The organism is Nocardia sichangensis (genome assembly GCF_047200615.1).
GTDB classification, from domain to species: Bacteria; Actinomycetota; Actinomycetes; order Mycobacteriales; family Mycobacteriaceae; genus Nocardia; species Nocardia sichangensis.
Genome location: NZ_JBJZOK010000033.1, coordinates 1 through 57,671, shown reverse-complemented (window position 1 = coordinate 57,671; position 57,671 = coordinate 1). Strand labels below are relative to the sequence as shown.

Here is a 57,671-nt window from a genome sequence, read left to right as displayed (position 1 = left end):
CACAAGTACGCGAACCTGCTGCGCGAGCTGGGTGTGCGCCGCGCCGATGCGGTCGCGCTGATCGCACCCAACTGCGCGGAGCTGATCCCTGCCACCCTCGCCGCGCAGCTGGCGGGCATCGCCGCACCGATCAATGGCGGCCTGTCGCACGAGCACGTCGCGGAGCTGCTGCGCCGCTCGGGCGCTCGGGTCTTGATCGCCGCCGGTCCGGAACTCGAGCCTGACACCTGGACCACCGCACGCGAACTCGCGGCGCGCGGTCTGTTGGATGCCCTGCTGGTGTTGCGTCCGACGGCAGCTCCGGAGCCGCCGCCGACCCTGCCAGGCATCGGCGGCATCCGGATCGGCTACCTCGATACCTTTGCCGCCGAGGAGGATTCGAGCCGCTTTCACGGAGAGGCACCGGCGGCATCGGATCTGGCGGCGCTGTTCCACACCGGCGGCACGACGGGCGTGCCGAAACTGGCGGCGCACCGACATTCCGGTGAGGTCTCCAATGCGTGGATGATCGCCGCCAACTCGCTGCTCGATGAGGAATCGGTGGTCTTCGCCGCGCTTCCGCTGTTCCACGTCAACGCGCTGGTCGTCACCCTGCTCGCGCCGCTGTTCCGCGGTCAGCCGGTGGTATGGGCCGGTCCGCTGGGATACCGGGACTTCACGCTCTACGCGGAGTTCTGGAATATCGTGGCGCACTTCCGGATTGCCGCGATGAGCGCCGTGCCGACGGTGTATGCGGTACTGGCCCAATGCCCGATCGACACCGACGTCACCAGCTTGCGCTACGCGATGGTCGGCGCGTCCCCGCTGCCGCTCGCGGTCCGCGAAAACTTCCAGCTGCACACCGGGGTCACGCTGGTGGAGGGATACGGCCTCACCGAGGCGACGTGCGCCACCGCACGCAGCTTCCCGGAGGTTCCCCGGCCCGGCGCGGTCGGGCAGCGCATGCCCTATCAGCAGGTCGCGGTCGTCCGCACGGCTGAAGACGGGGTGGGGGAGACACTCCCCGACGGGGAGACCGGTGTCCTGGTCATCAGCGGCCCCACGGTCTTCGCCGGATACGTGACCGGCCGGGACGAACACGGTCACCGCCTCGATGGACTGGGCACCGTGGTCGACGGCTGGCTGAGCACCGGTGACATGGCCCATATCGACGAGGAGGGATTCATCTATCTACACGGTCGCGCAAAGGATCTCATCATTCGCGGCGGCCACAACATCGATCCTGCGAGCATCGAGGACGCCCTGCTGAGCCACCCGCAGGTGAGCGCGGCCGGAGCGGTGGGCCGCCCGGACGTACACGCCGGCGAGGTCCCGGTCGCCTACGTCGCTCTCACCGCGGGCGCCGAGGCCACCGAGGGCGAACTGGTGGCGTGGGCGGCCGAGCGGGTGCACGAGCGCGCCGCCGCCCCCAAGACGGTCACCATCCTCGACTCGCTGCCCGTCACCGATGTCGGAAAGCCGTACAAGCTGAGCCTGCGCGCCGATGCCACTCGCCGCGAACTGCTCGACGCGCTCGCCGAGACCACCGGTGTGGCGGGTATCTCCGCCGCGGTCGAGGACGGCGCGATCGTCGCCACCGTCGTCCTGGACCCCGATGTCGATCCAGCCGCGGCCGAGGCGATCCTGGGCCGCTATGCGATCGACGCGAGAATCGAGGTGCGGCGATGAAAACCGTGGCGAAGGTGCTCGGGGGCGTGCTGGCAGCCGAATTCCTATACCTCGGGACGGCCAAGGTCGCGTCAATGCGCGAGCGTGCGGCGCATCTCGGGTACTCCACCACCGCTTATCGCGGCATCGGCGCGGTCGAACTCCTCGCGGCCGGTGGGGTGCTGCTGGGACCGGTCCGCCCCGCGATCGGCCGGGCTGCCGGGGCCGGGCTGGTGCTGTTGATGACCGGTGCGGTCGCCAGCCATCTCAGAAACGGCGACGGCGCAACCGAAATCGCGCCCGCGACGGGTACGGCTGTGGTCGCCACGGCCTACGTGGCCACGTTGATCGGTGGATCCCGATGACTTCGCCGACAGTTCCGGTGGTGATCGTCGGAGCGGGCCCGTCCGGGCTCACCGCGGCCACGCTGCTCGCCCAATACGGCATCGAATCGCTGGTCCTCGAGCGGTGGGAGGGCGTCTACCCGCAGCCGCGCGCGGTCCATCTCGACGGTGAGATCCGGCGGATCGTGGAACGTCTCGGCATCGGGCCGGGGTTCGACGCGATCACCCGGCCCGCCCCGGGGTTGCGCCTGGTGGATTCGCGGCATCGGGTGCTGGCGCAATTCGACCGCGATCCGGCCGGGGGCCGCAACGGATTCCCCGAAGCCAACCTGTTCGACCAGCCGGAGCTGGAGGCGCTGTTGCGGGCCAATCTGGCGCTGCATCCGACCGTTTCGCTGCGCGGCGGGGTGGAAGTCACCGGGCTGACGGTCGAGAAGGACTGTATCCGGGTTGATTTCGAAGACCGCGCGACCGGCGCGTCCGAGTCGGTCCGCGCCCGCTACGTGCTGGGTTGCGACGGCGCGAACAGCCTGGTGCGCACCGCGATCGGCGCGCGCATGCGGGATTTGCGATTCGAGCAGCGCTGGCTGGTCGTCGACCTCGCGACCACGGCCGATCCTGGGCACTGGGGAGGCGTGCATCAGGTATGCGACCCGCATCGAGCCGCGACATACATGCGCATCGGAACGACCCGCCACCGGTGGGAATTCCGTTTGCGGCCCGGCGAATCCGCCGACGACTACCGTGATCTGGCTCGACTGTGGCCCCTGCTGGCCCCATGGCTGGCCGACGCCGACCGCGAGGGCTTGGAGCTGGTCCGGGTGGCGGAGTACACCTTCCGCGCGCAGCTGGCCGACCGATGGCGTGCCGGACGCGTATTCCTGCTCGGCGATGCCGCCCACCTCACCCCGCCGTTCATCGGGCAGGGCATGGGCGCGGGCGTGCGCGATGCCGCCAATCTCAGCTGGAAGCTGGCCGGGGTGCTGCGCGGCGAGCTTCCTGAGCCGGTGCTCGCCACCTATGAGACCGAGCGGAAACCGCACGCGCACATGATGATCCGGCTGGCCAAACTCATGGGTTCGACCATGACCGAGGGCGGCGAACTGGGCAATCGACTGCGCGGCCTGCTCGCTCCGCGACTGCACCGGCTGCCCGGGCTGACCCGGACGATCATCAGCGGAGAGTCACCGCAGCTGCACCGCTCCGCGCTGGTGACCGCACCGCCGCTGCGTCGAGGTCTGGCCGGACGGCTGGTCCCGAACGAACGGATGGCCGACGGGCACCGGGTCGACGACCTCATCGCCGGGCGTTACGCCATCATCACGACATCGGCCCCATCACCGGTGCAGGCGGCGACCGTCGAACAGCGCGGCGGTGTGGTGTTGCGGGCCGTGCCGGGCACCGCGCTGCACCGCTGGCTGCGCGGCGGGCGCGCCGACGCCGTGCTCGTCCGCCCCGACGGCACCGTGCAGACCTGCGGGAGAACGGTGTCGGATCTGTACTCGTCACTGCCGAGTTTCGCGCCGAGTGCACGTCCGGCGCAGACCGGCTCGCCAACCCCGAAAGCCGCTGAACGCGTCGAACCCATCAGTCGCCCGCCCAGTTCCGGCGGCATTGTGCAGGCAGACGCGCTGACAGTGAGCGACTCCTAGCTAGGCGAGGGACCAGCCGAACGGGTCATCCCGACTGGTCGACCTCGACCGCTGAACTCGCCTGCCGGCGAGGACGTCGGCGATCTCGCCTGCGCCGGCAGATCGGCTGGGTCGGCGAGGAGTTATGAACATCACGCACTTCGGGCACGCCTGACCGCGGCACCGTCGCCGAGTGTCCTCGGCGATTCATTCCAGCTGCTCACGCGTGCGCGCATCCGCCGGTAGGGCGACCAGGCCGTCGGAGATCTGTCCGAACCCGAGGCGTTTGAGCTTGCGCCACAACGCGATCCGCGGCGTGGACGGCTCACGATGCATGCGATACGACAGCATCACCCATTGCCCAGGCGTCGCCGCTGGCGAGTCGGGCGCGAAATCCTCCGATCCGGTGACGGCATTTCACCGCACCTAGCCCCTAGCGTAGTTTTGAAACCACGGTTACACCGAGTGGGAGATGGGTGATGCCCCCGACGCGCACCCTCGCGGCGCTGCTGGGCGCCGCAGCCGTTGCCGTCAGCGGATGCTCGACCTCCCCGTCGGCGGGGCCCCCGCATCCCGGTGAGCTGCCGCTGCGGCAGGTCGCGCAGGTGGCGCTGACCGGCGGGCCGGTGCGCTTCGACTACACCAGTCTCGACGCCGGGCGCGGGCGGCTGTTCCTCGCCCATATGGGTGCCGATGAGGTCATCGAGGTCGATGTGCAGGCCCACCAAGTGGTGCGCACCCTGCCCGATGTGCCGTACGTGCACGGGGTGATCGTGGTCCCTGACACCCACCGGCTGTATGCCACCGCGACCGGCCGCAACCAGCTGGTCGCCTTCGACGCCGACACCGGCGCGGTGGTGTTCACCGCCCCGACCGGTGACTACCCCGACGGACTCGCTTATGACCCGGTCCGTCATGCGGTGTGGACGACCAACGAGCACGCCGGCACCGAGACCGTCGTCGACGCGGACACCGGGGCGGTGCGCGCCACCGTCGGGTTGGGTGGTGAGGTCGGCAACGTCGTCTACGACCCGGTCACCGACCGCATGGTCGTGGCGGTCCAGGGGCGCGACGATTTGGCGGTGATCGATCCCGCGACTTTCGTGGTGACCGACCGGATCCCGACGCCGGGCTGCGACCATCCGCACGGCCAAGCCCTCGACGCCGCCGATCGAGTGATGTTCGTCGGCTGCGAGGCCAACTCCAGCATGGTCACCGTGGACCTGGCCGCCCGCACCGTCACCGGACAAGACCGTGTCGGTGAGACTCCCGACGTGCTGGTCTACGACCCGGGCGCGCACCGGGTCTACCTCGCGGCCGAAAGCGGCTGGGTCAGCGTGTTCGACCGCCGCGACGGCCGCACCCTCGCCGTCGGCTCCGCGCATCTGGCCGACGGGGCGCACTCGCTGGCGCTGGACCCCGCCACCCACCACACCTACTTCCCGATCCCCCGGGGCGCCGACGGTTCGCCGGTGCTGTGGGAGTTCGAACCCACCCACTGAACCGTCGGGCACAACATCTTTCGACGACATGGACATGCCATGGCGGTTTCGACACGTCGACCCCCATTACGCGCGGCCACAATGGCCGCGTTGCTGGCGCTCACCGCGGCGGCAGGATGCTCGAGCGCCGACACCTCGCCCACACCCGCGACCACTTCCGCCGCGTCCGGGCGCCAACCGGTGGCGACCACCGACGCGGACTGGAAACCGGTCACCGACACTTTCGGGCGCACCGGCAAGTTCGGTGACAACAACACCGCCTACCGCATCCCGCTGGTGCGCACCGATCTGCAGGTCACCACCGCGGGCGTGTTGTCGTTTTTCAGCGTCCGCACGGGTGCGACCTCCACATCCCTGGGGAGAGCTGGTGGGTGGCGGCACAATACGTCGCGTGAACGCAACGCACCCTGGTCCTCACCAGAGCCGATCACCCGCCCAGTCGCCCGAACCTCGGGGGGTCGGTGTCCCGGAGCAGGCGGGAGAGAACCGCTTGGCCCTGGCTGCGGTGACCGACGCCTTCGTCGCGCTGGTCGTGGGTTTCGAGGTTCATGGCCCCAGCAGGCCGCGTAGCACGGGCCGCTGGACCATGACCTGGGCGCCGTGGGTGATCCGCTCGATCAGCGGCACGGTCCGGTCACCGGGCACCAGGCGCGGCAAGGGGGTCTTCACCACCAGCGCGGCGGATGCGGCGAATCCACGCACCCGGCTCGCTCGGAGTTGCAGCCCTCAGCCGGCTGCGGCTGCCGGCCCATCCGTCGGTCCATCGAGGCATGTCGGCATGGCATGCGACAGTGAGATCGACGTGGTCGATGGCGACGTAGTGCCGAAGACTGATACGGGGAGATGGTGTGGGATACGGGATCATGCCGTACGCGGTGGATGTCGAGGTGCTATCGGCGCCCTCCGCGCATACCGGCGACCCGCAGGGCTTTTTCGACTGGATGGTGGATGTCCATCGGGCCACGACTTGCTCTGAGGCCGTCCGGACGGCATTGCGGGAGCTGTTCTTTTCCGAGGAGCACAGCGGCAGCGACGGCGCGCCCTATGGGATGGCGTTGCAGATTCTGTGCGCGCGGTTCGGCGGCGCTTTGAGCAACCGGGCCTGGTATCCGATCAGTACCTCGTGGTTCGACAAGGTCGGCGACGTCCTCGACGGGCTGGGTATCGACCTCGATCCCCATCATCTGGCCTTCTCCGGATCCCCGATCTCCCTGCCGGAGATCGAGGACTTCCCGGCTATCGGGCACTTCACCCGCGCCGAGCTGGAGCCGGTCGCCCGCGCGTTCGCGGCCGCCGACCTGTCGGGGATCGGAGATGAGGAGCTCTTTGAATCAGTGACCGAGCTACGCGACTGGGTCCACTGGTGCGTCGACAACGACCTCGACCTGGTGAGCTTCCACTACTGATCGGGCCCGCACCGTGGTTCACATCCGCCAGGAGTCCAGGGCGCTGGTGTCGAAATCGCTGAGCGTCAGGCCTGCGGTGAGTTGATCGAAGCGGTCCAGCAGGTCGTCGAGCTCGTCGAGGATCGGCTGGGTGCGCCAGCGAGCTGCAACGCCACGCATGTAGTAGTCGGCGGTCCGGCCACTCGTTCTCCGGCAGTGTCAGGTGGGTGTTGTAGGTGCGCAGGGTGCCCTCGGACAGGCGGGCGCGGACCTGGGGGACGTACTCGGCGAAGGTCGGCGCGTCGGGTGGGGAGGGGAGCAGGTCGCCCGGTGCGATGCTCATCTGCCGTAGCAGCATCCGTTGGTCGGGGCCGGTAGCGGGCCGGTTCTCCGATGACGACGGCGTCGAATTCTCGGTCGGACTGCTCGAGCAATTCGAGGAGCTCAGACTTTGGGGCCGGCGTTTTCCACGCAATTGAGCGCGAAGGAACCGACTCCTTGCCGGTTCCAGGGGACGTCCAAACCGGGTGGCGTGGGCAGGTCAATGTGGTGGGGATTGTATTGCGCCGGGTTTGGTGAAGGTGAACTGCATGACGTTGAGGTGGCCGTGGCGGAAGTGGTCGGCGCACTCGGTCAGATAGCTGATGTAGGCGTTGTAGGTGTGTTGCCCGGCCAGTTCGATCGCCCGGTCGCGGTGCTCATGCAAAGAGGTGGCCCAACTGTCCAGGGTGGTGGTGTAGTGGGATCCCAGTTCCTGAATGCGGGTGAGGGTGAATCCGGCGTCCTGCGCGTACTCGTTGATCCCCCTGGGGCTGTGGCCGGTCGATCGTGGGAGCTGGCTACTCGGGAAGACGGTGCCGCGCAGGAACGCGAATTCGGCTTCGGTCGTCAGGGCCGGTGCCTGGTGCGCGTCCGCGTGATTCAAGTCTTGGGCGACGACGGTTTGTACCAGCAGCACTCCGTCGTCGGGCATCATCCGGTAGGCGAAGTCGAAGAAGGCGGGGTATCGCTGGCGGGGGATGTGTTCGAGCGCGCCGATGCAGACGATGCGGTCTACAGGGCGGTCGAATTGTTGCCAGCTTTGCCGTCGCACACCGCCGTAGGGGCAACCGCGGACGAGCCGATCGACGAGGCGGTCGCGTACGTACCGGTGCTGGTTGCGGTGGGGCGTGAGCCCGATCGCATTGACGCCGTAGCTGTCCATGGCGCGCAGCATGGTCGAACCCCAGCCGCAGCCGACGTCGAGCAGGGTCATCCCCGGTCGCAGATCGCATTTGGCCAGCGCAAGGTCGATCTTGGCGGACTGGGCTTGTTCCAGGGTGTCGTCCGGGTGAGTCCAGTACGCGCAACTGTAGGTGCGAGTCGGGTCGAGGAACTGCGCGAAGAACTCATCGGGTAGCTGGTCACGGGACGGGATCTGACGGTCAAAGAGGGCGTAACCGGTCATGGTGCGGATCTTCCTTGCATGCAGGGCCGAATCGTGTCGGTGTCGGTGCCCTCCCGCCACACAGGCTGAGGTCGGACCGCCCTTCGGGGCGCGAATGTCTGCGAGTCGCCGATCGGGCGGCTGTGGGTGCCCTAGATCGGGTGGCATCCGGATCCGAGACTACAGATCTCACAGCTATGCCAAACAGTGCGTGAGCAACATTTAACTAGGCAGTAACTGTAATGCTCGTCAAAGAGACGCCGGTGCGCGGCGAGCACGAAGCGCGGTCTTGTCCGGGTTATTGGCCCGAGCTCGTTGCAGGCTGCCCGCGGCGGATCGGGCTCAGGTTCACGCCGTGGCGGTCGGGGCGGCGGCGCGACCCCGTTGTGGACATCGGGGTAGCCGCCGACATCGAACTGATCGGGTTCAGCAACAGCAACCGTGACCCGTTTCTCCAGACCTGGACGCTGCGGCAAACAGTGGCGGAATGGATACGCTGCGTGCGGCGCGATCTCGAGACCGCGGCGGCGCTCGAAGCGCTCACTCGAGTTGTCGCGACGTCCAAATTCGGCGCCGCACGCTTCGCTCACCTGGCGTTGCGAGCGCCGGACCGGATTCTCACCAGGTACAGGTCCAGCAGAAGTGGCCTATACCCACGGACGACCGAATACGTGACTTGCTCGTACACCCCCACGCTGAACAGGATAGGCCTACCCTGGCCTCCCTGACGGTCGGGTTGATGCTGCCGTGGCAGCAGTCTGTGTGCATCAATCGATCAATTCTCGACAGGTGGCCAGCCGTCGGGCACATCATTAGCCACGACGACGCCCTGCAAATCGGATGCACCTCAACGGCAAGGGCGGGCGCCCGCGCGTGGTCGACGCCGACAAGCGCCGCGCGATCCTGGCCCGCCACCCGACAGTCGCTGCGCGAGATCGCACGCGGCGTCGGCATCAGCCTCGCCGTCGTGCACGGCGAAGTGAAAGCCGCTCAACTGGGAACTGCGCCCACCACGGAGTGACCACTCGAAAATGTTTGATGTCGATGCCCCGGTGTATGATTCGTGACAACTGCGAAGGCCGCGGGTTCGAGTCCCGTCACCTCCACTCATGGGGGTGTAGCTCAGTCGGTAGAGCAACGCATTGACCACAGGGCACCCGATGCCCAAGCAGAAAGGCCCCGCCAGCTGGCGGGGCCTTTCGCATCGATACGGTCTTTGAACTGGAAGCATCGTTGACCAAGAAAAGAGCGGCTGACGATGACTGACTCCGTGGCACCGCATCCCGGTCTCACACGACGCCCCTCGCCAGGTGGGCCCATGACGCGCAGGCCCAGGTCTCCTTCTTGCCGACATCACTGGCATCAATCCTGGACACAGGATTCGGTCGGGTCGTCGGACCCCTCCTTTGGACGCAACCGGCACTGGCTTCTGGCTCGCCGCGCGCTGACCCCGAACAAGAATGGCGAGCTCGACATCGCCTACTACCTCTGCTACGGACCGGCCACCTCGCGGCTGGTGGACCTGGTCTGGACCGCCGGGTCCGGCTGGCACGTGGAAGAGGCGTTCCAGCAGGCCAAGAACGAGGCGGGGCTCGACCACTACCAGGTCCGCGACTATCGGGCCTGGTACGCGCCCACATCACCTTGTCCATGCTCGCGCTGGCCTACCTCGCCGCCTCGAACGCTATTGCCGCAAAGAGGGACTCGGTTACCAGCCCGCAGACATGATCGCCCTGACGTTACCCGAGATCCGCTGCCTGCTCGTCGCGCTCGTCCTCACCCCCCATCCACGGCGTCGATCACATCTGGGCCTGGTCCCACTGGCGACGCCGCCGCCAACACCAGGCCCGCTTATCGCACTACCGCCGCGGCCACCCACTCGACTGATCCGAGAGTGCCGTTGCAGTACTGCGCGAAACCGACTGCAGAGAGTGCCCGATCAGTCCCGCGCGGCGACTGAGCGCCGCCCTGTTGACCCTGCTTATCCGCGCCCGCCACGCGGCCGTGTTTGTACATGTCTGCGGGTCAATCGCACGCCCACTAGAACATTGCCCGATTGTGATCGAAGACGCGCTATCCCGCCCGATCCTGAGAACTATCCGTAGCGGCCCAAAGGTTCGGGCTGTGCAGCCCCGCTAGCCGGCGAACCCGGGGCACAGGTTGGTGGTGGCGGCGCTGACGAAAAGCACGCCCTGGTGGAACTGGTAGATGGTCTCGACCGCGGAGATCTCGTCGAGTACCGAGGTGCCGCCGCGCAGGTGATCGCAGGTCGCGTACCCGGCGGCGACCATCTCGTCGGCCTTCTTACCGGGCAGGGTGGCGTGGTTGATGCTGATCTCCTCGAGGAACGAACCCTCGGCACTCGGGTCGGCGGTGGCGATGGTACCGCCCAGCACGGTTGCGCCGAGCGCGGCGGCGGTGACGGCGGTCGCGACGGCGAAGGTGCGGAAGCGGTTGCGGGTGATCCCCATGATGTGGTTCCTGTTCGAGAGGTGTTGTGCCTGTGAGATCTAATGATTCCGTCCCGGCGCTCCCGGAAGTAGCCACCCCAGGGATGAGTCGGCCACCCCCTGTGGCGCGCTGGACGCACGGGGAAGGGCCCCGGTGCGCGGACGGGGCCGCGCTCGATAGCGCGAGGTTTGTTTTTCCGGTTCTGGTCGGTCTGCTGTCGGTCGCGGGCGGAGCGTCCTGGACTGATGGTGCTCGGGAACTATCGCAACGCCGCTTCGATCTGGCGTAGCTGACGTTGCCAACAAAGCGGGGGCGATTCATGACCGGCGAGTTCGTTGCCGACGGCCCGGCACTGACCGGTTTCCGGGAGCGCGCGAGCGCTCCTGAGGTAAGCCCGGCGCCGACTGCGCGGGACTGGATGTCGGCCACCAGGAGTGGTTGGGCGAACCGGTGTCTGCCGATGCTCATGGCGAATCAGAGCGGGTGGGTGCTGCGCAATACGTGTGCTGTGAGTGCGGTGTGGACGGGGGAGGAGGGCCCGAGCGGTGTCAGCGTAATCGCGGACCCGCCCGACGCCGAGGAGCTGGTACCGACCAGCCATTTCGGGTCTGGAATTCTGACCGGCACATCCCGATCGTGTTCCGTACCCCGCCGGGCTACGACCGGGCCGGCCAATTGGCCCAAGGACGGGCCTGTCCGCGCTCGAAGGACTGATCGAAACCGATTGAGGCGAGCGCGAGTTTCACCATGAACTGGAAGTTCACCCGGCCGATGACGCCGGTGTGCTTCGCTCTCGGCGAGCCGATTTGTCGTCGCACTCAACAGCAGCGGCACCGAGCGATGGGTGGACGTCGTCGACATGTCCACGATGGCAGGATGCGCTGCACTGCAGCGAACCGCAGCAGCGATCCTCGAGTTCTGCGGCGAGTAGATTCGTTTTCCGATACCGCAGCATGGGTCGCTGCTGCTAGTTCAAGTTGTGGTTGGATCGCGCAGTGATCAACCGCAGGCCCTTCCCTGGCGCCAACTTGGCGCTGATTGTCGAGTTGACCTGCCGCAATGCGTGGGTGATGCACCTCTTGTGCCGACAAGAGAATTATGTCAAGTAGATGCTTCAACCTCGTCGCCCAGCTTCGTAATCGGCGACCCACGGCCATCCGTTGAACTGTACCCCTCCACGAGAAGGGGTGTGACGGTTAGATGTGCGAACCATTAGTGACATCCGACGGCGAAGCGGGAATAATTGAGACCTGGCTTTGGGCAAGCTTGCTAGGAGCTGCGAACCTGATGGGGGTTGTGGTCCAAATACGCTGTCCTGCCGCACGCCCGTGCTGACTCGTGCAGGTCTGAATATGTGAGGATCCGAGGCAGGATGCGTGGAAGCCCGCCAGATACGACGCGGTGGGCGGCGTTTGGGAATCTGACGCTAACGGTCCGAGTTCTGCGGCGGACCATTACGGAAAGGTGCAATCAGATGAGCTACGACTACGTCACTGAAGAAGTCAAGGATGCGTCGGTGAAAGACGCAATTGCAGAGAAAAAGCGCACAGCGTCCCTTAGTGCCGCCAAGAGTTGGCATAAGAGCAGTTTCTATTCCGACATCAGCTATCTGGTCGATCTTGCGAATGCTGACCCTCCTTCGAAACCGGGAGAATTCCTCGCCGTTGCCGGGCAAAACGGATTCTGGGGATTGTATTACTACTGATGCTGGTCGGAGTGACTACTTACACTCGCCCTGGCGACGAAACAATACCGACCGAGAGGAGTAGCCGGCACATTGACTTGCCCACCGTTTGGGTTCCAGCCGAAAGGCCTGATGCTCAACGGGCGACGCGGCGGTGTAGGTGCCGATCTGCGCGGTCAGCGCGGCGTCCTCCGCGGCCGACGTCGTCGAGATCACCCGCCGCTGAACTTGGCCCAGCGGCTTGATAACAGCCGTGTACGCCTTCGCGGCGGATGCGGTCGCGGGCAACCCGACTCGTTCGGCTGCGCTGCGGTCGGTGAGCACCGGGGTGAGTTCGGCTACCACCGGGAGCGGCGGGGTCGCAGCGAGCATCCCGCGCAGGCATCCGCACGACCCACCTGATCCATCGCCGGATCGGAGCGGCTGCCTGCACGATGTTTGCGGGTGTGCTCGCGCGCGGGTGGTTGGAGCCCATTGTTGAGTTCGCCGACGATGAGGTCTGCGCAGTCGGTGGCGGCCCGTGGGCCGGTGCCGGCGTGAGCAATTGCCCGAAGAGCATGGGTGTAGGAGGAGAGGATGGTGTCGAGGGCAGCGCCGGGATGGCCGCGGGGTGGCCGACGGGATGGAGGTGGAAAAGTCCGAGCACGCCGATGGGCAGCCCCATATCCCTGGCAGCCAGCCTTCGCCGCCCCTCGGAGGTGCTGCTAGTCCGCCTTGTACGGCGTATCCGTCAGCATTCGAACGAGCGCGTGGCTTGTGTCGGGATCGTTGCATTTGATCGCTTGCCCAACGCTCGTGCCATCTTCCGTATTATCTTCGATCAGAACCGCCCAGGTCAGCGTGCCGGCTCCGCCAGGTTCTACGTGATCAGGGTCGACTCTTTCAACCGTGTACTTACCCTCTGTTCCGGTATCGCTGTCCTGGTTGATCATAAGAGTGCCTGTACCCCAGTTCTGAAAGCGGATGCTGACACTGCAGGGGATCGGCGGTACACCCAGCGTGACGGCTCGATCTTCCCGTTGCGACAGTACGATCCACGGCCGCGTCGCTTCATCATCGGTGCCTGCAGCCACAGCATTCATACTGACAGGGGCGTCGGCGGTGTTATCGGCTGTGAAAATCCATTGTTGGCCGGAGCAGTTGAGTTCTATGAAAATACGGTGGACGCCATGGCCCTCGTCTTCAACGAACGCGGTCCCGGCTGGATCCTTTGTGTCTGTGCCGTCGAACACCTCGACGGGAGCGCCGGACAACTCGACCGATCGACCGCCCCCGGCTCGAACCGACATCGTCAGCGCTGACAAGCTCACCGGCCGCGCCGCCACCCGCACATGGAATGTGTCTCGTCCCACTGTGGTGAAGGCGAACTCGGCGGAGTCTCTTGCCGGTATGCTTCGAGGGGCGTTCCAGCCGTATGGAAATAGTTCGACAGCCATCAGAAATCTCCTACGTTGTCGCGCCGCCGGTCGGATGGCGGCATTCTCTGTCGAACCTGGGCCATAGCCGCCCACGCGTCCGGCAATGTTTTTCATCTAGTTCTTTCGGACAGTGCTTTCATGCTCACCAACGTCTGTTCTCATCGCGACTTTGGGGGCTTCGGGATCGCGGTGCAGCGCCGACTACCGCAGGCGGAGCCGGCGAACCACGGTCAAGAATGAGCGATCAATTTGTGGCGGCAATACTCCCTCTCGCAAAGGCTATTCAAGCTGATGGGATCGCCGAGGAACGTGTTGCACTTCGGTTGCCCTGGGGGGCGTGAAATGCACGTATTGCACGGTCCCCACGGCTGCGGAGGTGCTTTCGGTTCCTCTCGCTCGATTTGGATTCGTCTGTGACCGTCGTCTTTGTCATTGCATTCGATTTTGTGGTCGAGCAATCCCACTTTGCCTTCCAGCGCTCGGTAGACGAGCTTCCCTTCCTCTCCGGGCTCGACAACGTCGGGCTCGACGGATTCGAGTGTGAATATGTCGCCCGGTAGTGGCTGACCTGGACTCTGGGTAATTTTGAGCGTGGCGGTTCCGCAGTTTCGGAACCGAATCTCCGCGCTCTCTGGCGCAGGCTGAAATCCGTGCGATTTCAGGGTTATCTTTCCTTTGGGCAGATCGATCCATGGCCGTAGGGTGTCACTGTCGGGATCGTCGGTACCGGCGGCCGCGACACTGACGCTCGCGCTGGTGTGGGCGGAGTTTTCTACGAATAGCGTCCACTGTTGGTCCTGGACGTTGAAGGTGATCTCGATGTGGTAGACCCCGTTCCCCTCATCGATCAGGGAGGCGGTGCCTGCCGGCTGATCCGGGTCTTCGTTCTCGTCGAGCACGTCGACGGCGGCTCCGGCGCTCAACTCGAATAGTGCGCCCGCGCCGGCTTGTAGGGAAAGTGTCATCAGCTCGGGATCGACGTCACGCACCGCGGTCCGGATGTGGATTACTCCAATCGGTGATCTTGCGGGGAAGACGACCGAAATAGTGTCTCCAGCAGGTACCTTCTCGGGACTGCCCTGCCAGTCGTCGGGGAACAATATGAACAAGATATCCATCGCTGGTCTCCCTCGGTCTCGGGGGATCGTTGGGTCTTCGCGGCTACGATTCGATGCGGCTCTACAGCGGATCCGAGCAATCCGTGTGTTTCGCCGGCGGTTCCATGGGGTGTACGGCGCCTCCTTCTATTTACCGAAATGAGTGTGTGGGTCATGCCCACAGTTCCGGCACCTTGCGGGGTCCCCCCAGATACCACCTGGTTCATAGTCGCGGCAGGTACACCCTGGAGCGCTGCATGTGTTGTGGTCCGTCGGGCCTGTGTCTACCAACACGACCGTGATCAGTGTGTGCTCAGGATTGGGGTCGTTGCACTGCAGCTGGTGGGTTATCACCGGTGGTCCGTGGGGGTATGCGATTGTTGGGAAGCCGATAACGCATTCCACCTCGAGGCTGCCCACAGCGCCCGGTTCCAACTGGGAGGGCAGGTCGCGTAGCACATACGGAGAGTCCGGGCCGCCGAGGTGTACTCCGATGGGCTCATCGATCCAGAGGGTGGTGGTACCCCGATTGACGACCGTAGCGGGTGGCAAGTTGGGGTTGATGAATCCGCGTTCGACTGCGACGTGGAGCCAAGGCACCAACGTCGCGTGATCGGAATCGCCTGCGACCGCGTTGATCAACACTGAGAGTTGGTCGGTGTTTTCGATCGTCAGGGTCCAGTCGAGTCCGGTGCTGTTGGGTTGGATCTCGATGAGGTGCAGTCCGTTGTCCTCGGCGGTGATCGAAGCCTCCCCCGCTGGTTTCGGGTATCCTTTCTCGAACACGTCGACCCACTGCCCTTCCCCTAGTTCCACCGGTTCCCCCGCTCCGGCCTGTAGGCGGAATGTGAGGACGTCGCCCCGGTCAGGGCGCATCGCGACGCGGGCGAAGTGGGATCCGTCTTCGGCTGAGACGGTGAAGGTGAACCGAGCCGAATGTTGGCTTGCCAACTGGTGTGTTGTGGTCCACCCGGTCGGGTAGAACTCAGTCGACATGGCTGATGTTTCTTGTGTCGAGTTGGCCGCTGGGGCCGATGGCGATGATGTCGGCGTAGATCAGCCGCGCCGGCCCGTCTACGGGCGATCCGGAATCTGGTGTGGGCGGGTAGCTTTCGGCTTCGGTGAGCACGATTCGACGGGGCCGTCCGCCGGCTTCGGGGACGTGGATGCTGAAGGTGTTGTTCAATTTGTCGCTCGCGGTGACCACGGTGATCCACCCTGGGCTGCCGATCACCTCCGAGGCGGGTTGCCCGGACGGCGGTTGGCCGGAATCGTCGTCGTAGACCTGCACTTCGGCGGTGACGACGCTGCGGTCGCGCGGCGCCACCGAGCCCACCCCGGTAAGCCGAAGATTCAACTGCTGATTTGCTGTATCCGGCGTGATCTCCAGCTGCCGATCGGGCAGCAATTGAATCGGCTCGGTGCGCGTCACCTCCGAAAGCGCCAGTTTCCTCGTGTCCGTGGTGCGGGCCTGGTAGCGGGCCAAAGCCAACTGGACGAACGGGCAGTACGCTCGACCCGGGTAGGGTGATAGGTCCACGTCGGCGTACCAGCGCCGGGCCGTGCTGTCGGGCTCCACCGGGTAGGCGACACCGGGGTGGCTGGGGCTCTGCGCAGTGTCGGCGGTGAAGGTCACAGGTGCGGCGAGGTGTTGCGCCATCAGTAACGTCGGGATGGCGCTACCCAGCCACACCGGGTCACGGCCGACGAAGCTACGGTCAGGGGGGACTTCGACGCCCGTCGTGGATGTCGGACTGATCAGGACGGCCAGCATCTCTTCGGCGCCGCTCACGTACCACGGTGGTTGCAGATACACCCGTATACGCCCACCGCGGCGCAGCCGACGCACCTTGCCGTCGGCCGTGACGTCGGTCGACCAGTGGAAGGAAGGCACGCAGTGCGAGACGTCGGGCGCCGGAGGGCGCGTGGTGCTCGGCACATCCACCTTGAATGGGGCGACCACCCGGCACGCCGCGGCCGATGCGCCGGGGTAGCAGTCTTCGAAACGCGACACCGCGGTCACCGTGTAGGTGATTTTGCGGCGGCGGGTGTCGGCGAACTCGTGCCTGATGACCGGTAAAGCCTTGCCGCGCAGCGTTTGCTCGACGGTGAAGCTACCCAGCGCGACGGTGCGAGTCGTGCCGCCGGGGCCTAGGCCAGGGGTCTGGTCGGGGTCCGTCCAGGCGGCGCTGATTTCCAGACGACCAGTACTCGGGATGTGCACCTTGAGTCCCGAGGTAACCAGCACGGCGTCGGTGCCCGCCGTGGTGCGGCGCGCGTCCAAGTTTCCGGTCGGTGCGGCGAGCGGCTTCTGTACCGCGTGCACCAAAGTGAGTTCGCGAGACGGGGTCACCAACGCGTTCCCGCTTTCGGCGATGCCGCGCGCCACGTCGTCCTCGGCAAGCCCGCCACTGATCCAGCTCGCCACGCCGAACTTGCCGACGTCCGCCGGCTTCATCGTCGAGAGGATGTTCAATGTGAGCTGCTCTGCGCGGCCCAGCTCCACTCTGACAACCCTGTGGTCCGCTGACGTTGTTGCCTTGCAACCGGACTCGACGGCCACGAGATCCAACCGGATGGCGGCCCGGTCGGGCCACGGCGCCCAGGCGGGCCGGGTGGGGATGCCGTGAATGGCAGGCAGCGGATCGCCGTCGGGATCCGGCGGACGACGTTTCACCGCGATGACCACGCGCTGGGCGCCCGGATCGGGCAGCCATGGAGCGTTCATCGTGTCGCTGGGGACCACGACGTAGCGAGCTTCTCCGCTTCCCTCTAGGCGTGCGCCTGGGATATCTGTCGCCGTCTTATCCGCGCGCGTGGCGATCGCGAAGAATTCGTCGATTTGCTGGTCGGTGACGTGCGGGCCCAGCGCCGCATCGAAGACGGAATGCTGCAGCGCCAATTCCAGCGAGGCGGACGGACAGACCAGGTGACGGCGTGCGGTGGCGCGAGTGTCGTCGACGACCATCCTGTCCAGCGCCTCGCCGGCGGCCAGATTGGCGCCCGGGAGGACTTCCGGCGGTGGGATGGGTTCGAATCGCTGGTGTGTGAATTCCAGTGACTGTGCGTTGTCCGCAGGCAGCAGTTCGCTCGGTCCGAGACCGCCGCCGGCGAGGTCGGCGATGCGCACGCGCATGCGGTACGTGCGGCCGAACCGCAGTCGTGGCAGGCTGCCCGGCTCGACTTTGTCGCTGGCTCGGAAGGGCGGATCAGCCGGCGTGGGCGGCATCGAGTCGCCGGTAGGCACCGTGCGGCCGGGCCGCTGCACGGCCAGGCTGTATCCGTCCCATCGCGCGACCAGTTCATGGACGTACAACCCGTCGTGCGGACCGCCACCGGTGGTCAGCGCGTCAGGGCGAATATAGCCTTCCTCCAATACCTCTGAGCCCAGGGGTTGCCCGCCGACGGTGTAGCTCACACGACGCTGACATGTGGACAACCACGTGCCGACGTCCTGGATGTCGATGCGGTAGCCGCCCACCAGGTCTCCGGCCAGCAGGGGCTGCGCAAGCAGATCCGACGAGGTTGCCGCGCTGCGACTCATCCGTTCGCGCATGGCGCTCGCACGGCCCCGGTCGACCAGCGCCACACCTGCCGACCGCAGGGCCGGCAGATTTCCTGCCACAGCTCGGGCGTCGCGGCGATCGGCGCGACCCCCACCCACCATGCGCAGCGCGGCACCGTCGATGTCGAACGCCAATGATTCGAAGCGGGATCCGGCCTCCTCACCGAGTCCGGCGCTTCCGATCGCCAACACTCCGTCGGCGATCGGGCTGCCGGTGGAGTCGGGGACGAAGCGCGTACCGGTCACGACGTATGCGGTAGACGGTGAGAGGTCCGGCCGAGTGGGATCGTCCGCAAGGCCGGTATTCGTCCACCCCGGCGGTTCGGCGGTCGACCACATCGGGCGGACGCTGAGAAGCTTCTGCCCGTTGAGCACGCTCGCGTCGATACCGAAGTCCAGTAGCAGACCCAGCGCCCGCAGCAGAACTGGATGGTCAGCTAATTGCGCCACACTAGTGTGGAATTCGCGCTGCTCCTCGGCCGCGGCCAGGCGCGGCTCCAACGGCGTCACGTCGCGATCACGCCGGTAGAAGGCGAAAGCTTGATCGAGCGCCGAGGACAGCACTCTCCTGTGGTCCTCGGTATCGTCGGTGGCCAGGCTGCCCTGCCATTCGGCCGTCGCATCGGCCAAGGCACGGTGCAGTTGCTCGTCGCTGCCGGGCGCCGAATACCGGGCATAGGCTCTGCCCGTAGCGCTATAGGCGTTCCGAACTTCCGTCACCGCCGCCGCCGCCGGGAAGACATGGATGGGCCTGCCGGCATAGGACACGGCCCGATACGGCCTCACGGTCATATTCGCGCCGAACACCGCGGCCCACGCCGATAGCTGTTGCTGGAGGCTGAAGCCGGGCGGAATGCGGTGCACCTCAACGGGATCCACCGCAGCGCTGCCGCAGGTGAACGTGAAGCCGGTGCTGTCCAGCCACTTCGGCCATGTGTCCAGCCCGAAGCTTTTCAATGTCAGCGGTGCGCCACTCGGCCCGAACAGGCGCGGGGTGAGCAGCACTGACACCACACCCACCTGTCGGCCCAGGTGTGGGATGATGCGGCCCGCCGGGATTGCGGTCCAGACGAACTGTCGACTCAGTACGGCGGCAGGCTCCATGTCATTCTCCCGCGAACGCCCGGCAGTATGTCCGCCAGGGATAGGAAGTTCCCACTGGACCCAGCGTGGCCGCCACGGACGACGCCGGTGGCGCAGCGATGGCGGCTCGCTCCGGCGCCAGCATGTCGGGGCCGGCGAAGCTCTTGCGGCAGGTGAGTTCAAAGCTTGCCGACCACAATGTCAGGTCGATGACGACAACGAGTTTGGCGGATCCTTCCAGCCTGTTCGGGGTGTAGGTGAGGCTGAGAGTGAGTTCCACGGCCACCCTGGCCAGCCCGAGCAGGTCGATGCTGCCACCGATGCGCAGGTATCCGGTGATACTGACGCGACGGTCGTAGACGAACACGATCCCACCGAAGACATGGACTTCGGCTGCCACTATGGCGAAGTCCACCGCGACACTGGCGCCGAACTCGATGCCTCCTACCAACTTGGTCAATCCATCTGGTTGACCACCGGCAGCCACTGCCAGCTCGAGGTAACCGCCGCCACCAAGGCCCGACACCGTGACCAGGAACGGCCGCTGCCGGGTAGCGAATTTGAAATCGATGGTGAGTGGCTTGTTGACGAAAGACAGCGTGACACCGGCCTCGATCGCCAGGTTCGTCAAGCTGAAAACTCCGACCGAGACGGCAGGCACGGCCGCCACATAGCGCACGGCGACCGCTGTCGGCAGAACCGAAACTTGTGGTTCAGCACCGGATTTCAACATGAAAGATTGCAGCGTCCGAACGAAGCGCAAGGCGCCGTCGAGGCTGACTCTACGCACGTCGACCGTGACGGTGGGTTGTGCAGTCGGCCCAGCCGACCGGCTTGTGAAGGCTACTTCGTACAGCTCGATGACCACGACCTGTCGTGCGCGATCGGGAATGTTCAGCGAGAAGTCCGTCACACGGCCCTTGGTCTCATCCGGGCCCGCGTCAAGGCTCAGCGTCGAGGTGGGGCCCGGTACGAACGGGTCGACCGGTTTGGCCGCCGCGCCGGACAGCTGTTGTGTCCACTGCAGCCGGGGCGCCCCATTGCGCCAGCTGATGGCTGGTTGATCGGTGACCGCCTGGATCAGATTGTTCAATTTGATGACACCGAACAGGGTCGCGTCGTCGCTGAACAACGCGGCAGGGCTCGGATAAGGCTTACCAGACGGAGGCTTGACGATCGGTCCGCGGTCGCGGGCGACACCGTTCACGGCGGGCATGCTGGGCGTGGCTACCGCACCGGTGGCAGCGCCAGCCTCGGCGAAGTCGATCTTCGGGGTGTCCACAAGGTCGAGCAAGACGGTCGCATTGGGATTGCTCAATACCTGTGCGCTCAACGTTGCGCGGATTTCTCCCGGCGCCTTGGCGCCGATCAGCTTCTGCAGAGCAGGAAGTGCCACCTTCAGCTGGGAAAGTTTCGGGTGGGTGCCGTTGGGTGCCTGGCCGATGCCGAACTCGGCGGTGAGCACATGCTGAATGGAGTCGCTCACCGGCTCATAGCCGTTGGCGCCGGGAGTCACCAGCAGCGGGATAGCGCGGTCGATGCGCGCCGCCGGTCGTCCCGGCACGTTCGGGGGTCCTTGCTTGTACTCGTCGTCCAATTTCTGGGATCCTGCCGGAGTCCCGTCGGTCACAAACAGCAGGGGCAACGTGGCCGCGACGGTCTCCCGCCCTGACTGCAGGATCAGTGCGAAGTCGATCGGGTCGCCGTGTTGTTGCGGCCAGAACATCTGTTTGCCCTCAGGCGGGCCGTCGACTTCCCATGTCAGCTGGCCGGCGAAGCTCACCTGCTGGAATGGGAACGCCCGCTCGTGGTTACCGCCCGCACCGCCGCCGAAGTCGCGCACCGGCTCGGTGATGACCAACGTATGCTTCTCCTGCAGCGCGGCGGGGTGACTGGTCTGTTCGCCGAGCATGTCGGGTCTGAAGACCCGCTCGAACGTCTCGATATGCACCACACGGTGCCCGAATGGGAACAGTCGCCCGCTTTTGACGACGCGCACGTAGTAGTCGCGACCCATCGCAGCGCGGTGGCTCCATTTGAGTTCCGGAGTGCCGCCGAACTCGGCGGTCAGTGAGAACCAGGCACCCAGACTACTGAGGATCAGCCGGTTCGCGGTGACCGGCAGTTGGGCTGCTCTCTCGACTATCAAGTCGACCGTCTCGTTGTCCGCATCCAACGGCGTTTTCTGGAATGTGTTCTGGCGGTGTAGGGCGCGGAACGGGCGCAGGGATACCACCGGGCCTCCGGCTCGGTTGAGGATCTGGCAGTGCCACAAGCCAGTAACGCCGCCTGTGCTTTTCACCGGCAGCGGTGCCGGGGCGCACCGACCTCCCGAGGGCAGCGCCATCAGCAGCCGCCACGGCAGTTCCAGCACCGAACCAGAATCCGGTTGGCCCTCTGGGGGCCGGAGTTCACGAGCGGTCATCGCGTCGAGCACACCTTGCACAGACAGGGGTATGACTGTGCCTGGAGCAATTTCGAACCGCAGCCGCGACGGGCCGGCGGAGCGTGCTTGACTGCTCTCGCTGGCTTCTTCGGCCATGTGCTGCGGAGGGAAATTGACATCCAGACGGGCGTCTTTTCCCGCGATGAGTTCCGGCGCGCCGTGCCCGTTCACGCCGCGTCGGAAACCGCTGTCTCGTATGTGGACATGCAGCAGGTCGTCGGGCCGCAGCAGCGTGTACCCGGCGAGGGGGCCTGCCCAGGCATCCACCAGCTGCCACGGCGACCAGGCGCGTGGGTCATGCAGGTCCCCGAGCGCGGAATCGTAGCGGCGATGCATCAGACCGGCAGGCGCCCAGAGGGCGAAAATTTCTGTGCGTGTACTACTGGTGGCCGCGGCGGCGAGTATGTCCTGCCGATCACCGTCGGAGGTGATGATGCCGCCCATGTCCCGCCACAGTGCGGTCGCAACTGTTCGGATCCACAGGCGCTGCTCTCGGCCCGGGGCCAGAATCAGTTGATTCGCCGACGCCGCGAACGTGTCCGAGAATGGACGATCACCCAGGGGAAGACCATCCAGATCGGAAGGGGCTCCCCAGGAGCCGGTGTATCGCCAACGGCGATACCGGCTTCCGGGTGGATTGGCTGGATTCGTAGCGTACAGTTCGAATCCGCCCGAAATGGGCATCGTGCGCAGCCGTCGCGAAGGTCCGCCTTGCATCTGTATACGCGCATTGTCTTTGATTCGCCAATGCACGACCCCAGCGCCGACGGTATAGACGATATGGAGGTCGTCGGGGTTCGTCGCTGCCGTAGCAAACCCGGATGTCACGCTGTTGTCGGGGAGAGTGCGAGATGCCCAACCCGAGGTCCAGGCACCGCCAGCGAATCGCTGGTGGTAAACGTTCGCTCCGGAACGGGTGAACAACTCGATGCGATCCGTGCCCGAGGAAGTGACGCTGAGCCAGTCGGCCGAGGGCGCCGCCGCGCCCGGTATCGGCGGCCGACCGAGCCGTACCCAGCTACTCCAGATGAGTTGAGAGGTTGCGTTATCAGCACGGCCGGGGCGATGCCAAACTACGCCCTGCTCATCACCCACAAACAAGTCGACCGTCCCCGGCTTGCGACAGCAAGCAGCCAGTCCGTTGATCGTATGCTTGATCATGAGCCCACCGCTCTCATAATCGCCCCTGTGGCTATCTTACAGCAACAGTGTGGATCGGTGTATGCCCGCAGCATTGAGTATTCGACTACTCGAATTCGCGATCACGCCCCACGCGGCGATCCAGGCCATCGCGCCCTCCCCGCTGCTGCGCCGCGCTGGCGGCAGGCGGAAAGCCATCGCCATCGACTTCTTCCTGGCCGTCGACGTTCAGGCCGATTCGGCCCACGTTCAGCTCAAGAAGCCATGCCTCGAGCGACGAAAGAATCCTACCGCGTCGGCATGTCGAGAGATGTACGTCGAACTCAATTGTGGGTGAGCGCCGCCACCTGAGTACCCGTCTACTCAAGTCCGGAATGGCAAAAGAGTGGCAAATCGAGTAACAGTGTCGCCACCACTGTCGGCACCAGGTGGACGTGCCTTCGCGCGGGGTGGCGGGTCAGTTCTGGTATGCCTTGACTGCGGCGACGGCGAGGTTGCGGGTTTCGGCGCAGCCGGGCCCACTGACCTTTACCGCCTGGATGCGGTCTTCGGGTGTACCGTCCCAGCCTCTGGTCGGGAACGGCTGAGCGACACCGACGTAGGCGCGTCCGGCTGGTCGGAAGCCTCCAACGCATCATGCGCATCCTGCCCGACAACGCACCCGCCACCTACGACCCGACCCGCCTTACCGGCCACGCCGAGCAAACGCTCCTCACCATGCTCACCACCACACCGGCCGCCCACAGTGACCTGCAGACATGGGCGAGCCACGCATACACGCTCGCCGAGCCCCTGGAACGCTTCTTCGACGGGGTGCTGTGCTCGTCATGGCTGATGATCCCGCCGACCGCGCGGCCCGCCTCGGACTGCTCGCCACGGTGTTGCACCGAGCGCCCGCCGGGCTTGACTGGCGAGCGGTCCACCGCCTGTGCGGGTAGGGCGACCTGCCCGGGCGTACGACGCTACCCGCCCGCAGCATACCCAGACGACGCGAGTTTGCTCGGCCTTTGCGGGAATGCTTGTCCCCGCATTTCGTGCCCTACGACATGGTGACGAGCTCTAGGCCTGGAGTGTCATGACGCTTTCCGAAGAACCACTGCGGCTCCAGGACATTCCACAGGCGAGCAGCCGGGTCGGAGCGAATCGGTGACTCGATGGGTGACACCGGTCCGAGATAGACCCTCCTCGGTCGACGTCTGGCCGCAACCGGGAGTGTCAATCGGCTGGAACGGGGAGGTCAGGGCAGAGGGTGATATAGTCGATGTCCGGCGATACCCATCGGTTCCAATCCCGGTGACTCATGTTCGTGGAGAGCTTATTGCAGAGTTCGTCGGGCCAGGTCGAGGGAGCTGGCCAGATCCAGTAACCGTCGACTCCGCTGGTGACGATCACCCGGTTGTCGGCGCTGACCTCGACGGAGTAGATCTGGAGCAGCGGGCCGTGAAGCGATCCGCCGATTGCTCGTCCGGACTCGGTGTCCCACAGCCGGATCGTCTGATAACTGCTGGAGACGATGTAGCGGCTGTCGCGCGTGAAGGCAACTTGGTAGGAGCCGATCTCCGGAACCTTCATCAGCTCGCCGATCGGCGCGCCGGTCTCGGCGTCTCGCCGTAGTAGACCAGCTACACCGCCGGTGACGATATACCGTCCGTCCGGACTGACTGCCGCGGAGGTGAAGCCGTTTTGAATTCCGCTGTCCTGCACGGCAATCGGCAGCCGCGTGTGTATATCCCAGGTGCGCAGTGAATCCGAGCTGGCTGAGATAACTCGGCGGCTGTCCGGGCTGAACAGCACAGTGCTCGCTGAGTACTGGTGACCGCGCAGTGGTGCTCCGATCATGGAGCCGGTATCGATGTCCCACAGCAGGATCGAGTGGTCGTCGCATGCGCCCGCGACCACGCGGCTGTCGGGGCTGATGTCGAAGGTCACCATCTTGCCGGGACAGCCGCCGAGTTGTTGCCGCAGTGGTTGCCCGGTTCCGGAGTCCCACACGCGTAGGGCCGTCGCGGACATGGACACCGCACGGCGGCCATCGGGGCTGAATAGCACCCGCAGGATGCTGTCATCATGCTTGACATCGCTGTTGCCGATCGATCGGCGGGTGGCGGTATCCCACAGCAGGACCCGACCACGGTCGTTCCCGGACGCGACCCGGTGGCCGTCGGGGCTCAGCGCGACGCTCCCGATGGGGTCTCCGCGGGGATCCTGCTGCGCCCCGGGGGCGATCATCTCCTGGTAGGCGCCGGTCGTGGGATCCAGGAGAAAAACGCTCCCTTCATAGGCGCCCAGCACGGCATGTCGGCTGTCACTGCCGTAGGCGAAGGATTGTGGGCGAACTTGTCGACCGTCAGGGGCGTATCGGCCGGGTGGGTCCAACAGGCTGTGCCCGGGTGAGGCACTGGACGCGAAGTTCCACAGGCGCAATGTTCCGTCGATGCCGGCGGAAAGGATTCGAGCGGTGCCGGGGACGAAGGACGCACTCACGACCGCGCCTCCGTGGCCGACCATCGGTTCGCCGATGGGGTCTTGATTCGACGAATCCCACACTCGCACAGTCCGATCTGTGCCAGCGGACACGATCACTGTGCCGTGTGGACTGTAGGCGACGCTTTCCACTCCACCGGTGTGTCCCGACATCGGTTTGCCGATAGCGGCCCGGGTATGGGCGTCCCATTGCTGCATGGCCGGGATGCCCTCGGGCAGATACGGCGCGTACAGCGGAGATTTGCCCAACCCTCCGGTGCCGGTGACAAAGCGTGTGCCGTCGGGGCTGAACGCGACGCTTTCCACGGGCTGCTGGGTGGGGACCGGATCGCCGATGAGCTGACCGGTGGTGGCGTTCCACATCCGCAGTCGACCGTTGTGTTCTTCGATTTTGGCCGTCATGGAACCCGTAATGATCTCCTGTCCGTCCGGACTGATCGTGACATTGCGAACGATTTCATGGCCGATCGAGGTCATCTCGCTGACCGGACGCCGCGACGACAGGTCCCAGAGCTGGAACACGCCTTCCACTGAATCCAGTGCATCTACACCGACGAATCCGGCCACCGCAACGCGACGACCGTCAGCGCTCACGGCGATGCGATACGCGGACCGAAATACGCTCAGCGGATCCCCTGCCAATCGCCCGGTGTCAGCATCCCAGGATTCGACAAGTCCGCCCGCGTCGTTGGCGCCCGCGGTGACGAGGCGGCGGCCGTCTGGGCTGAAGACGATATCGGCCAGTTCGTCCTGCCCGGTGTCGATCGAATACAGCCGACGCGACGAGTCGAGGTCCCACAGCTGGATGAAGATCTTCTGGCGCCCGGGCGCAGGTTCTTGCTGCAGGACCGCGACGCGGTGCCCGTCGGGACTGAGGGCGCTGCGGATGATGGTATGTCCGGTGTCGAAGATCCGGTAAGTGGTCGACAGACTGTCGAGCGTTGTCAGTTGCACACCCGGATCGGCGGTCATCGACAATCGTTGGGCCGCCAGCGTCTGCATGATCGCCCGCAGGTCCTCGCGATTGCTGCCCGCTGCGAGCAGCGACTGAACCTCGGCCCCGAGCCTGGCCGAGGTCGCCTCACGAAATCGGGCGGCGACCTCGTGTTGACCGATAACGCTGCGGACCAGGGCGAAGGCGGCGACCATCGCCACGATGACGGTCACAGCGAGCACGGCGCGCAGAGTACGAGCGCGTTTGCGCAGGACCTCGGCGTGTGCTCGCGCCGTCTGCAACTCAGCCTGTCTGCGTTCGTCCTCGGCGCGGGCCTGGGCCTGTTCGCGGCGATGCGAGGCACGCAGAAAAGCGGCGGCAGGGCGCAGGCGGTGCCCGAACTCGGGGGTGTCGGCGAGGTGTTGCGCCGAGGCCAGCCGTAATCCCTCGAACAGCCAGCCCTCGTCGCGGTCGTGCTGTTCCCAGGCCGTCGCCGCCCGTTCGACGCTGTCGGCCTCCTTGAGATCCTCGGCTTGCTCGCGCAACCAACCGGCCAGTGAACCCCATTGGCGGAAAAGGCTCTCTGTCGCCACCTCGACAACCGTTTCGCCGCCGAGTTCGTCCTTGACCAGTAGTCGTCGAGCGACGAACGCGTCGAGCAACGGACGGGCATCGGCGGGTAACTCCGCCCAGCGAGCCATCCGCCGCAGCGGCTGGTCGGTGTGCGGGTCGATGGTTGCGAGCCAGGGAATGAACGCGCTTCGCAACGTGGACAGTTCGATCCGGCGGGCCGCCTCGTCGCCCGACAGCAATGTGTCGATCTCGCTTTGAACGACCCGGTGCATGCCTCCCATCGCGTGGTAGTCGGCCAGGGAGAGTTCGCCGGTGTCGCCGTAGTCGCGGTAGAGCCGCGACAGGGTCAAGGCGAGCAGTGGGAGCGTGTCGGCGCCATCGCTTGCATCGGCCAACAGCGCCTCGACGAAATCGGGTGAAAGTCGGACCGGCTGTCCCGCCGCCGTGGCGCGCGCCGCCGGACCTGTGATGACTTCCTTGAACTGTGTCGCGGGCATCGGCTTGAGGTCGCTGAACTCACGAGCTCGGAGTCCGATGAGCTGCGGTGCGGTCTGCATCGGCTCGTAGCGATCGGAGCGAATGGTCACCATCACGACCATCGACAGGCCCGCAGTGCCGATCAGCTCCGCCAGCAGTACCAACAAGCCGCTCGCCTCGGTTCCGGCATCGGGTGCGAAGAGTTCTTCGGACTGATCGATGGGCACAACGAGCATCGGGGCATCAAGGGAATCAGCTGCCGCGGCACGTGTTTGAGCCTCTCGCAGCCACCCTGCGACGGTGCTCGGCACGGGCTGCACGCAGGATGCTTTGATCTCGCCGAGCGTCGGCGAGCGCATCCCGAGCCCACTGCGCACTTGATGGATCGACACGGCCAGACCGTGGTCGCCGGTCAGAGCGGCGCGTTCGGGTCGCACGACACCACACACCAGGAAACTCGCGGTGTCTCGTCGCAACCTGGGCAGGAGCCCGGCGCGCATGAACGAGGACTTGCCCGTTCCGGAAGGACCGAGCACCACGAACAGATTTTCGGTGCCGGAGTGCCGGATGCCGCGCAGAACATCCATCGCACGCAGGATAGCGGTGTCCCGGCCGAAGAAGACCGCGGCATCCGCCTCCTGCATCGGCTCCCAGCCCCGGTACGGCGCGCGGCGAGGCTCATCGGTCGGCGGCCACGGAAAGTGCTCCGCGCTGATCCCCGCGTCGCGCAATCCTCGAGCCAAGAGATCGAGCCCAACCTCGTCGAGCCCACCATCATCGGTGTACAGGTTGCAGAACTGCCACTCACGCGCGATCGTGCCGCCGGCGCGCGGGTCCAACCGTGCGCAGAAGATGCGCTTATCCAAGGCCTCGGCGAGTCGGAATTCCGTGGCGCACTCGTGCGAGGCCTCCCAAGCCGGAGAGATGAGGCAGATGACCGCCTCACAACGATCGACCGCACGCGCCAGCTGCTCCTTCCACCGGACTCCAGGTGGGATCCCGCTGTGTGGATCGACGTCGAGGAAGATCTCGCCGTCGAGCCCTGGGTCGTGTTCGATCAGCCACTCACGCACCGCGATCGCCTGTTCCCGGTCTCGACTGGAGTAGCTCATGAATACCCGGTACATCCCCACCACCACGAGTCGGCCGAAAACTCAGCGTCTCCATTGTGGCGTCAGTGGCCGAAAGGGCAACTCGGCTTCCGGAGACCCTCACGAAGAGAAGGCCCGAAAATACCTGGGATCTGTACTACCGACAGCGGCCCGAGGGATGTTCGCGCCCTCAACGGGACATGCCAGCGAGGTACGCGGTACCACGCAGAGCCCTGGTAGCCGCTACTCTCCCACCTCCGGACGCTGCCCGCGGGCTCGAACACGGGCACCGCGCTGACCGGCCGGCCACGACGTGACCTTACTCGGCCTGCCGCACGGCCAGCCCGCGGCCATCACCGCCGACTTGCCCGAATCCACGGTGCCCACCGACTGCGGCGACTTCCGGCTCACCGAACCGAACGCCCGGGAGCTTCATCGCTGAGCCATCCACCAGCCGCCCCCCTTGCTAGCCGCGTATCCCTTCGCGGACAGCTGCATGGAAGAAACTCTGCCGCTGATTCGTGAACCCAGCGACGAAGGCTTCCGGTTGAGAGGGTGTTCTGAGCACCGACAGAACCCCATTCCCGACCGATCGAACCGCCCACCCGTGTCAGCGCCTCCGCTTTTGACCGACTAACTACGCAAATTTTGCGGATCTGCGGTGTCCGGACCATCTCAGGGGCCCTAAAAGAACGCATCCTCCGCAAATTTGCAGAGGATGCGTGACAAAACGTGTCCGGAGGGGGAGTGGACCACTGCGCACACGTGCTTCGTCGACGACAGATCCTGCCCCTGGCGTGAGGGCCAGACGGCGGTGTCTTTCCGTCGGAATGGTGGGCCGCCGACAACCGCCCGGCACAGAAGGTGGTCGGAACCGAAAACCGGATTTGCTGCTATTCGAAGACTTCCGCGTGCCACCAGCGATCGGAATCGCTGAACCAGGGGCCGACCCGGTCCGCGTCGAGGACCCGTAATTCCTTCAGATCGATGTTGTACCTGCGGTAGAGCGCTACGAGCTCGCGCAACCCGTCTTCATCGACCGCATCGAGATCTACGGTGAGGTACAAGGTGCGCACCCGTCCTTGGTAGGACTCGATGCAGGAGATCTTGTCGAGCCACCCGAAAAACGCCGCCTCGTCTTGCGGGGAGTAGTAGGTGACGCCGGTGGCCTCGATGACCACGGTGCCGGTGCTGTTCATCGAGACTTCCCGCCTGGGTACACGTTCGTATAACCACCTTTCTTCTCTTGCACGTCCCAGTGCGGGCCACCGTGCGCTGTCGAGCCTCGACCGGTTGGCACCCACACACGGCCATCCGAGTCGAGCCAGCCGGACCCCTTACCCGCCGCTGGCGGCCAGGTAAGAGTCCTCATGTTGGTCGGGATTTCCATGTTCTCTGGTTCAGCGGTGTGTGGTGAGCGTTCGGGGCGGTACTGCTGTGGAATGGGTGCGGTAGAACTCGAGGTGGGCTCGGGCTGTTCGGTCCCAGCTGAACGAGGCGGCGAGGGCTTTGCCGTGCTCGGTGCGGCACGGGTCGGGAACCAACGCTCGCGCGAGTTCTGCGGCCAGCTCGGCGGGAGTGGCCGCGTAGCTGATGGCCTCGCCGAATACCTCGCGCAGCACCGGGAGATCGCGTGCGACGACTGGGACTCCGGCGGCTAGGGCTTCCATGGCAGCGAGCCCGAATCCCTCTTTGGTGGAGAAGAACGGGAGGAGGGTCGATGCCGCCACGAGTGCGGGGAGTTCGGTGTGTGGGACGGTGCCGAGGATGGTGGGGCGGATGTCGAGTTCGGTTGCGCGAGTATTGAACTGGGTCCGGTAGTCGCGGTAGTCAAAGAGTGTTTCGCCGCCTGCGAAGACGAGGTGCAGGTCTGGATGATCGTGCCGTAGCAGGGCGAACGCCTCGAGCAGGTCGATGCTGCCTTTGCGGGGTTCGATGCCGCCGACGGCCACGATGTACCGGCCGAGTCGGCGTCGCCAGGCGGCGCGGGCATCCGTGGCGTCGGGAGAGTCATCTGCGGCGGCCGCGAAGCGGTCGTATTCGACGCCATTGGGAATCACGGCGGGGCGCAGAGCCCACCCGGCCTGAACCTCGGCCGCGACGGCGGCCGACACGCAGATGTGTGCGTAAGGCTCGACGATGGCGCGTTCATGGCAGCGGGCGAGTTCGGGGGTGGTGAAGTTGTCGAGGTGGTGGATGGTGCGGATGCGGCAGTCGACGGCGTTGGCGCTGATGCAGTCCTGTGCGTGCACGATGTCGTAGTCATCGGGAGTGAACGCCTGCCGCAGTACGTCTATGGAGCGCATGATTCGCGTCCCGACCTGTTCGCCGTCGGCACTGGTGAATGGAACGACGCGAATTGTCACGGAGGAATCCACGGGGCGGAAGAAGGCCGCGTCCCCGCCACGTCCGAGCGTCCATACGGTGACATCCGCGCCGAGCCGGGCGAGCGACTCGGCGAGATTGAGCGTATGCACGACCCCTCCACGGGGTTTGGTGGAGTACGTGAGAAGTGCGATCCGCATCAGTAGCCGCTCTTTTCGGTCATCAAGTTGTGGTAGGCGTCGACACGGCGTTCGTCCAGGTGCCGCAGGACGCGCCGGGCTCGCTCGACCTCGGCATCGATGTCGAGGTCTGCCACCGCGAGGCCGCCCTTGGACCAGGTTTTGGCGAGGACGTCACCGCCGGGGCCGACCACCTTGGCTTGGCCGAGGAAACGCAGGTTGCCGGTGATTCCGGTTTGATTGGACGATGCGAGAACAACCTGGTTCTCGGCGGCGCGGGCCTGGTCGTACAGGTCGAAGAGGCGGGATTGCCGATCGTTGGGCATCCGGGAGGCGCGATCGGTGACGCTGGCGGGCCAGGCCGACAGCGCCGCGATGGTGCGGGCACCGTCGAGAGCGAGAGCTCGCGCGGACTCCGGGAACGTCTTGTCGTAGTCGATGAGCATCCCGATCCGGCCGACCGGGGTATCAAAAGCCGCGAAGCGATCTCCGGCCGCATACGCGAGGTGTTCGCCGGCCGGCTGGTGTACTTTGCGGTGGCGGCCGAGCACCCCGTCGCCGGTGAGGCATACTGCGGCGTTGTAGCGGACACCGTCTGCACGTTCGGCATAGCCGACGCAGATCGTCATATCCCCGGCCAACCGGCACAACAGCCGGAACTCGGGTCCATCCGGGTCGATGGCCTCAGGCCCGGCGGCCGGATCCGGGTTGCGGAGGTCTCCGATGTAGCCGCCGAGGCTCGCATCGGGTAGCACGAGCAGATCGACGCCGTCCTGGGCGAGCCGGTCGATGATACCGGCGATCTTGTCCAGAGCGCGGGCGATATCTGCGCCGAAATGCGCTGCGACAGCCGCTATTCGGGTGACGGTCATTGGTCCGCCTCAGGCCGCCGCAGTGGTGCGGGCGGTGGCGGTGATCTGCCCGGCGAGGTGCTCGGCGTCGCGGGCGATGGCGGCGAAGCGGCCCGAGCCCCAGGTGTGCAGCCAGGGCAGCCCGAGAAAGTACAGCCCGGGCGTGGTCGTGACGCCGCGGTTGTGGCACGGGTGACCCTCACCGTCGAAGACGCCGACGCGCAGCCACCGGTAGTCGGTGCGGAACCCGACCGACCACACTACCGACGTGATATTGCTCGCCGACAGATCGAGTTCGGTGATCTCGCGCTGCGGACGCCACACCGGGCGGTACCGCGGTTCGGTGGGCGCGTCGATACCAGCACGGGCGATATAGGTGTCGATGGAGTCCTTGATGCTCTCGGCGACGGCGTCGGCGGCATCGAGGTCCCGCTCCAGCGACGGCTCGAAGTACGCTGTGCCGCCGGCGACATCGACCATCCTGCCGTAGAGCGCCATCCCCTCGACCGCGAATTGGCGCAGGTCGATATCGCGGCCGCCGTCTCGACCGGTGACGTAGTGGTTGGTGTTCTCCCGCTTGCCCAGCCCACCCGGCTGATCTTCGATCGGAATGTCGTAGTGGCCCATGTCCTCCAGCCATGCGACGCAATCACGGCCCCTGTAGAAGCGGGCGACACGGGGCGCGGTCCCGACCGCGAGATGTACCCGCCGACCCTCCAGATGGAGGTCCTCGGCGATCTGTGCTCCTGATTGGCCGGTACCGACGATGAGGACGGCGCCGTCGGGCAGGTCCGCAGGGCTGCGGTATTCGGCGGAGTGGAGTTGCTGGATCGAACTCGGCATCCGCTCGGCGAAGCGGGGCACGATCGGCGTGTGGTAACCGCCTACTGCGACCACCACCTGATCGGAATGCAGTGGGCCCGAGGTTGTCTGGATGTCGAAGCCGCCGTCGACCGATACCGTGACCGCGGTGACGGCGACGTGTTCGCGAACCGGCGGATCGAAGGTGTCGGCATAGGCGCGGACCCATGTGTAGACCTCATCGCGTTTCATGAAGCCGTGCGGGTCGGGTCCGTTGTAACGGTAACCAGGCAGCACACACTGCCAGTTGGGAGTGACGAGAGTGAAGTTGTCCCAGCGGGTGTCGCGCCACTCGTGGGCGATGGTGTCGCGCTCGAGGACGACATGGTCGATGCCGCGAGTGGTCAGATGCCAGCTGATCGAGAGCCCGGCCTGTCCCGCGCCTATCACGACGACGTCACGGTGTTCCACGGTGGTACCGGAGTCTGTCTGGGGGGTCACGGTTTTCCTCCGGTGTTTGGCGCCTCGACCGACGGCGGAGTCATCGACAGCACGCGTACCGTGCCCGGTGATGTCCGGGCCTGTGCTGCGCTTGCTTCGATGGCGTGCAGGGTCTGCATGGCGGAGGTGCAATAGAAGCCGAACTTCTCGCGCACCCGCTCGGACGCGCTGTTCAAAGCGCTCGAGGCACGGGTCAGGAAGTCGTCGATCGGATAGTCGACGCCGGTGGCCAGATGATCATGGATCACCAGCGAGGGCGAATAGCAGGACTGGACATTGCCGTCCGGCCAGCGGATGTCGAATGCCACCTCAGGCATGGATCGCCTCCAGCTCTTCAGGCACAGCGGGCTGCCCGACCACGCCATGGCGGGCGACGACACTGTGGTAGAGCTCGGGGCGTCGGTCGCGCAGGTTGTACATGCCGCCGCCGCGTGCCAATTCGAGTGCGTGATCGACGTCGACGGTCGCGGTGGCTAGACCGGGTTCGGTACCTGTGGTGGCGAGCAGGTCGCCGCCGGGGCCGACGATCTTGGCGCTACACACGAAGCGCAACGAGCCGAACGTCCCGGCCTGGTTCGACGCGACCCACACCACCTGGTTCTCGACTGCGCGAGCGCGGTCGAAGATATCGAAGCGCTGGGTCCAGCGGTCGTCTTCGAGTCGTTCGGTGGTGGCGGTGCGGGCGGTGGGCCAGGCCGAGAGCGAGGTGATGATCTCCGCGCCGTCCAGTGCCAGCGCTCGTGCGGCTTCGGGGAATGCCTTGTCGTAGCAGATCTGCATGCCCATGCGGCCGACCGGGGTGTCGAAGGCGCGATATTCGGATCCGGCAGCGTAGCAGAGGTTTTCGCCGAGGGGCTGATGTACCTTGCGGTAGGAGCCCAGAACCCCGTCGCCGGTCAGTGTCACGGCGGCGTTGTAGCGGAGATCGCCATCGGCTTCGCAAAATCCGAGAGTGACGACGAGTTCACCCGCCATCGCCGCGATGCGGCGCAGTTCCGGGCCGTCGAGGGTGAGCGCCGGCGGCAGACTGCGTAGACGGCGCTGCTTGGCCTCCTCGCTCTCCCCACCGCCGCCCAGGCTGGGCAGGTAGCCGCCCAGGCAGGCCTCGGGCAGCACCAGTAGTCGGCTACCGCGTTGCTGCGCCTGTTCGATCAGCGAGCCGACGGTGGCGTAGCAGGCCTCCATGTCGCGGCCGAATTCGGCGGCGGCCACGGAGATCGATAGTTCGGTCATGAGTGTCCCAATCCGGTTACCGCGCTGTCGAGCGCGTGAGTGACTTCTCCGTCAGGCCAGCGCAGCCGCACGCCGGGAGTCGCGCTGAGCACGCCGCACACGGCGGTCGTCGCCGGGCCTACCGGGTTGACGGGGGCGCCGGGGCGATCGGCGGTGAGCATCGCGAAGCCGGGGAAGCAGGTGATCCAGTCGGCCAGCTCGGCGCCCGGCGGGCGCGGGATGCGCGCCACATCGAGTTCGACCCCGACACCGCTGGCCTCGGCGAGCATGCCCGCGGTCCCGGCGATGCCGGCCATGCTGACATCCTTCGCGGCCTTCGGACCGGTGTCCGAGACGAACCGGCCCAGTGCCCGCAATTCCGTGCCGCTCCGATGTGACGACGAATCCCATTGTCGCCCGGTATATCCGGACCGCCAGCCGCCGCCCAGGTCAGCGGTCAGCCGGAGCTCGTCGCCGACCTCGCCGCCCCCTCCTGGCACCGGCCGGGCGGTACGGCCGAGCGCGGTGACCGACAGCGCCGCCGGGACACCCAACTGGGTGTGGCCACCCAGCACCGGCACCTCCCAGATGCGGCTGGCGGCACCCAGGCCCCGGAGCACCCGGGTCAGCAGCGACCGGGTGGGCGCGGCGACCGCGTCGAGAAGGCCGATCGGTTCTGCACCCATCGCGGCGAGATCGTTGAGGTTGACCAGGGCCGCACACCATCCGGCCCATTCCGGGTCCCGTTCGACCATGGAAGGCAGGATCGCGTCGCACGCGGCGACCAGGTCGCAGCCCGGGACCGGTGCGCCGTCATCGCCTCGGAATCCGACGCCGCCCAGTGTCATCGGCCTATCGCCCAACTCGGACAGCGCTTGCCCGAGCATTGCCTTGGTGGTTCGCGCCAGCCGCTCGATTCGGTCGATCGGCCAGCGCATCTTCAGGTGCGGTGTATCTGCCACGGTGGTTTCGGCGAGCGCTGTCCACCCGAGTTGGGAGAACAGCGACCGGTAGCGGGTTTGCACGGTGGCCTCGAACCGAAGAACGTTATGGGTTTCGGCATAAGCGCACGCCGCTTGCACGAGTGCGCGGCCCACACCACGGGTGCGACGCCCGCAGTCCACCACCAATCGACTGCCGGTCCACCACCCGAGGTCTTCGGTGGTGGCCGGTGCCAGGCGCACTCCGCCCAGCAGGGCTCCGTCCGGGGCGATCGCGACCAGGATCTGGGCCCTGGGGTCGTCGTCGATGTCGTCGGCGTCGCTGCCTGCGAACATGCCCTGCTCTGTAACGAAGTTCTCTCGGCGCAATGCGCGATAGACGGCGACATGTCGGGTATCGGCGAGCTGGATGAGGAATCCGCCTGCGGGGTCGGCCGGGGACGGATATCCGGAAAGGACGCAGTAATCCGGCGATGAAGCACGTATCCCGGACAGTTCGTCGATCCAGGATCGGGGTGCGGCCGTCGGTTCGCTCGTCGTCATCTCAGCCTCCTGCGGTCTGCAGCACACTGCACGCCCCACACGCCGCGCATCCGGCCTTCTGGTCCGTGCCGAGCATGTCGGCTCGACGTAGCTCCGCTGCCACGCGCCGGGTCACGTCCTCGAGGACCGCCGCGGTCGGCGGGCTCGCACGGTCGACGTCGACGGCCAGGGTTCCCGCGAGCGGCCGGAACGGCACCACGAACGGGTACACGCCCATGGCGATGAGTTCCGCCGCACCCGAGACCAATTCGTCCGGGTCTTCGCCCAGTCCGACGAGTAGATACGTGGAGACCTGGTTACGGCCGAACACTCGCACTGCTTCGGCCCAGGCTGCCCGGTAGTCGGACAGCGGCACGGTGGACTTTCCCGGCATCCATCGAGCACGCACTCGGTCGTCGAGCGACTCGACGTGGATGCCGATCGCATCGGCTCCCGCGTCGCGTAGCTCGCTCAGAGTCGCCAGGTCGCCGGGGGGCTCGCACTGCACCTGGATCGGAAGGGTCGGCACCGCTTGCTTGACGGCTCGCACACAGCGGGCGAGGTGCCTTGCACCACGGTCTTTTCCGGCCGAGGTGCCGGTGGTCATCACCAGTTGCCGGATACCGTCGAGCCGCACTGCCGCCTCGGCGACCTCGGCGAGCTGATCCGGTCGCTTGACGGCGATCGTGTTGCCGGACGCGAGAGATGCCTCGACCGAACAGAATCGGCACCGTTGGTCTTCGCCGTAGCGAATGCAGGTCTGCACCACCGTGGTCGCCAGCACATCCTTTCCGTGCAGTCTGGCGATCTGCTGGTACTCCACGCCGTCGGCGGTGCGCAGGTCGTAGAAAAGGGGTCGGCGCACCGGTTCGACGGTCACGCCGAGATCGGTGCCCTCGTAGAGCAGCCGATCGGCACGAATCGTGTATGGGCTCTCCGGGCGGAGGGGGATGGCAGCGCCGGCACCCCCGAACAGCACATGACCGTCGTCGCTGGGGCCGGCACCGGAACGGCGCTGCACCGGCACATCGACGCGGATGCCCAAGAGTGCGAGATCTACTCGCGTGGATACCTCGGTCATGACGGTCGGCCTACAGTTGGTAGGTGGAGTTGATGATGGCGCCCTTGCGGGCGTAGTGGATCAGCGCGTCCTGCACGTCCAGGGGATGCGCCGGGATCACACCTTCGATGAGGTCCTCCTCGCGGGCACCGTGCAAGGCGAGACCGAACCGGCAGGCGAACACCTTCCCGCCCTCCTTGATGAAGGTGGCGAGGGCCTCGTTGATGTTCTGCTCACCGGGGAACCCGCTGTCGCCGGTGGTCGGAAAGCCGCGGGTGGCAAGGCAGTTGATCGCGCCGGGACCGTAGAAGTAGATGGCGGATTCGAAACCCTTGCGGAGTGCGCGCGTCGCCTGCAGGATGGCCACGAAACTCACCGACGATTCATGGGCGATGCCGTGAACCAGCGTGAAATAGGTTTCCCCTGCCTCCGCCTGATAGTCGGGAAAGATCTTGGTGCCGCCGTAGATACTGGTGCCCTTCGGCAGGGCCGGGTGCGGGATTTCGGCGAGCGATTTCGCGATGTTCTCCTCGATCGCCTTGTCGATCTCAGAGGTCGATGTGGTGGGTGCCGACATGGTTCGTCTCCTGGGCGTGGTCGGTGGAAATTCGGTGATTGGCAGTGCGCCCGTTGGTGTCCGGGTGGTCACCGATGGACCAAGTTCACGCTCGGCGTGTTGCCGGTTGGTCACCTCGGGAAAAATTGGAGGTTTCCGGATGCTCACCACGCACGTTTATGAACGGGATCACTAATCCCACTGTGACACAACATAATTGGCTACACTGTCAGCGTGTCGCGGTGCGGCCTGGGTTGGTGCGAAGTCGATGCGGTGTAATCGTCGTCCTGGACTTTTGGGGTTTCTGTTAATCGCATCGACCCAGTGCCCCTTCGATTCGAAACATAGACGAAACCGTTACTGGGCGGTACCAATCGCTGACGGACTCGACCTGACCGGCAATCGATAGCTACCCGGTCGCCACCTCCGTAGAGCTGGCCGAAGCCGTCGGGCGCGTAGTGATCACGAGGTTGTGACCGGTCCTGGCGGCGGCTACGTCCGTGCTGGTCGATTCGGACGCTACGCCAATGGCGCGCCGTGCTGGTCGATGTCGCGGGTGTGTCTGCTATGCGAGCCGGGTTATCTCCACGACGACTTCGAGGTCGGTCGAGCCGCTGCCGGAGAAGATGCCCTTCAGCGGCGGCACGTCGGCGTAGTCGCGGCCGACGCCGATGGAGGCGTGCTGTTCGCCGATGGCGATGTTGTTCGTCGGGTCGTAACCCCACCAGCCACCGGTCCACGCCTCGATCCAGGCGTGCGACTGACCGGCCACGGTCCGGCCGATCTCCACCGCGGGCTGGGGGTGCAGGTAACCCGACACATAGCGGCTCGGAATGCCCATGCTGCGCAACAACACCAGGGTCAGGTGTGCGTAATCCTGGCAGACGCCTTGCCGTTCGGCGAACGCCTGTACCGCCGAGGTTTGCACCGAGGTGGTGCCGGCGATGTAATCCATCTCGCTGTGCACCCATTCGGCGGCGCGCACGACGGCTTTCGCGGGCTCCACGCCGCGCGCGAGCTGCCGCGCGACCGAGGCCAGCCGCCGATCCCGCGGCACATACCCGGTGGGCGAGAGCAGTTCATCGAACCGGTCGGCGACGACGTCGTTGTGCAGTTCCGCCCAGGACAGCTCGTCGGCGGGACCGGCGAACGGCTCGGTCTCCACCACCGAGGAGCCGGTGACCTCCAGTTCGGTGTGCGGGGCGTGCAGATCGAACGCCGTCACCGCGGTACCCCAGTAGTCGGTGTAGCGGTAGGACCGCGTCGACGGCACGGTTTCGACGCGGTTCAGGATCACGTTCTGCCGGCTGTCGGCACGCGGCGTCAGCCGGGCCTCGTTGAACGACCGGGTGACCGGGGCGTCGTAGACATATCCGGTGGTGTGCACCACCCGCATCCGCCAGCTCACACTTCCTCCGCCCGCCGATCGTGGCTGCTGCGCAGATCCGTCCACGCCACCCAGGGGGCGGCGTGGAAGTACTGCATCGAAATGGCCTCGCTCACCTCGCGGCATGTCATCTGGAGCAGCAGCAGCCGGGTCTGCAAATCCTCGAGCAGGATTCCGGGCGGCAGGAACTCCAGTTCACTGCGGCCGCGGCCGAGCAGCCGCTGCGCCTCGTGCCGGGCGGCGAAGCGGCTGTTGGGGCGCTGATCCAGTTCCCGCAGGCATTTCTCGGCCACTCGCAGCGAGTGGAACACCGAGCGCGGGAAAAGCCGGTCCAGCAGGATGAATTCGGCGACCAGATTGGCATCCAGCGCGCCGCGATGGGTGCGCAGATAACTGTCGTGCGCGCCGGCGGAGCGCAGCACCGTGACCCAGGCGGGCGAGGACGTGCGGTCACCGGCACGCGACAGCAGCAGCCGCACCGTCATGTCCACGCGTTCGATGGATCGGCCGAGCAGCAGGAAGCGGTAGCCGTCGTCGCGGCTGAGCGTGGAATCGGACAGGCCGGCGAACATGGCGGCCCGGCCCTTGATGTAGCGGAAGAACTCGTGCGGGCCCAGCGCCCGCGCCGCGGTCTCGGCCGCGGCCAGGCCGTTGTAGGTGGCGTTGAGGCATTCCCACATCTCGCTCGACGTGACTTCGCGTGCGCCGCGCGCGTTTTCGCGGGCCTTCGCGATCGAGTCGATAATGGAGCCGCCGTGTTCCTGGCTGAACGCGACCAGATTCGTCACCGACCAGACGTCGAGCTCCTGCCCGTCCGCCGGTTCGATGCCCAGGACCCGCAACAGCACGCGCGAGGTGCGGTCCGGGTCGACGGTGGCGTCCTCCAGCAGCTGGTGGACGGCGACGTCCAGGATCCTGGCGGTATCGTCGGCACGTTCGACGTAGCGGCCGATCCAATAGAGGGATTCGGCATTGCGGGCCAGCATATTTCGCTCACCGACTCTCTCACCCTTGCTGTTGTTGCTGTTGTTGCTGGTTGGCCTGGTTGGCGGTGAGTTCCCGGCCCAGCTCCCGTTGCTGCGCTTCGGCGGGCTCGCCGACCAGCTCCACGCCCGCCAGCTCGCGTGCCGCCGCCGAGGTGCGCGGTGCGAGCACCCAGGTGTCCTTGCTGCCGCCGCCCTGGCTGGAATTCACCACCAGCGATCCCTCCGGCAGTGCCACCCGGGTCAGCCCGCCGGGCAGCACCCACACCCCGTCGCCGTCGTTGACCGCGAAGGGCCGCAGGTCGACGTGGCGCGGCAGCAGCTCGTTGCCGATCTTGGTGGGCACCGTGGACAACTGCACCACGGGCTGCGCGATCCACCCCCGCGGATTCGCCCGGATCTTGCGGCGAGTGGCCGCCAGCTCCTTCGCGGTCGCGTCCGGGCCGATCACTATGCCGTAGCCGCCGGAACCCTCCACCGGCTTGATCACCAGCTCGCCGATACGATCGAGCACCTGCTCACGCTCCTCCGGCAGCCAGCAGCGCAGCGTGTCGACATTCGGCAGGATCGGCTTCTCACCCAGGTAGTACTCGATGATCGTCGGCACATAGGTGTAGGTGAGCTTGTCGTCGCCGACGCCGTTGCCGACCGCATTGGCGATGACCACATTGCCGGCGCGGGCGGCGTTGACGATGCCCGCGACCCCGAGCACCGAATCCGGCCGCAGATGCATCGGGTCCAGGAACGCGTCGTCGATGCGGCGGTAGATGACGTCGACCTGCCGCTCGCCCGCCGTCGTCCGCATGTACACCACGTTGTCGCGGCAGAACAGGTCGCGGCCCTCCACCAGCTCCACACCCATCTGCCGGGCCAGCAGGGAATGTTCGAAGTAGGCGGAGTTGTGGACGCCCGGGGTCAGCACCACCACCGTCGGGTCGGCCTCGTTCGGCGCGGCGGCCGAGCGCAGGGCCCGCAGCAGGTGACTCGGATAGTCGCCGACGGCGTGCACGCGGTGGGAGAAGAACAGATCCGGGAAGACCCGCGCCATCGTGCGCCGGTTCTCCATCACATACGACACGCCCGATGGAGAGCGCAGATTGTCCTCCAGCACCCGGAACTCACCGCGCTCGTCGCGGATCAGATCGATACCGGCGACATGGATCCGCACCCCGTTCGGCGGCACGATACCGGCGGCCTCGCGGTGGAAGTGCTGACAGGAGGTGACCAGCCGCTTCGGGATCACTCGGTCGCGCAGGATGGTCTGTTCGCCGTACACGTCGGCGAGGAACAGTTCGAGCGCCGTCACCCGCTGGGCGATACCGCGCTCGAGTTTGCTCCACTCCGGCGCCGCGATCACCCGCGGCACCAGATCGAGCGGGAAGGGCCGCTCCTGGCCCGACAGCGAGAACGTGATGCCCTGGTCGATGAACGCGCGGCCGAGCGCCTCGGCCCGGCCCGCCAAATCCGCCACATCGATCGGGGCCAGCGCGGAGAATATGCCGCGATAGGGGGTGCGCACCCGGCCCGTGGCGTCGAACATCTCGTCGTAGGCCCGGTCGTAGCGGCCAGGACGATAATCCTCGAACACTCCCGCACGACTGCCGCGCACTCCCGCGGACGACGGCGGCGTGGGCACGGCGGCGGTGGGAGTCATTCGAACAGCGTGCAACAGCCAGCGGCACACACTGTGAGACGCATGTAAATTTCTTGCGCACGCTGGGCCCGCTGCCGGGCGATTTCCGGTCGTACCGGCCCGCCTGGCAGTCTCGATCGTCGGCGCAGCGCTACACCTTCCGCGCCCGGATCGTCGCGAGCGCGCCCCCAGACTTTGCACCGAGCAATACCCACCACCTAGCCAAGGAACACGAGGAACAGGCGTCGTCAACATCAAGTCCCAGCTGAAGCGGATCCGTACCAACGAGGGGGCCTGGCAGCGCAACCAGTCGGTCAAGTCCGCGCTGCGCACTTCGATCCGCAAGTTCCGCGAGGCCGCCGCGACAGGCGAGAAGGACCAGGCGCTGGAGCTGCTGCCTGCCCGTCGCGAGCCGCGGCCTGGACAAGGCCGCCTCCAAGGGTGCCATCCACGCCAACCAGGCCGCGAATAAGAAGTCGGCGCTCTCGCTGGCCTACAACAAGCTGGGCTGAGCTCCTCCACCTCTCCGGGACTTCAGCGGACGAGTGAGTGCCGCGAGAGTTGCGTTGCGGCCCGGCGGTTGTGTGGGAGTTGATTTCTGGGCGTGCCCTGGGAGTTACCAGTGTGCTCCCTGAACGCATCGCCACTGGTGATGGTGCCGACAGTACCGTGTGTTTTGTGACCAATTGCCATTAGTCGTCACAAATTCGGCCGACGTGTGTAGGGCGGTGCTGCATGACGCGGTGTGCTGGTCTCGCCCGGTCGGGCCGGGCTGGTGGCGGTATACGGTGCCGCCGGGAACCCCGAGTTCACGCGGAGCGGTCGGCGCACGTTTCCTGACCGCCGAAAGTGAGTGTAAGGCGTTGTGCGGCATGGTGGATGGCTGGGTCGTAGGGAGTGCCGTGATGCCAGCAGGCCCAGATGACGCGGAGCCAGGCGCGGGCGACGATGCGGGTGGCATGCGGGTTGCGTTTGCCGCGTGCGCGGGCATTACTGTAAAGCTCTGCAGCCCACGGTGATTGCATGCGAGCGTTGTGCGCGAAGGCGGTGATGGCTTTGCGGGCCCGGGTGTTGGCTGCCCAGCGGAAGTAGACTCCGCTGGTCTTGCCCGAGGCTTTGGTAACCGGGGTGACGCCGCATTCGGCGCCGGCTTGGTCGACTGTGTCGACGCGGTCGAGGATCGGACCGATCTCGGCGAGCAATTGGGCCAGGTCGATAGTGCCGACGCCAGGGAGCGCGGCCAGCAGTTGGGCTCTCGGGTGCTCGTCGACGCGTTGCCTGATCAGGTTTTTCAGATCGGCAATGGCGGTTTGGATGCCGCGCAGCAACTGGACTTGAGTTCCGATCATCAGTGCCAGAGTGTCGGTGGGTAGCTGGGCGGCCGGAACGGCAGCGGCGTGTAACCGGGCCAGCAGCAGCGCGGCGGGTTTTCCGCCGCGGTAGGAGTTCCTGCGTAGGAATGCGGCCATGCGGACCTCGCCGAGCCTCGCCGCCGATTGGGGTGTGGGGTAGGCGGTGAGGAAGGCCAGCGCGATAGGCGAGGCCAACGAACAGAACAGGTTCTTGGGGCCTGGCCAGTAGTTGTCCAGCAGAGATGCGAGCTGGTTGATCGCGGCGGTGCGGGCCTGAACCCGGTCGTCTCGGAGCCGGATGAGTGCCTGCAGTTCGCGCAGGCCGACATCGACCGGGTCGAGCCGACGCAGCCGGTGTCCGTCGGTGCGCAGGTAGTCGGCGAGTTTGTAGCTGTCGCCGGGATCGGATTTGGCGCCCGAGGCTCCCCATCGTGGCCGCGCGGCATGAAACGCGGTCGGATGCACCGGCACGACCGGATATCCGGCAGCCAGCAAGCGGTCGACGATCAGCCCACTGGTCCGCTCGATGATCACCGGCAGGTCGGCGGGATCACCGTGACGCGTTAAACGAGCCGATGTCGTCGTCCACGCTTGCTCGGTGTGACTGAACGCCCAGCGATCCAGGACGCAACCGCGGTCATCGATGACTGTCACGTCATGGGTCTTACTCGCCCAATCCCAGCCGACGAACGGCATGCACAGCCTCCAGAGAGTTTCGCTGGTCAGGCCCTCGTCAGTCGAGGCTCCGGAGCCGGTTCCTCATTGTTCGGCCCTCGATGGGGCATGTCCCTGACACTGGTCATCGGAGCCTCGGCGCACCAGGAGTGGCAGTACTCAAACTGGCCATCCGATGCGGCGCGGCAACGTGGCCATCTCCTGGTGCTGACCGAGGACCACGATCCGATCATCGGACCGCACCATCAATACTCACCCAATGAGGGAGCGGATGAATCTCGGGTTTGGTCTTGCCTTCGGTGGTGCGGCGGGCGACGTAGTCGCGGGTTCTCCCGTCGTAGCGCAGGCGCACGATCACTGCGGGGTGCAGGGCCTGGTTGGCTTGTCGATCACCGCCGCGGTGGAGGCGATGACGGACAGTCTTGCCAGAGGACGCTGGGATCGGAGCGACCCCGCAGAGGCGAGCGAAGGCCGCCTCGCTGATCAGTCGCCGAGGGTTGTCGCCAATCGAAATCACCAGTGCCGCAGCAGTATCAGGGCGGAGAGCGAAGATGTTCAGGGTTTCCGGAGCGACCTGCTCAAGCAGTCGATGCAAGTGTCGTTCTAGCAGGTCGGCTTGCTCGTGTGCCTGATTGACTCGTCCGGCGAGTGAGCGCAACGCCAGCTTGGTCGCCTGAAGTGGATCGGCGAGGCGGGCGGGGTCGGGCCTGAATGCGGTGCAGGTGGCCAGCAGTTGGGCGCGAGCCAGGCCGCGCAGCTGACTGCGTAGCGTTTCCGGGCTGGTCGTGATCAGGCCGCGCAGCGCGTTGAGTGCGGCGGTGGCGGTTTTGACCGCGTTGTTGCGTGCCACGCGTAGCGCGCGGACGGATTCGATCGCGCCGTTGCGCATTTTCGGTGCGGTAACGCCGGACTCGTCGAGGAGCCGCCGCGCTGCAGCGTAGGCGTCGATGGTGTCGGTCTTGCCGTGGGAGCGGCGTAGCCTGCGGTTCGGGCGGGCCACCTCGGCAACGTCGTGGCCGCGGTCGTGCAGGTAGCGCGACAGCCCAATCCGCTGGCGCCAACCTGGTGACACTCTCGCGTCGCCTCTCACGAATCACCAGGCCAGCGGGGCAATCGCCACACCGCTGCGTACCGGCATGCCCAACGTAACCCCTGGTCGGCAAACCCGTGGAACGAACGTCGAACACGATTGCAGGTCTGCGGTGGCGTGTTCGTTGCGGGGATTCGCCGGAGGTGCAAATAACATGCTCGAATGCGCACCGCGCTGGGTAGAGATGTCGGCACCGACCTGCCGGCCACGGCGTGAACGTGAGCACCGCGCGGCCCCGGCGCCGACCGCAGCTCGCGGGTGACCGACTGCGGCCGTTGCAGTCTCACCGCAGGCGAACGTGGTCAGCGGTGAAGCGAGTTGTGATGTCCGCTGTGTTCTGGCAGGCGGTGATCGGGCTCGCCACCGCGGTTGCCGCGATCACGGCAGTGGTCATCTCATCGCGCAGCCTGGCCGCGAACAACGAGCAGTTCCAGGCGCAGCAGCAGCGGTAACAGCAGCAGCAGGCCAGCGAGCGCTCGCGGTCGCCGCCGCGCATCGTTACCAGTGCCGCGACCTCGGCAGCCAGCTCGGCATCCGGCACAAGTCGTGTGGAAGGTCCTCGACGCTGTCACCGCGTGGTAGGGCGTAGGGCAGCAGGCCGTGCTCGCTGCCGAACAGACGCGCCCACGGGTGGCCAGGGTCGCGGCCGGTTACTCCCACGCCGCGAACGCCCCGACTCCCAGCTCGATGAGTTGATCGCGGAACTGGGCCGCGAGCTCGCGGTATTCATCGCGGGGAAACGCGCCTTCTGATCCATCCCCCGGCCGTGCTCGACGGACTGACCAGTCAGAGCCGACGAATCCTGGAGGAATCGCTGTGACTATCCAAAGCGCTGCTCAGACTGCGGTCACCGCAGACACCTTAGCTGCGGCCCAATTGCTGTTGGCCCAGATGGGCATCACCGCCGCCGACCTCGTCGACACCGCACCAGCAGCCCCGACCTTCGCTGAGGTGATCCCGCGTGTGCGGGCACGTCTGTCGGCGGGTACCGCGCGTACCTACGGGAATTCGGTCTGCTCGAATCGCGTTGGCCGGAACGGTCTTTGACCGAGCCCACCCGCCACGAACTCGAAGAACTTGCGTACACGGTGCAGTCGACTGCCCGCACCAACCGCGCGTCTCGAGGCGGGACCAGCGCGGTCGAGCATTTCGTGTCCGCGGTGCGCTGTATCTACCGCTATGTCGAGGAAGCTGGATGGGTTCGGCCACAAGACAATCCGGCACGGCGGTTGCCGACTCCGTCGCGTCGGTCATCGCATCGGTATGCGATCCCGTCGGGTCAGGTCGCCGAGATCTGCCAGGTCGCCGCCACATCCGGCGACGATCCCGAACTCGACTTTCTGATCCTGCGGTTCCACCTCGAGACCGCATGCCGTCGCGGCGGTGCGCTGGCGTTGCGACCACAGGATCTCGATCGCGACCAGTGCTTGGTGTTCCTGCGGGAGAAGGGTGGCTCGGATCGTTGGAAGCCGGTGTCACCGACACAGATGCGGCACCTGAACGACTGGGGACGGATCAGCGAGTCACTGCCCTGGGTGGCCACGCAATGTGTTACCGCCCACTGGCTGCGTCACACCACGTTGACCTGGGTCGAACGAACTTTCAGCTATGCCGTGGCCCGTGCTTTCGCCGGACACCGTGGCAACAGTTCCGGCACTCCCGACACATACGTCAAATCTCACCTGCACGAAGTCGCCGCCGCACTGGCGGTCCTCACCGGTGAGCCGCACCCTCTCGCGCGCGGCGTCGGGCACACGGTAGCAACTCCGACCCGCGATCTCCGACTCACTGAATCGACCTTCCGACCGCGTGATAGCGCTGAGGGCGGTCCGATTGGTTGCTCAACCGACCGCCCCCGGCTTCACTCGCTCAGGTGCGCATCGACGGCGTGGAATCCAAGTGCGCTGGCTGGCGCGGTTCATGCACAGTGACTTCTGCTGTTCGGCCGGTGCCAGTGTCCGTTGCCATTTGATGTGACGCAGAAGATGGGTCGTGAGCGGCCGTGCGCCAAGTATGGAGGGGTGTCAGCCGGACATTTTGCCGAGGACCGTGCGGGAACTAGATCAAGGCCGGGTGCAGGCATGGTCGCGATTGAACGAGCCGGCGCTTCCGGTGCCGGTGGGGAGGCTGCGGGTGGCGTCTGCGTATGCCTCGCCTGGGGTCGACCCTTTACCGAAGCCCACGATCGGGAACCCTGCGACGATCGCGAGCGGACTCGTTACGACTGCACCGCAGCCGTTCGCGAACGTCACCATCATCCGGCAGTCGATGATGCCTTGACCCTTGCACGCTCGGTCGGCGGCTTGAATGGCGTCGGCTTCCGTCGGGTGGTTGACCGAAAACGCGTAGACATTGCCCCACACGCTGAGGGAAACGGCGCCCCAGTTGACCGGGTCGGCGGCGGCGGGCGGTGCCGCGAGGACGGCCGCGGCGCTCACCGAGAGCGCGGCGGCCGCAAAGAACTTGTTGAGCATGTGGTGTGTGCTTCCTCTGCGCGCCGACTAGGTGCGGCGATCGCATGGAAGATACCGCAGCGCATGGACGCGAGGTCGCCCCAAAAGTCTTGGGGTCACGGCAAAGACCGTCACGAACTGCGGCGTTCGTGAGGGCCGAGATCGATGGGGCTCGCGCGCCACTGATGGCCCGTGCCGGCCGCGGCCGCCACGCTGACCGATTCACCGACAAACCGCGCCAGAATTGACCAGCACAACCATGATGAGTGTTCGCCGTAGCCGTTGCACGACAGAGGCGCCGGATGCTCACGCGGTGATGAGCAACCCGAGACTTTTGGGGTTGTGCTGTTCGTGAGCTTTGCAGCGGAAGGCGGGAGCAGTCGCTAGAAGCGCAGTTCTCGTATCGTGTTGGGGTCGATTCCGTGGCGTGCGTAGATCTTGATCGTGTTTTCGCCGGTGAGGTCTGCTTCGGTATAGCCGAGGTGTGCCGGGGGCCAGACCACGACCACGGCGACGGCGTCCGGGCGGTGCTGGGCGCACCAGCGGCGGGGGCGGGCCAGAATCGAACTGGTGGCCAGGTACTTGCGGGTCCTGTCCAGGTCTTCGTGGCGGATGCGTTCCATTCCGACCTACCCGTCCGGCCCGGACGCCGGTTCCCGCAATGCCATCACCACCAGTGACCGGTGTGGCGGTTCCGGCAACCTGGCCAACGCCTCGGCGATGAATCGGCCGGGATCATCAACAAGCGACACGACAAGCCTCCTCGATCACTAGGACAGGGGCGTGCCTCGCCCACAGCGGGTGAGACGCAGCGAGGAACGGGCACGCACAGAGCGGCGCGGGTCGCGCGACGGTGGCTGAATCACCAGAGAGCGCGGGGCGGGGACGGTGGACGTGCCCTGGAGGGGGACGGGCGCATCCACCATCGCGCCTCGGCGCCGGGTGAAGCAGCGGCCAACAGCCCAGCCCGGGCAGCATCGAGCTTCGACCGACGGAAAAGCGAAAGTGACTATCACCCCGGCGAACCCCGAACCCCTGCAGGCAGCCTAGCCCCGCCACCCACCCGGAACCACAGGAGACGCCCATATCGAAACGCGCACCAGACGAGGAAGATGCAGGCGGCCACCGCGCGAGTTCTGCGTCAGTGCCAGCCGGTGGTGCGGGTGGCGGCGTAGGTCAACCCGTCGGTGATGGTGCGCTCGGCCTCCGCCGCGGTGAACCCCTCGACGCCGACATGGATGTGCGCGGCGTCGGCGAGCACCGCGTGGGCGTGGTCGAGGTCGAGCAGTCCGGCGCCGACGAGCCGCCCCAAGGAGTTGGCCGCCAACAGCAGCGTGCGATGCCGCACCCCCGGGTAGGCGTTACGAAATTCGGTGCCGTGGCGGTATATCGGCCGGAAGGTGGATGTCCGGTCGACGTATTCGATGGTGCAGATCTTCGACCGCGGCGAGTTGATCGCCACGCATGTGCGCAAACCGTTCGGCAAGCAGTCCGACCTGTCGCACTATCCGCCGGAGAAGATCGCCTTCGCGATGAAGGGCCCGACCTGGTGCCGCCAACGAGCCTCCGAGATCGGTGAGGCAACCGTCGCGGTGGTCGCCGAATTACTCAGCGAGAACGCGCTGTTCCGGCTCCGCGCCGCCCAGGGCGTGCTCGGGTTGGCCGACCGTCACGGCGAATCCCGGCTCGAATTGGCGTGCGCCAAAGCGATCGCCGTCGGGGATCCGTCCTATCGGACCATCAAGGGCATCCTCGCCGCCGGCCTGGAAGCCGATCCGCCGCCGCCGAGCAGCGGCGATGGAGGCGCCGCGGCGTTCTTGCATGGTCCTTCGCGGCTGTTCGGGAACGTGTTGGCGCTGCCCAACCCGGACAACCCGGCCGCGATCCGCGCCACCACGAACGCCGCGATGGACACCACCGCGGCGGAGGCCGACCGCGGTGACGCGGCCGATGACGAACACGGCCAAGGGGTGTCGGCATGATCGTTGATGTCGCCCTGGAACAGGCGCTGCGGACAGCTCAAGCTGTCCGGGATGTTGCAGACCCTCGAGTCCCGGCTGGCCCAGGCCCGCGCCGGTGACCTCGGGCATATCGAGTTCCTGCAGGTCTTGTGTCACGACGAGATCGCCCGCCGCGAATCACAAGCCATCGCCCGCCGCATCCGCCGCGCCCACTTCGAACAGCAGGTCACCCTCGAGGAATTCGACTTCACCGCCAGCCCGAAACTGCCCGCCGCGCAGATCCGCGATCTCGCGGCGCTGCGGTGGCTGACCGCCGGCGAGTCGGTAGTCCTCTATGGCCCGGTCGGGGTGGGCAAAACACATGTGGCACAAGGTTTCGGCCATCTGGCGATCCGCCAGGGCGCCGAAGTCCGGTTCACCAAGACCAGCCGGCTGCTGGCTACCCTCGCCGGCGGTCATGCTGACCGGACCTGGGACAAACGCCTGGCCGAATTCGTCCGGCCCACCGTGCTGATCCTGGACGACTTCGGCATGCGCGAGCTGACCGCGCCCCAGGCCGACGACCTCTACGAACTCATCTCCGAACGATCCACCTCCGGCGGCTCGCTCGTCCTGACCTCGAACAGATCACCCGTCGATTGGTACCCACTGTTCCCCAATCCCGTGGTCGCCGAATCACTCCTGGACCGGCTCATCAACACCAGCCACCAAGTGTTCATGAACGGACCCTCCTACCGCCCGAACAAACGACCCGGTGGCAAGGACCAACCCAAGACGCTGAAGAAGGAGGTCGGGTAGAAGATCAATCAGGACCCACCACCTGCGGAATTACGTGAACACAGGCACCGGGAAATACGTGAACGCCGACAGACGCCGAGACTATGTCGATGTTGTTGGACACGTAGTAGTTGGGATCGGGGAACAAGGTGCTGTTGGTCGCGGGCGGGTCGGTGTTCGAGGTATTGGAACTCGAAGACGACGAGCACGCGATCGTGCAGACTGTGCTCGAGGCGCCCAGCAAGCATGTCGGCCCCTACTGGTGGCACTCGACCGTCCATGGACTACGCGAGAACGGCCAGGGGCAGACCACCTATCAGGTCAGCCCTCCTACAACCGCCTGACAGTGCCCACGGCGTGTGCCGCGCGCCGCCAAGTTACTGCCAGCGGCCTGGTCTGGGTTTCGGTTGCCGCGATCTGGTCATGGCAGCGCGCCCAGACGATGAACAACGCGGCCGCCGTTAGATAGGGATCTCGTCGATCGGAGGCAGCTGCTGTTCGTGACGGTGGGTGAACGGTTCGATCTCGAGGTTGACCATGAGGATGGCAACGTATTCCGAGTCGTCCCCGTGCATGACGTTCGGCGCGTATCGGCGGCCGTGCACCGCATGCAGTAGTTGGGAGGACTTCGGCACGATCACGTCACGATCATCGCCAATCGCTGTTCGGTCCACCACGGCTCCAACCGCCTTGTCGATCTCCTTCAGGGTGATCTCCATGTGGATGTCGTCGGCTCCATCGAAGATCAACGTTTTGCCCGGTTCGAAGGAGAACTCGCGACGCTTGTTCATCGACATGGTGATCGAGTTGTACTTCACTCTTGCCTTCTGGCGAATATCCGTACCGGGGCCGCCGAAGGGGGAAATGCCACCACCAGGCAGAACACTGTCGCCAGGAACCCCCGCTGGGACAGGCTGCACAATCGGTTCGGCGCCTTTGTAGATTCGTGCGGACACATCCACATTGTCGGGGTCTTGCCTCGAGTACCACGGAACCTCAATGCCAGCGAGGCCGCCGGCGGTCAGGTACAGGGCGTGGATGTACTTCAGCCGGGCGCTGGTCTTTCGGACCTTCCGGTTCAGCCTGTGGGTGACTGTGGCCATATCGAAGGTGGCTTCGATCGCGTAGTGGTCGGACACGTCGATGCCGCTGTCGGGGCTGAGTTCGGGTTTGACCACGCGTATCTTCTTGATGTGCGCGGTGACGCGTTCGCCTTGGTCGAGCAGAACCAGATCGAGTCGCGTGCCTTCTGTGCCGCGCTCTTTGCTTTTCATGGAGAGCGTGCCCACCTGGTAGGTGCTCTTCTTGTCACTGGTGATGCCGGTCTTCCGTTCTTCGTTTACCGGCAGCCACATCTGGTATTCCGGCCATAGGTCGCGGGCCTCGGGCAGGTTCTTGTGCAGGGTCTCGCGGCCGGTTTGTGTGTTGGCGTTGAGGTTGAAGTCGCCGACGACGATCACCGGTAAGTCGAGGTCACGAACACCCAGGATCCAGGAGTCCAGGTGCCGCAACTGTGCTTCACGCTTGTCCTTCGCGCCGCTGCCGACACCGGGGCCGAAGGGGTCGGGACACGAGGTGGAATTGCCGTCCTGCAGGTGGGTGCCGATCACGCAGAACTCCGGCCCGTCGCTGGGGGCGACCCGTACCATCACAGCACCCTTATTGGCCAGGCAATCGACGCCGCAGCAGGACCGGAAGATTGTGGCCCGAACCTCACGGATCGGGTGACGGCTAAGAACAAGCAGACCGCCGTCTTCCTCTTCGAACAACAGGACCCCATCAGATTCGTTGGGGCCGGCGGCACTGTAAGGGTATATGGACTTGAGGGCCTTCTTCAGCTCGGCGCGGTCCTGATTGACCATCAACTCGGCAAGCACCACCACGTCGGCCCCGGATTCCGCGACCGCACGTGCCACCGCGTGGCGTTGCGCGACGCGGCCACGACCCTTATAGGCAAGACCGTGCAGGTCTTGGTGGCCGAAAGCCACGTCGACGCCGATTAGAGCGGTGTTGTAGAACATGACCGAGCGGCGCTTCTCGGCAATCGAGGTGATTGTGCCGCCCTCGAAAGTGCTCTGCGTCGTGTTCCCTGTCACGTCCGGCACGCCGACGGGGTAACCGAACGGCCCGAACTCCTGACCGGACCTGGTCCACAACTCGTACACCCCGCCGCGCGGCACTATTCCCATGACTTTCTTGCCGTCGTCGTGCTCGTACTGGTAGATGATCCCCTTGGTGAAGATCTGGGACTTCCCACCGATTCGGTTGGTCGACTCGGTGTTGCTGGATTCTTCACCGATCAGCTGTGTGATCGTCCGCTTGAGAAGCGAATCGACCGCAGCGAATCCGACCCCCTTGAGGGACTTTTCCAACCGCTTCCACCAGTCTTCGGAAAACACATTGATGTCGTTCGTAGGCACGGTCAGGGCTCCCTTCCAGCACTGAGTCTTCGCTTTCCGATCCGCCGGGCTGAGCCCTGAGTCCGGTACGTGAATCATCGAAGGTATCGGAGGAAGTGTTTCACCGGCCACGAGAAATCTTCAAAAAATTTTCGCCGACCGAGCAGGGCGGTCGACCAACTTATCGAATCAGTCTCTGGGTTCTTTGCCTCGGAGGTGTTTGGCATTCCATTGTGGAGCGAGCTATTTCACCGTAGATATGTCTATTGTAATTTTAAATATTTGATAAGGAACGGGGCTCCACCCCTGACATGTAGTGGAATCTCGTGTACGAGGCTTTCAGCGCTGCCATACTTTGATGCGCAGATCTTTCCCGCTCGGGCAGCTGAGTCGCCACAAGGACTGACAGGAGCCCTGCCATGCCGACCGATCGCTTACGGATCGCCGCCTACAACGTCGAGAATCTGTTCTCCCGGCCACGCGTCATGAGTGCCGCCGAACCAGTCGCCGCCGAAATCCTCGATGCTCACGCACGAGTAAACGAGTTGTTCGAGCACGAAACCTACAGCGCAGCAGACAAAGCCGAAATCCTCACGTTGCTGAAGAAACTGCGGCTACTGCTCGACGACGGAGATCCAGAGCGAAAGAACACCTTCGCGGTCCTGCGCAAGATCCGCGGCCAGCTCCTCAAACGCCCCCACGGCGGCGGCGAGGACGACGTCACGGTCGTGGCGGATGGGCGGTCGGACTGGGTGGGGTGGGTGGATCTGATCAAAGATCGCATCGACGCGCTCGCCATCACCCACACCGCCAGGGTCATCCGGGAAGTCGGCGCCGACATCGTCAGCGTCATCGAGGCCGAAGACCGAATCACCCTGCGCCGCTTCAGCGAAACCCTGATCCCCAACGGTGACTCGCCCCGCTACCCGCACGTGATGCTGATCGACGGCAACGACAACCGCGGTATCGACGTCGGCATCCTCTCCACCGACCAGTACCCGATACTCGACATCCGCTCCCATGTCGACGACGGCCCGTTCGGTAACCGCGTCTTCAGCCGCGACTGCCCCGAATACCGCTTCACCTTTCCCGAGGGCAGCAGCCTGGCCGGCCAGCCGCTGCTGGTGCTGGTCAATCACCTGAAAAGCAAGTTCGGCACCCACCAAGCCTCCAGCGACAAACGTCGCCGCAGACAAGCCGAAGCCGTCGCCGACATCTACCGGAAGCGACGCGACGAAGGTATCGAGAACGTAGTGGTGCTGGGCGATTCAACGACACCCCCGACAGCAACCCGTTGCAGCCCCTGCTCGCTGATACGGATCTCACCGATATCGCCGAGGTCTCGAACTTCGACGATGGCGACCCCGACGAAGACCGCCCTGGAACCTTCGGCAACGGCGCCAAGAGCAACAAGATCGACTATCAGCTGCTGTCACCGAACTTGTTCGATCGCGCAACAGGCGGCGGAATTTTCCGCAAAGGCGTGTCGGGCGGCGCTCACGGCACGCTGTTCCCGCACTTCGACACCATGACCAGCAAGGTGCATGCCGCCTCCGACCACGCCGCAATCTACGCCGATATCGACATCTCATGACCGCAACTGTCTTTGCGGTCGTCGCGCTCGGCGCGCCGCGCGGCGTCCTCAGCTGCCTGGCGACGGGCTTGAACCCCAGCCACTGGGAGTGTCCGATTAGCCCGACACTCCGGGCCTAGCTGTCTTGCCCACCATCGGTTTGGACGGAATTCTCATTCTGTTGCTCTATCGCCTGGAAAGCGTGGGCGAGATTACTGCGGGTGGTCAGGGTATGGGGGTGGGCGGCGCCCAGTATCCGCTCGAAGCCAGCGAGCGCCCGCTCCAGCAGTGGGATCGCCTCGGTCAACCGGCCAGCCGACTCGTAGGCGCCCGCGAGGTTGTTGCAAGTGACCAGGGTTTCAGGGTGGTCGGGCCCGAGGACGCGCTCGCGGCCGGTGAGGATCCGCTCCAGCAGCGAGATCGCCTCGGTCAACCTGTCCGCAGCCTCGTACAAATCAGCGAGATGATTCCGGGCGGCCAGAATTTCGGGGTCGTCGGGGCCGAGCATTCGCTCGGCGTCGGTGAGGGTCTGCTCGAGGAGCGGGATCGCCTCTGTGGTCCGGCCTACCGACTCGTAGGCGCCCGCAAGCTCGCCGCGGATGGTCAAGATTTCGGGATGGTCGGGGTCGGACATCCGCTCGAGATCGGCGAGAGCTTGCTCCAGCAGCGGGATCGCCTCGGTCGACCGGCCCGCCGACTGGTAGGCAGCGACGAGGTTACTACGCGTGGTCAGGGTGTCGCGATGCTCGGGGCCGAGCACCCGCTGTAAGTCGGTGAGGGTCCGCTCGAGGAGCGGGATCGTCTCTGTGGTCCGGCCTACCGACTCGTAGGCGCCCGCAAGTTTCCCACGGGCGGTGAGCGTATGGGGGTGGTCGGGCCCGAGCACCCGCTCGAGATCAGCGAGAGCTTGCTCCAGCAGCGGGATCGCCTCGGTCGACCGGCCCGCCGACTGGTAGGCAGCGGCGAGGTTGGTGCGGGTGGTCAAGGTTTGGGAGTGGTCGGGGCCGAGTACCCGCTCGAAGTCGGCGAGGGTCCGTTCGTGCAACGGAATTGCCTCTGTGGTCCGGCCCTCCGACTCGTAGGTATTGGCGAGGTTGCCGCGGGTGCCCACCGTATAGGGGTGGTCGGGGCCGAGTACCCGCTCGAAGTCGGCGAGGGTCCGTTCGTGCAACGGGATCGCCTCTGTGGTCCGGCCCGCCGACTGGTAGGCAGTGGCGAGGTTGCTACGGATGACCAAGGTCTCGGGGCGGTCGGGGCCGAGCACTCGCTCGGCGTCGACGAGGGCCCGCTCATACAGGGGAATCGCTTCAACGGGCTGATCCGCCTCCAGATAAGCAGCGGCGACGTCACTGCGAGTAGTCAGCGTGTCGGGGTGATCAGGGCCGAGCACCCGCTCGGCGTCGGTGAAAGTCCGTTGAGCGAAGACGGTGGCGCGCTGCAGGTCCACAGCAGCGATCAACTGGCGGGTGGCCCATGTCAGTGCGTTCACGGTCCGGATTTGCAGAGCGTGGGGCAGTGATGAGGATCTGCGACGCCGTAGCCATCCTCCGCGGGGAGGTTCCGGCGCGCTGAAGTTGATCAAGCTTTTGTGGCGGATAGCTTCGATCTGGTCGACCAGGTGCGCACCTTCGGCGCGCCGCACCCACCCCTCTGCCCGGCTGAACAGCCTTGGTTCGATCACATCGAGTGCACGTAGTACGAGGACACCGGTGTCGTCGTTCGCGCGGGCGCGTTCGAGCAGGACACGAGCGATGAGCCGGTGAGCGAGCAGGGTCTGCCCAGTAGTGGACCAACTCAGCAAGAATCGGCGCACGCAGTGCGCGATCGCTTCGTCGACGTGCTCATTCAGATGAGGATCCGGATGGATGAGCAGAGTTCGGTCGACACCGGAGGCAGCCAGGATGGCGAACAACCCGAGCAGCCAGCCGACCACCTGGTCCCGCTGCCGATTGTCGGTGGGGGCTTCGGCGGCTTCGATGGCCAGCAGCAGGGTCCGGTCCACGCTCCAGCGGTATTCCTGGCCTACACGGGGTTGTAGGGCTTGGGGCAGCGGCTTCGCTCGGAGCCGTTGCAGATAAGCCGGGTAGGTCAGGCGGGGACCGGACGGTGGCCTGATAGCGGCGGCCGCGGCGGCCAGCGCCAGGGGCAGGTATCCGAGTTCCTGGGCGAGGGTGTTCTCGCCGTCGGGGTCGTCGGTGATTCCGGTGGCCTCGCGCAGGAATGCGCGGGCCTGCTCAGAGGTATAGCCGGTGCCGGCGTCGACGACCAGCGGCGTCAGCGCGGTCATGGCCTGGTTGGTGGTGGTGATCACGACCCGGGAGCCGCCGTGGACCGGCAGAACCTCGCGAATCAACTCCACGTGCTCGGCGTTGTCGAACACCAGCAGGTGCTTCCCGGTGTTGGAGCCGAGGTAATCGCGCAGCAGGCGAGCCGATTCGCGAGTGTCCCCATCGGGGCTGGTGACACCGAAGCGGTCAGCGATCGCGGCGAGCCCGGTGTAGAGGGTCTCAGGGGTTTCGGCGTTGATCCAGGCCACCAGCCCCTCGCGCTTGGCCAGGATCCGGCGGGCGTAAGCGGCGGCCAGGTGGGTCTTGCCGGCTCCCCGCATGCCGGTGACGACCACTGCGATCCGCTCACCGGCCAAACCTGTTTCCAGATCATCGATCTGCGCGCGCTCGATGAAGTGCTCCGGCTCCTGCGGGACCAGCCCCGACACCCCCACCCCGGAGCCCGCCAAGGGCGAGGGACGCGCCCGTGCTTTCGTCGCGCTGCCCTCGTAGTAGTGGTTCGTGGTGACCTCGACATTGCCGCGCGCCGACACCTTCCGAAGGGACGCTGCCGTGGCCGGGCCGATGGGCTCGCGGGCACTGCTCATGGGTGTGAGGCATCACCGCGACGGGGCTGGCCGGCGTCGATGTTCTTGAATTCCAGATCCCCGCCGAAACGCCCCTTGTCCACCTCGACCCCGGTGCCTGGGGCGCGAACCCCATCGGCCCGAAAGCCACCTCCGGATTTGATCTTCCGCAAGAAGACGCCCCTGGCCGGCTGCGAGTCAGCGGAGGACTGGGCCAGCTGCATCCACAGCGACGCGGCGAATACCCCGGCGGTCAACACCGCCACGGCCACCCACACCCACACCGAATGACCACCACCGGTCGCGTAGTTCACCGCCACCGCCAGCCCCGTCGACAACAACGCGGTCAACGCCGTGGGCGCCACCACCCGCGACACCGTCTGTCCTGAAAACACACCGACCTCCCACCCGAACGGCACCGAACCACAGTCCACCGATCCTCACAGCACCACACCCCGAAAACCACCCCCCGGATCGCTACATAAGAAGCACCGCACCGCAACCCATTTCATTCCGGACGGTCGCTTAGAAATCGGCGCTGCGGGTGCCCGTAGACCCGGATCGGCACACCACCATCGCCAACGACCTGCATACAGCCCGATAATCGTGGTTATCTGGCAATAGCTCGTCTACGGCAGATTGTGGGCGCGTATGACGCTGGGCCGTATCGGGCAAGATTTTTCGGTGCCTGGTGCTCGGCTGTCGATCAACTCGCGGACCGCTTTCGATGGACCCGGGGCGGCCTTGTGACACCGGTCACTGATGGAACCTGTTGTGCCGCAGCATCGTCCAAGAGCAGTGAAGGAGATGCCTTCAAACCAACGGAGGGGACGACATGCGAACCATTTCGGCCGGGCGGCGACTTGTCACAACAATCGCGCTGACGGCTGCGTGCATCGCGGGCGCATCAACAGCCGGGGTCGGCATCGCACAGGCGGAGACACCGACGATTGCGGCCGAACCCGTCGACGCGGCACACCCGCAGTGGCAGTTCGAACTCACCGCCAAGTGGACCGTGACTTTGTCCTGCTACTTCGAGAATCTGGACCGGACCGACGCCACCGGCCCAGAGAAGTACACCGGGACGGGAAAGACCAAGGACGCGGCCGAGAAAGATGCCTGGAACAAGGCGCAAGCGGCTGCGCCCAAGGGGCGGAAGGTTAAGCACTGCCGCGTCGAGAGCTCATCGAAGAAATAGCAGGAAGGTT

The 57,671-nt window shown here is 65.7% G+C and carries 49 protein-coding genes and 3 pseudogenes (1 of these 52 running past the window's edge); 19 read left to right on the top strand and 33 right to left on the bottom strand.

What is annotated here, in order from left to right; genetic code table 11:
- The 3 genes in view from ACL03I_RS33185 to mhpA are tightly spaced (each overlapping or abutting the next) and all read left to right on the top strand, a layout consistent with a single transcriptional unit that may run on beyond the window.
- Positions 1–1,668, top strand: partial view of an acyl-CoA synthetase gene (locus ACL03I_RS33185; RefSeq protein WP_412807914.1) — the 3' portion only. The gene continues 249 nt to the left of window position 1, outside the view; the window shows 1,668 of its 1,917 coding nt (coding positions 250–1,917); its start codon lies beyond the left edge, outside the window; the stop codon is at positions 1,666–1,668.
- Positions 1,665–2,012 carry a DoxX family protein gene (locus ACL03I_RS33180; protein ID WP_412807913.1) on the top strand — a complete coding sequence of 116 codons (348 nt, stop codon included), beginning with the start codon at positions 1,665–1,667 and terminating at the stop codon, positions 2,010–2,012. Before ACL03I_RS33185 ends, ACL03I_RS33180 begins: the two co-directional genes overlap by 4 nt.
- On the top strand, positions 2,009–3,643 hold the full coding sequence (gene mhpA, locus ACL03I_RS33175) for a bifunctional 3-(3-hydroxy-phenyl)propionate/3-hydroxycinnamic acid hydroxylase MhpA (RefSeq protein WP_412807912.1): 1,635 nt from the start codon (positions 2,009–2,011) through the stop codon (positions 3,641–3,643). Before ACL03I_RS33180 ends, mhpA begins: the two co-directional genes overlap by 4 nt.
- Before the next feature lie 186 nt (positions 3,644–3,829).
- On the opposite strand, the gene ACL03I_RS33170 is transcribed toward mhpA, so the two are convergent.
- Complete coding sequence (locus tag ACL03I_RS33170; protein WP_412807911.1) at positions 3,830–3,973, bottom strand: hypothetical protein; 144 nt, start codon at positions 3,971–3,973, stop codon at positions 3,830–3,832.
- Between the two features lie 128 nt (positions 3,974–4,101).
- Here ACL03I_RS33170 and ACL03I_RS33165 point away from each other — a divergent pair, with 128 nt between their 5' ends.
- On the top strand, positions 4,102–5,124 hold the full coding sequence (locus ACL03I_RS33165; RefSeq protein ID WP_412807910.1) for a YncE family protein: 1,023 nt from the start codon (positions 4,102–4,104) through the stop codon (positions 5,122–5,124).
- Between the two features lie 546 nt (positions 5,125–5,670).
- Here the strand turns inward: ACL03I_RS33165 and ACL03I_RS33160 are convergent.
- Positions 5,671–5,826, bottom strand: a complete 156-nt coding sequence (locus tag ACL03I_RS33160) for a hypothetical protein (RefSeq protein ID WP_412807909.1) — start codon at positions 5,824–5,826, stop codon at positions 5,671–5,673.
- A 161-nt stretch (positions 5,827–5,987) separates the two neighbouring features.
- On the opposite strand from ACL03I_RS33160, the gene ACL03I_RS33155 reads away from it, so the two are divergent.
- Positions 5,988–6,530, top strand: coding sequence for a DUF7691 family protein (locus ACL03I_RS33155; protein ID WP_355079443.1), 543 nt, complete (start codon positions 5,988–5,990; stop codon positions 6,528–6,530).
- Positions 6,531–6,548: 18 nt separating this feature from the next.
- Here the strand turns inward: ACL03I_RS33155 and ACL03I_RS33150 are convergent, their stop codons facing one another.
- Positions 6,549–6,689: a hypothetical protein gene (locus ACL03I_RS33150; protein ID WP_412807908.1), complete on the bottom strand. Its 141-nt coding sequence runs from the start codon at positions 6,687–6,689 to the stop codon at positions 6,549–6,551.
- A 361-nt stretch (positions 6,690–7,050) separates the two neighbouring features.
- Positions 7,051–7,956 carry a class I SAM-dependent methyltransferase gene (locus tag ACL03I_RS33145; RefSeq protein WP_412807907.1) on the bottom strand — a complete coding sequence of 302 codons (906 nt, stop codon included), beginning with the start codon at positions 7,954–7,956 and terminating at the stop codon, positions 7,051–7,053.
- A gap of 1,399 nt (positions 7,957–9,355) precedes the next feature.
- On the opposite strand from ACL03I_RS33145, the pseudogene ACL03I_RS33140 reads away from it, so the two are divergent.
- Positions 9,356–9,663: pseudogene (locus tag ACL03I_RS33140) on the top strand (IS701 family transposase); the annotation flags it as partial.
- Between the two features lie 407 nt (positions 9,664–10,070).
- Here the strand turns inward: ACL03I_RS33140 and ACL03I_RS33135 are convergent.
- A complete protein-coding gene (locus tag ACL03I_RS33135; protein ID WP_412807906.1) occupies positions 10,071–10,406 on the bottom strand; it encodes a DUF732 domain-containing protein in 336 nt (111 codons plus the stop codon).
- A 299-nt stretch (positions 10,407–10,705) separates the two neighbouring features.
- On the opposite strand from ACL03I_RS33135, the gene ACL03I_RS33130 reads away from it, so the two are divergent.
- From ACL03I_RS33130 to ACL03I_RS33120, 3 genes are all read left to right on the top strand, one after another.
- Positions 10,706–11,137, top strand: coding sequence for a DUF6065 family protein (locus ACL03I_RS33130; RefSeq protein ID WP_355081024.1), 432 nt, complete (start codon positions 10,706–10,708; stop codon positions 11,135–11,137).
- Complete coding sequence (locus ACL03I_RS33125; RefSeq protein WP_412807939.1) at positions 11,110–11,385, top strand: DUF6065 family protein; 276 nt, start codon at positions 11,110–11,112, stop codon at positions 11,383–11,385. The genes ACL03I_RS33130 and ACL03I_RS33125 overlap by 28 nt, the downstream gene beginning before the upstream one ends.
- A gap of 475 nt (positions 11,386–11,860) precedes the next feature.
- Complete coding sequence (locus ACL03I_RS33120) at positions 11,861–12,091, top strand: hypothetical protein (RefSeq protein WP_355081022.1); 231 nt, start codon at positions 11,861–11,863, stop codon at positions 12,089–12,091.
- Positions 12,092–12,106: 15 nt separating this feature from the next.
- Here the strand turns inward: ACL03I_RS33120 and ACL03I_RS33115 are convergent, their stop codons facing one another.
- The 5 genes from ACL03I_RS33115 to ACL03I_RS33095 form a co-directional block, all read right to left on the bottom strand.
- On the bottom strand, positions 12,107–12,442 hold the full coding sequence (locus ACL03I_RS33115) for a hypothetical protein (protein ID WP_412807905.1): 336 nt from the start codon (positions 12,440–12,442) through the stop codon (positions 12,107–12,109).
- Positions 12,443–12,774: 332 nt separating this feature from the next.
- Positions 12,775–13,506 (bottom strand): hypothetical protein, encoded by a 732-nt coding sequence (locus tag ACL03I_RS33110; RefSeq protein ID WP_355081019.1) that lies wholly within the window; start codon positions 13,504–13,506, stop codon positions 12,775–12,777.
- A gap of 212 nt (positions 13,507–13,718) precedes the next feature.
- Positions 13,719–14,606: a hypothetical protein gene (locus ACL03I_RS33105; protein WP_412807904.1), complete on the bottom strand. Its 888-nt coding sequence runs from the start codon at positions 14,604–14,606 to the stop codon at positions 13,719–13,721.
- A 964-nt stretch (positions 14,607–15,570) separates the two neighbouring features.
- Positions 15,571–19,254, bottom strand: coding sequence for a hypothetical protein (locus ACL03I_RS33100; protein ID WP_412807903.1), 3,684 nt, complete (start codon positions 19,252–19,254; stop codon positions 15,571–15,573).
- Position 19,255: 1 nt separating this feature from the next.
- Positions 19,256–22,840: a PLL family lectin gene (locus tag ACL03I_RS33095; RefSeq protein WP_412807902.1), complete on the bottom strand. Its 3,585-nt coding sequence runs from the start codon at positions 22,838–22,840 to the stop codon at positions 19,256–19,258.
- A 61-nt stretch (positions 22,841–22,901) separates the two neighbouring features.
- Here ACL03I_RS33095 and ACL03I_RS33090 point away from each other — a divergent pair, with 61 nt between their 5' ends.
- Positions 22,902–23,156: a hypothetical protein gene (locus ACL03I_RS33090; RefSeq protein ID WP_355081009.1), complete on the top strand. Its 255-nt coding sequence runs from the start codon at positions 22,902–22,904 to the stop codon at positions 23,154–23,156.
- 878 nt (positions 23,157–24,034) lie between these two features.
- Here the strand turns inward: ACL03I_RS33090 and ACL03I_RS33085 are convergent.
- On the bottom strand, positions 24,035–28,399 hold the full coding sequence (locus tag ACL03I_RS33085) for an nSTAND1 domain-containing NTPase (protein WP_412807901.1): 4,365 nt from the start codon (positions 28,397–28,399) through the stop codon (positions 24,035–24,037).
- Positions 28,400–28,691: 292 nt separating this feature from the next.
- Between ACL03I_RS33085 and ACL03I_RS33080 the strand changes: the two genes are divergently transcribed.
- Positions 28,692–28,820: a hypothetical protein gene (locus ACL03I_RS33080; protein ID WP_412807900.1), complete on the top strand. Its 129-nt coding sequence runs from the start codon at positions 28,692–28,694 to the stop codon at positions 28,818–28,820.
- Positions 28,821–29,271: 451 nt separating this feature from the next.
- Here ACL03I_RS33080 and ACL03I_RS33075 read toward each other — a convergent pair whose 3' ends face one another.
- From ACL03I_RS33075 to ACL03I_RS33015, 13 genes are all read right to left on the bottom strand, one after another.
- Positions 29,272–29,577 carry a hypothetical protein gene (locus tag ACL03I_RS33075; protein ID WP_355081005.1) on the bottom strand — a complete coding sequence of 102 codons (306 nt, stop codon included), beginning with the start codon at positions 29,575–29,577 and terminating at the stop codon, positions 29,272–29,274.
- Positions 29,574–29,750, bottom strand: coding sequence for a polymorphic toxin type 37 domain-containing protein (locus ACL03I_RS33070; protein WP_412807899.1), 177 nt, complete (start codon positions 29,748–29,750; stop codon positions 29,574–29,576). The genes ACL03I_RS33075 and ACL03I_RS33070 overlap by 4 nt, the downstream gene beginning before the upstream one ends.
- 28 nt (positions 29,751–29,778) lie before the next feature.
- Positions 29,779–30,903, bottom strand: coding sequence for an MSMEG_0565 family glycosyltransferase (locus ACL03I_RS33065; protein ID WP_412807898.1), 1,125 nt, complete (start codon positions 30,901–30,903; stop codon positions 29,779–29,781).
- Positions 30,903–31,754, bottom strand: a complete 852-nt coding sequence (locus tag ACL03I_RS33060; protein WP_412807897.1) for a carbon-nitrogen hydrolase family protein — start codon at positions 31,752–31,754, stop codon at positions 30,903–30,905. Before ACL03I_RS33060 ends, ACL03I_RS33065 begins: the two co-directional genes overlap by 1 nt.
- 9 nt (positions 31,755–31,763) lie before the next feature.
- Positions 31,764–33,035, bottom strand: coding sequence for an MSMEG_0569 family flavin-dependent oxidoreductase (locus ACL03I_RS33055; RefSeq protein WP_412807896.1), 1,272 nt, complete (start codon positions 33,033–33,035; stop codon positions 31,764–31,766).
- Complete coding sequence (locus tag ACL03I_RS33050; RefSeq protein WP_412807895.1) at positions 33,032–33,352, bottom strand: MSMEG_0570 family nitrogen starvation response protein; 321 nt, start codon at positions 33,350–33,352, stop codon at positions 33,032–33,034. Before ACL03I_RS33050 ends, ACL03I_RS33055 begins: the two co-directional genes overlap by 4 nt.
- Entirely contained in the window at positions 33,345–34,268 is a 924-nt protein-coding gene (locus ACL03I_RS33045; RefSeq protein WP_412807894.1) for a carbon-nitrogen hydrolase family protein, read from the bottom strand. The genes ACL03I_RS33050 and ACL03I_RS33045 overlap by 8 nt, the downstream gene beginning before the upstream one ends.
- On the bottom strand, positions 34,265–35,692 hold the full coding sequence (locus ACL03I_RS33040; RefSeq protein WP_412807938.1) for an MSMEG_0567/sll0787 family protein: 1,428 nt from the start codon (positions 35,690–35,692) through the stop codon (positions 34,265–34,267). Before ACL03I_RS33040 ends, ACL03I_RS33045 begins: the two co-directional genes overlap by 4 nt.
- 40 nt (positions 35,693–35,732) lie before the next feature.
- Positions 35,733–36,791: an MSMEG_0568 family radical SAM protein gene (locus tag ACL03I_RS33035; protein ID WP_364438508.1), complete on the bottom strand. Its 1,059-nt coding sequence runs from the start codon at positions 36,789–36,791 to the stop codon at positions 35,733–35,735.
- Between the two features lie 10 nt (positions 36,792–36,801).
- The gene (locus ACL03I_RS33030; protein ID WP_039804722.1) at positions 36,802–37,347 is read right to left on the bottom strand and encodes an MSMEG_0572/Sll0783 family nitrogen starvation response protein; all 546 of its coding nucleotides are present in this window, start codon (positions 37,345–37,347) and stop codon (positions 36,802–36,804) included.
- A 544-nt stretch (positions 37,348–37,891) separates the two neighbouring features.
- The gene (locus ACL03I_RS33025) at positions 37,892–38,722 is read right to left on the bottom strand and encodes a transglutaminase family protein (protein ID WP_357725746.1); all 831 of its coding nucleotides are present in this window, start codon (positions 38,720–38,722) and stop codon (positions 37,892–37,894) included.
- Positions 38,723–38,730: 8 nt separating this feature from the next.
- On the bottom strand, positions 38,731–39,699 hold the full coding sequence (locus tag ACL03I_RS33020; protein WP_412807893.1) for an alpha-E domain-containing protein: 969 nt from the start codon (positions 39,697–39,699) through the stop codon (positions 38,731–38,733).
- A gap of 19 nt (positions 39,700–39,718) precedes the next feature.
- Positions 39,719–41,350, bottom strand: a complete 1,632-nt coding sequence (locus ACL03I_RS33015; RefSeq protein ID WP_412807892.1) for a circularly permuted type 2 ATP-grasp protein — start codon at positions 41,348–41,350, stop codon at positions 39,719–39,721.
- 232 nt (positions 41,351–41,582) lie between these two features.
- Between ACL03I_RS33015 and rpsT the strand changes: the two are divergent.
- Positions 41,583–41,841, top strand: a pseudogene (gene rpsT / locus ACL03I_RS33010) (30S ribosomal protein S20).
- A gap of 297 nt (positions 41,842–42,138) precedes the next feature.
- Here rpsT and ACL03I_RS33005 read toward each other — a convergent pair.
- Together ACL03I_RS33005 and ACL03I_RS33000 are read right to left on the bottom strand one after the other, a co-directional pair.
- Positions 42,139–43,377, bottom strand: a complete 1,239-nt coding sequence (locus ACL03I_RS33005; RefSeq protein ID WP_412807891.1) for an IS110 family RNA-guided transposase — start codon at positions 43,375–43,377, stop codon at positions 42,139–42,141.
- A 208-nt stretch (positions 43,378–43,585) separates the two neighbouring features.
- On the bottom strand, positions 43,586–44,428 hold the full coding sequence (locus tag ACL03I_RS33000) for a transposase (RefSeq protein WP_412807890.1): 843 nt from the start codon (positions 44,426–44,428) through the stop codon (positions 43,586–43,588).
- A gap of 341 nt (positions 44,429–44,769) precedes the next feature.
- Between ACL03I_RS33000 and ACL03I_RS32995 the strand changes: the two genes are divergently transcribed.
- Together ACL03I_RS32995 and ACL03I_RS32990 are read left to right on the top strand one after the other, a co-directional pair.
- Positions 44,770–44,898 (top strand): hypothetical protein, encoded by a 129-nt coding sequence (locus ACL03I_RS32995; protein ID WP_412807889.1) that lies wholly within the window; start codon positions 44,770–44,772, stop codon positions 44,896–44,898.
- A gap of 699 nt (positions 44,899–45,597) precedes the next feature.
- On the top strand, positions 45,598–46,377 hold the full coding sequence (locus ACL03I_RS32990; RefSeq protein ID WP_412807888.1) for a tyrosine-type recombinase/integrase: 780 nt from the start codon (positions 45,598–45,600) through the stop codon (positions 46,375–46,377).
- Between the two features lie 132 nt (positions 46,378–46,509).
- Here ACL03I_RS32990 and ACL03I_RS32985 read toward each other — a convergent pair whose 3' ends face one another.
- The 4 genes from ACL03I_RS32985 to ACL03I_RS32970 all read right to left on the bottom strand — a co-directional run bounded on the left by ACL03I_RS32985 (position 46,510) and on the right by ACL03I_RS32970 (position 48,361).
- A complete protein-coding gene (locus ACL03I_RS32985; RefSeq protein WP_379250872.1) occupies positions 46,510–46,920 on the bottom strand; it encodes a DUF4189 domain-containing protein in 411 nt (136 codons plus the stop codon).
- 362 nt (positions 46,921–47,282) lie between these two features.
- Positions 47,283–47,522: a hypothetical protein gene (locus ACL03I_RS32980; RefSeq protein WP_412807887.1), complete on the bottom strand. Its 240-nt coding sequence runs from the start codon at positions 47,520–47,522 to the stop codon at positions 47,283–47,285.
- A gap of 6 nt (positions 47,523–47,528) precedes the next feature.
- On the bottom strand, positions 47,529–47,651 hold the full coding sequence (locus ACL03I_RS32975; RefSeq protein ID WP_379250868.1) for a hypothetical protein: 123 nt from the start codon (positions 47,649–47,651) through the stop codon (positions 47,529–47,531).
- Positions 47,652–48,040: 389 nt separating this feature from the next.
- Entirely contained in the window at positions 48,041–48,361 is a 321-nt protein-coding gene (locus tag ACL03I_RS32970; RefSeq protein WP_412807940.1) for a hypothetical protein, read from the bottom strand.
- Here ACL03I_RS32970 and ACL03I_RS32965 point away from each other — a divergent pair.
- The 3 genes and pseudogenes from ACL03I_RS32965 to ACL03I_RS32955 all read left to right on the top strand — a co-directional run bounded on the left by ACL03I_RS32965 (position 48,273) and on the right by ACL03I_RS32955 (position 49,981).
- On the top strand, positions 48,273–48,881 hold the full coding sequence (locus ACL03I_RS32965; RefSeq protein ID WP_412807886.1) for a Mu transposase domain-containing protein: 609 nt from the start codon (positions 48,273–48,275) through the stop codon (positions 48,879–48,881). The genes ACL03I_RS32970 and ACL03I_RS32965 overlap by 89 nt on opposite strands.
- Positions 48,878–49,658 (top strand): annotated as a pseudogene (gene istB, locus ACL03I_RS32960) (IS21-like element helper ATPase IstB). The gene ACL03I_RS32965 and the pseudogene istB overlap by 4 nt, the downstream one beginning before the upstream one ends.
- Before the next feature lie 110 nt (positions 49,659–49,768).
- Entirely contained in the window at positions 49,769–49,981 is a 213-nt protein-coding gene (locus ACL03I_RS32955) for a hypothetical protein (RefSeq protein WP_412807884.1), read from the top strand.
- Between the two features lie 117 nt (positions 49,982–50,098).
- On the opposite strand, the gene ACL03I_RS32950 is transcribed toward ACL03I_RS32955, so the two are convergent.
- The gene (locus ACL03I_RS32950; protein ID WP_412807883.1) at positions 50,099–52,057 is read right to left on the bottom strand and encodes an endonuclease/exonuclease/phosphatase family protein; all 1,959 of its coding nucleotides are present in this window, start codon (positions 52,055–52,057) and stop codon (positions 50,099–50,101) included.
- Positions 52,058–52,455: 398 nt separating this feature from the next.
- Between ACL03I_RS32950 and ACL03I_RS32945 the strand changes: the two genes are divergently transcribed.
- Complete coding sequence (locus tag ACL03I_RS32945) at positions 52,456–53,568, top strand: endonuclease/exonuclease/phosphatase family protein (RefSeq protein ID WP_412807882.1); 1,113 nt, start codon at positions 52,456–52,458, stop codon at positions 53,566–53,568.
- A 177-nt stretch (positions 53,569–53,745) separates the two neighbouring features.
- On the opposite strand, the gene ACL03I_RS32940 is transcribed toward ACL03I_RS32945, so the two are convergent.
- Together ACL03I_RS32940 and ACL03I_RS32935 are read right to left on the bottom strand one after the other, a co-directional pair.
- Complete coding sequence (locus tag ACL03I_RS32940; protein ID WP_412807881.1) at positions 53,746–56,484, bottom strand: tetratricopeptide repeat protein; 2,739 nt, start codon at positions 56,482–56,484, stop codon at positions 53,746–53,748.
- Positions 56,481–56,858: a hypothetical protein gene (locus ACL03I_RS32935; protein WP_412807880.1), complete on the bottom strand. Its 378-nt coding sequence runs from the start codon at positions 56,856–56,858 to the stop codon at positions 56,481–56,483. The genes ACL03I_RS32940 and ACL03I_RS32935 overlap by 4 nt, the downstream gene beginning before the upstream one ends.
- Positions 56,859–57,298: 440 nt before the next feature.
- On the opposite strand from ACL03I_RS32935, the gene ACL03I_RS32930 reads away from it, so the two are divergent.
- Entirely contained in the window at positions 57,299–57,661 is a 363-nt protein-coding gene (locus tag ACL03I_RS32930; RefSeq protein ID WP_412807879.1) for a hypothetical protein, read from the top strand.
- The last annotated feature ends 10 nt before the right edge of the window (positions 57,662–57,671 follow it).

Coding starts and splice junctions, on each gene's coding strand:
- ACL03I_RS33015 (WP_412807892.1), bottom strand. CDS start 41,350: ATGACTCCCACCGCCGCCGTGCCCACGCCGCCGTCGTCCGCGGGAGTG.
- ACL03I_RS33110 (WP_355081019.1), bottom strand. CDS start 13,506: ATGGCTGTCGAACTATTTCCATACGGCTGGAACGCCCCTCGAAGCATA.
- ACL03I_RS32940 (WP_412807881.1), bottom strand. CDS start 56,484: ATGAGCAGTGCCCGCGAGCCCATCGGCCCGGCCACGGCAGCGTCCCTT.
- ACL03I_RS33150 (WP_412807908.1), bottom strand. CDS start 6,689: ATGCGTGGCGTTGCAGCTCGCTGGCGCACCCAGCCGATCCTCGACGAG.
- ACL03I_RS33135 (WP_412807906.1), bottom strand. CDS start 10,406: ATGGGGATCACCCGCAACCGCTTCCGCACCTTCGCCGTCGCGACCGCC.
- ACL03I_RS33065 (WP_412807898.1), bottom strand. CDS start 30,903: ATGCGGATCGCACTTCTCACGTACTCCACCAAACCCCGTGGAGGGGTC.
- ACL03I_RS33075 (WP_355081005.1), bottom strand. CDS start 29,577: ATGAACAGCACCGGCACCGTGGTCATCGAGGCCACCGGCGTCACCTAC.
- ACL03I_RS33165 (WP_412807910.1), top strand. CDS start 4,102: ATGCCCCCGACGCGCACCCTCGCGGCGCTGCTGGGCGCCGCAGCCGTT.
- ACL03I_RS33050 (WP_412807895.1), bottom strand. CDS start 33,352: ATGCCTGAGGTGGCATTCGACATCCGCTGGCCGGACGGCAATGTCCAG.
- ACL03I_RS33090 (WP_355081009.1), top strand. CDS start 22,902: ATGCCCGCAGCATTGAGTATTCGACTACTCGAATTCGCGATCACGCCC.
- mhpA (WP_412807912.1), top strand. CDS start 2,009: ATGACTTCGCCGACAGTTCCGGTGGTGATCGTCGGAGCGGGCCCGTCC.
- ACL03I_RS33060 (WP_412807897.1), bottom strand. CDS start 31,754: ATGACCGTCACCCGAATAGCGGCTGTCGCAGCGCATTTCGGCGCAGAT.
- ACL03I_RS33035 (WP_364438508.1), bottom strand. CDS start 36,791: ATGACCGAGGTATCCACGCGAGTAGATCTCGCACTCTTGGGCATCCGC.
- ACL03I_RS33130 (WP_355081024.1), top strand. CDS start 10,706: ATGACCGGCGAGTTCGTTGCCGACGGCCCGGCACTGACCGGTTTCCGG.
- ACL03I_RS33155 (WP_355079443.1), top strand. CDS start 5,988: ATGCCGTACGCGGTGGATGTCGAGGTGCTATCGGCGCCCTCCGCGCAT.
- ACL03I_RS33070 (WP_412807899.1), bottom strand. CDS start 29,750: ATGAGGACTCTTACCTGGCCGCCAGCGGCGGGTAAGGGGTCCGGCTGG.
- ACL03I_RS33105 (WP_412807904.1), bottom strand. CDS start 14,606: ATGGATATCTTGTTCATATTGTTCCCCGACGACTGGCAGGGCAGTCCC.
- ACL03I_RS33020 (WP_412807893.1), bottom strand. CDS start 39,699: ATGCTGGCCCGCAATGCCGAATCCCTCTATTGGATCGGCCGCTACGTC.
- ACL03I_RS32985 (WP_379250872.1), bottom strand. CDS start 46,920: ATGCTCAACAAGTTCTTTGCGGCCGCCGCGCTCTCGGTGAGCGCCGCG.
- ACL03I_RS32945 (WP_412807882.1), top strand. CDS start 52,456: ATGCCGACCGATCGCTTACGGATCGCCGCCTACAACGTCGAGAATCTG.
- ACL03I_RS33045 (WP_412807894.1), bottom strand. CDS start 34,268: ATGACCGAACTATCGATCTCCGTGGCCGCCGCCGAATTCGGCCGCGAC.
- ACL03I_RS33100 (WP_412807903.1), bottom strand. CDS start 19,254: ATGGAGCCTGCCGCCGTACTGAGTCGACAGTTCGTCTGGACCGCAATC.
- ACL03I_RS33025 (WP_357725746.1), bottom strand. CDS start 38,722: ATGCGGGTGGTGCACACCACCGGATATGTCTACGACGCCCCGGTCACC.
- ACL03I_RS33120 (WP_355081022.1), top strand. CDS start 11,861: ATGAGCTACGACTACGTCACTGAAGAAGTCAAGGATGCGTCGGTGAAA.
- ACL03I_RS33145 (WP_412807907.1), bottom strand. CDS start 7,956: ATGACCGGTTACGCCCTCTTTGACCGTCAGATCCCGTCCCGTGACCAG.
- ACL03I_RS33085 (WP_412807901.1), bottom strand. CDS start 28,399: ATGAGCTACTCCAGTCGAGACCGGGAACAGGCGATCGCGGTGCGTGAG.
- ACL03I_RS32930 (WP_412807879.1), top strand. CDS start 57,299: ATGCGAACCATTTCGGCCGGGCGGCGACTTGTCACAACAATCGCGCTG.
- ACL03I_RS33180 (WP_412807913.1), top strand. CDS start 1,665: ATGAAAACCGTGGCGAAGGTGCTCGGGGGCGTGCTGGCAGCCGAATTC.
- ACL03I_RS32995 (WP_412807889.1), top strand. CDS start 44,770: ATGTCCGCTGTGTTCTGGCAGGCGGTGATCGGGCTCGCCACCGCGGTT.
- ACL03I_RS33170 (WP_412807911.1), bottom strand. CDS start 3,973: ATGCTGTCGTATCGCATGCATCGTGAGCCGTCCACGCCGCGGATCGCG.
- ACL03I_RS32980 (WP_412807887.1), bottom strand. CDS start 47,522: ATGGAACGCATCCGCCACGAAGACCTGGACAGGACCCGCAAGTACCTG.
- ACL03I_RS33095 (WP_412807902.1), bottom strand. CDS start 22,840: ATGATCAAGCATACGATCAACGGACTGGCTGCTTGCTGTCGCAAGCCG.
- ACL03I_RS33005 (WP_412807891.1), bottom strand. CDS start 43,377: ATGCCGTTCGTCGGCTGGGATTGGGCGAGTAAGACCCATGACGTGACA.
- ACL03I_RS33115 (WP_412807905.1), bottom strand. CDS start 12,442: ATGCTCGCTGCGACCCCGCCGCTCCCGGTGGTAGCCGAACTCACCCCG.
- ACL03I_RS33030 (WP_039804722.1), bottom strand. CDS start 37,347: ATGTCGGCACCCACCACATCGACCTCTGAGATCGACAAGGCGATCGAG.